Source organism: Acrocarpospora pleiomorpha (genome assembly GCF_009687885.1).
GTDB classification, from domain to species: Bacteria; Actinomycetota; Actinomycetes; order Streptosporangiales; family Streptosporangiaceae; genus Acrocarpospora; species Acrocarpospora pleiomorpha.
This window is the reverse complement of record NZ_BLAF01000026.1, coordinates 1-56,188: the sequence shown is the minus strand read 5'-3', so window position 1 is coordinate 56,188 and position 56,188 is coordinate 1. Positions and strand designations below refer to the sequence as shown.

At 68.3% G+C, this 56,188-nt stretch carries 56 protein-coding genes, 1 tRNA gene, 1 pseudogene and 2 riboswitches (1 of these 60 cut by a window edge); of the genes and pseudogenes, 38 read left to right on the top strand and 20 right to left on the bottom strand.

Features of this window, described 5'->3' with window-relative positions; genetic code table 11:
- The 3 genes from Aple_RS23210 to Aple_RS23200 all read right to left on the bottom strand — a co-directional run.
- A protein-coding gene (locus Aple_RS23210) for a formimidoylglutamate deiminase (RefSeq protein ID WP_155346784.1) crosses the window boundary here: on the bottom strand, positions 1-209 show its 5' portion. 1,132 nt of this gene lie to the left of the window's left edge; the window shows 209 of its 1,341 coding nt (coding positions 1-209); the start codon lies at positions 207-209; its stop codon lies off the left edge, out of view.
- 79 nt (positions 210-288) lie between these two features.
- A complete protein-coding gene (locus tag Aple_RS23205; protein ID WP_155346783.1) occupies positions 289-1,446 on the bottom strand; it encodes an allantoate amidohydrolase in 1,158 nt (385 codons plus the stop codon).
- Between the two features lie 153 nt (positions 1,447-1,599).
- Positions 1,600-2,292, bottom strand: coding sequence for an SDR family oxidoreductase (locus Aple_RS23200; protein WP_155346782.1), 693 nt, complete (start codon positions 2,290-2,292; stop codon positions 1,600-1,602).
- Positions 2,293-2,347: 55 nt separating this feature from the next.
- Between Aple_RS23200 and Aple_RS23195 the strand changes: the two genes are divergently transcribed.
- From Aple_RS23195 to Aple_RS23185, 3 genes are all read left to right on the top strand, one after another.
- The gene (locus Aple_RS23195) at positions 2,348-2,878 is read left to right on the top strand and encodes a PadR family transcriptional regulator (protein ID WP_155346781.1); all 531 of its coding nucleotides are present in this window, start codon (positions 2,348-2,350) and stop codon (positions 2,876-2,878) included.
- Between the two features lie 127 nt (positions 2,879-3,005).
- On the top strand, positions 3,006-3,965 hold the full coding sequence (locus Aple_RS23190; protein WP_155346780.1) for an ATP-binding cassette domain-containing protein: 960 nt from the start codon (positions 3,006-3,008) through the stop codon (positions 3,963-3,965).
- 20 nt (positions 3,966-3,985) lie between these two features.
- Positions 3,986-4,735 (top strand): ABC transporter permease, encoded by a 750-nt coding sequence (locus tag Aple_RS23185; RefSeq protein WP_155346779.1) that lies wholly within the window; start codon positions 3,986-3,988, stop codon positions 4,733-4,735.
- Here the strand turns inward: Aple_RS23185 and Aple_RS23180 are convergent.
- From Aple_RS23180 to Aple_RS23165, 4 genes are all read right to left on the bottom strand, one after another.
- Positions 4,689-5,570 (bottom strand): MurR/RpiR family transcriptional regulator, encoded by an 882-nt coding sequence (locus Aple_RS23180; RefSeq protein ID WP_246264730.1) that lies wholly within the window; start codon positions 5,568-5,570, stop codon positions 4,689-4,691. The two genes, Aple_RS23185 and Aple_RS23180, sit on opposite strands and share 47 nt — an antisense overlap.
- A 290-nt stretch (positions 5,571-5,860) precedes the next feature.
- Complete coding sequence (hutU, locus tag Aple_RS23175) at positions 5,861-7,507, bottom strand: urocanate hydratase (protein WP_155346778.1); 1,647 nt, start codon at positions 7,505-7,507, stop codon at positions 5,861-5,863.
- A gap of 262 nt (positions 7,508-7,769) precedes the next feature.
- Positions 7,770-9,596 carry an ABC transporter ATP-binding protein gene (locus tag Aple_RS23170; RefSeq protein ID WP_155346777.1) on the bottom strand — a complete coding sequence of 609 codons (1,827 nt, stop codon included), beginning with the start codon at positions 9,594-9,596 and terminating at the stop codon, positions 7,770-7,772.
- Positions 9,506-9,739: a hypothetical protein gene (locus Aple_RS23165; protein WP_155346776.1), complete on the bottom strand. Its 234-nt coding sequence runs from the start codon at positions 9,737-9,739 to the stop codon at positions 9,506-9,508. The genes Aple_RS23170 and Aple_RS23165 overlap by 91 nt, the downstream gene beginning before the upstream one ends.
- A gap of 340 nt (positions 9,740-10,079) precedes the next feature.
- Between Aple_RS23165 and Aple_RS23160 the strand changes: the two genes are divergently transcribed.
- The 4 genes from Aple_RS23160 to Aple_RS23145 all read left to right on the top strand — a co-directional run bounded on the left by Aple_RS23160 (position 10,080) and on the right by Aple_RS23145 (position 16,676).
- On the top strand, positions 10,080-11,990 hold the full coding sequence (locus tag Aple_RS23160) for a cellulase family glycosylhydrolase (protein ID WP_155346775.1): 1,911 nt from the start codon (positions 10,080-10,082) through the stop codon (positions 11,988-11,990).
- Positions 11,991-12,153: 163 nt separating this feature from the next.
- Entirely contained in the window at positions 12,154-13,551 is a 1,398-nt protein-coding gene (locus Aple_RS23155; protein WP_155346774.1) for a DUF4331 domain-containing protein, read from the top strand.
- A 72-nt stretch (positions 13,552-13,623) separates the two neighbouring features.
- Positions 13,624-14,907 (top strand): tetratricopeptide repeat protein, encoded by a 1,284-nt coding sequence (locus Aple_RS23150; protein WP_155346773.1) that lies wholly within the window; start codon positions 13,624-13,626, stop codon positions 14,905-14,907.
- Positions 14,904-16,676, top strand: a complete 1,773-nt coding sequence (locus Aple_RS23145) for a High-affinity nickel-transporter (RefSeq protein WP_155346772.1) — start codon at positions 14,904-14,906, stop codon at positions 16,674-16,676. The genes Aple_RS23150 and Aple_RS23145 overlap by 4 nt, the downstream gene beginning before the upstream one ends.
- A gap of 231 nt (positions 16,677-16,907) precedes the next feature.
- Here Aple_RS23145 and Aple_RS23140 read toward each other — a convergent pair whose 3' ends face one another.
- Positions 16,908-17,291, bottom strand: a complete 384-nt coding sequence (locus tag Aple_RS23140) for a winged helix-turn-helix transcriptional regulator (RefSeq protein WP_155346771.1) — start codon at positions 17,289-17,291, stop codon at positions 16,908-16,910.
- 142 nt (positions 17,292-17,433) lie between these two features.
- Here Aple_RS23140 and Aple_RS23135 point away from each other — a divergent pair, with 142 nt between their 5' ends.
- Together Aple_RS23135 and Aple_RS23130 are read left to right on the top strand one after the other, a co-directional pair.
- Positions 17,434-17,841, top strand: coding sequence for a RidA family protein (locus tag Aple_RS23135; protein WP_155346770.1), 408 nt, complete (start codon positions 17,434-17,436; stop codon positions 17,839-17,841).
- Positions 17,842-18,130: 289 nt separating this feature from the next.
- Positions 18,131-18,805: a nucleotidyl transferase AbiEii/AbiGii toxin family protein gene (locus Aple_RS23130; protein WP_155346769.1), complete on the top strand. Its 675-nt coding sequence runs from the start codon at positions 18,131-18,133 to the stop codon at positions 18,803-18,805.
- Positions 18,806-18,852: 47 nt separating this feature from the next.
- Here Aple_RS23130 and Aple_RS23125 read toward each other — a convergent pair whose 3' ends face one another.
- The 3 genes from Aple_RS23125 to Aple_RS23115 form a co-directional block, all read right to left on the bottom strand.
- Positions 18,853-19,041: a CsbD family protein gene (locus Aple_RS23125; RefSeq protein WP_155346768.1), complete on the bottom strand. Its 189-nt coding sequence runs from the start codon at positions 19,039-19,041 to the stop codon at positions 18,853-18,855.
- 30 nt (positions 19,042-19,071) lie between these two features.
- Positions 19,072-19,830: a hypothetical protein gene (locus tag Aple_RS23120; RefSeq protein ID WP_155346767.1), complete on the bottom strand. Its 759-nt coding sequence runs from the start codon at positions 19,828-19,830 to the stop codon at positions 19,072-19,074.
- A 211-nt stretch (positions 19,831-20,041) separates the two neighbouring features.
- The gene (locus tag Aple_RS23115; protein WP_155346860.1) at positions 20,042-20,764 is read right to left on the bottom strand and encodes a FadR/GntR family transcriptional regulator; all 723 of its coding nucleotides are present in this window, start codon (positions 20,762-20,764) and stop codon (positions 20,042-20,044) included.
- A gap of 120 nt (positions 20,765-20,884) precedes the next feature.
- On the opposite strand from Aple_RS23115, the gene Aple_RS23110 reads away from it, so the two are divergent.
- From Aple_RS23110 to Aple_RS23075, 8 genes and pseudogenes are all read left to right on the top strand, one after another.
- Complete coding sequence (locus Aple_RS23110) at positions 20,885-22,228, top strand: glutamine synthetase family protein (RefSeq protein ID WP_155346859.1); 1,344 nt, start codon at positions 20,885-20,887, stop codon at positions 22,226-22,228.
- 85 nt (positions 22,229-22,313) lie between these two features.
- Entirely contained in the window at positions 22,314-23,654 is a 1,341-nt protein-coding gene (locus Aple_RS23105) for an aldehyde dehydrogenase family protein (RefSeq protein WP_155346766.1), read from the top strand.
- Between the two features lie 50 nt (positions 23,655-23,704).
- Entirely contained in the window at positions 23,705-24,469 is a 765-nt protein-coding gene (locus tag Aple_RS23100) for a 3-oxoacyl-ACP reductase (protein WP_155346765.1), read from the top strand.
- Between the two features lie 56 nt (positions 24,470-24,525).
- Positions 24,526-25,038 (top strand): annotated as a pseudogene (locus Aple_RS23095) (gamma-glutamyl-gamma-aminobutyrate hydrolase family protein); the annotation flags it as partial.
- 122 nt (positions 25,039-25,160) lie between these two features.
- A riboswitch (glycine riboswitch) is annotated at positions 25,161-25,258 on the top strand.
- Positions 25,259-25,353, top strand: a riboswitch (glycine riboswitch). It abuts the riboswitch before it with no gap.
- Between the two features lie 34 nt (positions 25,354-25,387).
- Positions 25,388-26,464 carry a glycine cleavage system aminomethyltransferase GcvT gene (gene gcvT / locus Aple_RS23090; protein WP_174889864.1) on the top strand — a complete coding sequence of 359 codons (1,077 nt, stop codon included), beginning with the start codon at positions 25,388-25,390 and terminating at the stop codon, positions 26,462-26,464.
- On the top strand, positions 26,461-26,847 hold the full coding sequence (gene gcvH, locus Aple_RS23085; protein WP_155346763.1) for a glycine cleavage system protein GcvH: 387 nt from the start codon (positions 26,461-26,463) through the stop codon (positions 26,845-26,847). The genes gcvT and gcvH overlap by 4 nt, the downstream gene beginning before the upstream one ends.
- Positions 26,848-26,870: 23 nt before the next feature.
- A complete protein-coding gene (locus tag Aple_RS23080; protein WP_155346762.1) occupies positions 26,871-28,280 on the top strand; it encodes an L-serine ammonia-lyase in 1,410 nt (469 codons plus the stop codon).
- 349 nt (positions 28,281-28,629) lie between these two features.
- Positions 28,630-30,030 (top strand): hypothetical protein, encoded by a 1,401-nt coding sequence (locus tag Aple_RS23075; protein WP_246264729.1) that lies wholly within the window; start codon positions 28,630-28,632, stop codon positions 30,028-30,030.
- 18 nt (positions 30,031-30,048) lie between these two features.
- Here Aple_RS23075 and Aple_RS23070 read toward each other — a convergent pair whose 3' ends face one another.
- Both Aple_RS23070 and Aple_RS23065 read right to left on the bottom strand, forming a co-directional pair.
- Positions 30,049-30,516, bottom strand: a complete 468-nt coding sequence (locus Aple_RS23070; RefSeq protein WP_155346761.1) for a hypothetical protein — start codon at positions 30,514-30,516, stop codon at positions 30,049-30,051.
- The gene (locus tag Aple_RS23065; protein WP_155346760.1) at positions 30,516-31,121 is read right to left on the bottom strand and encodes a DUF6286 domain-containing protein; all 606 of its coding nucleotides are present in this window, start codon (positions 31,119-31,121) and stop codon (positions 30,516-30,518) included. The genes Aple_RS23070 and Aple_RS23065 overlap by 1 nt, the downstream gene beginning before the upstream one ends.
- Before the next feature lie 178 nt (positions 31,122-31,299).
- On the opposite strand from Aple_RS23065, the gene Aple_RS23060 reads away from it, so the two are divergent.
- The gene (locus Aple_RS23060; RefSeq protein WP_155346759.1) at positions 31,300-32,481 is read left to right on the top strand and encodes an amino acid deaminase/aldolase; all 1,182 of its coding nucleotides are present in this window, start codon (positions 31,300-31,302) and stop codon (positions 32,479-32,481) included.
- A gap of 88 nt (positions 32,482-32,569) precedes the next feature.
- Here the strand turns inward: Aple_RS23060 and Aple_RS23055 are convergent, their stop codons facing one another.
- Positions 32,570-32,977 carry a DUF3618 domain-containing protein gene (locus tag Aple_RS23055; RefSeq protein ID WP_155346758.1) on the bottom strand — a complete coding sequence of 136 codons (408 nt, stop codon included), beginning with the start codon at positions 32,975-32,977 and terminating at the stop codon, positions 32,570-32,572.
- A 130-nt stretch (positions 32,978-33,107) separates the two neighbouring features.
- Here Aple_RS23055 and bcp point away from each other — a divergent pair, with 130 nt between their 5' ends.
- From bcp to Aple_RS23030, 5 genes are all read left to right on the top strand, one after another.
- Positions 33,108-33,581 carry a thioredoxin-dependent thiol peroxidase gene (bcp, locus tag Aple_RS23050; RefSeq protein ID WP_155346757.1) on the top strand — a complete coding sequence of 158 codons (474 nt, stop codon included), beginning with the start codon at positions 33,108-33,110 and terminating at the stop codon, positions 33,579-33,581.
- Positions 33,582-33,680: 99 nt separating this feature from the next.
- Positions 33,681-33,754: transfer RNA gene (locus Aple_RS23045), tRNA-Leu, on the top strand.
- A gap of 397 nt (positions 33,755-34,151) precedes the next feature.
- A complete protein-coding gene (locus Aple_RS23040) occupies positions 34,152-34,343 on the top strand; it encodes a hypothetical protein (RefSeq protein ID WP_155346756.1) in 192 nt (63 codons plus the stop codon).
- Between the two features lie 4 nt (positions 34,344-34,347).
- A complete protein-coding gene (locus Aple_RS23035) occupies positions 34,348-35,334 on the top strand; it encodes an aldo/keto reductase (protein WP_155346755.1) in 987 nt (328 codons plus the stop codon).
- Between the two features lie 66 nt (positions 35,335-35,400).
- On the top strand, positions 35,401-36,045 hold the full coding sequence (locus Aple_RS23030) for a TetR/AcrR family transcriptional regulator (RefSeq protein WP_155346754.1): 645 nt from the start codon (positions 35,401-35,403) through the stop codon (positions 36,043-36,045).
- Positions 36,046-36,360: 315 nt separating this feature from the next.
- Here Aple_RS23030 and Aple_RS23025 read toward each other — a convergent pair whose 3' ends face one another.
- Positions 36,361-37,254 carry an MBL fold metallo-hydrolase gene (locus tag Aple_RS23025; RefSeq protein WP_155346753.1) on the bottom strand — a complete coding sequence of 298 codons (894 nt, stop codon included), beginning with the start codon at positions 37,252-37,254 and terminating at the stop codon, positions 36,361-36,363.
- A 148-nt stretch (positions 37,255-37,402) separates the two neighbouring features.
- Between Aple_RS23025 and Aple_RS23020 the strand changes: the two genes are divergently transcribed.
- Entirely contained in the window at positions 37,403-38,296 is an 894-nt protein-coding gene (locus Aple_RS23020; protein ID WP_155346752.1) for a LysR family transcriptional regulator, read from the top strand.
- Between the two features lie 351 nt (positions 38,297-38,647).
- On the opposite strand, the gene Aple_RS23015 is transcribed toward Aple_RS23020, so the two are convergent.
- Positions 38,648-39,175, bottom strand: a complete 528-nt coding sequence (locus Aple_RS23015; RefSeq protein WP_155346751.1) for a TetR/AcrR family transcriptional regulator — start codon at positions 39,173-39,175, stop codon at positions 38,648-38,650.
- Positions 39,176-39,247: 72 nt separating this feature from the next.
- Here Aple_RS23015 and Aple_RS23010 point away from each other — a divergent pair, with 72 nt between their 5' ends.
- A complete protein-coding gene (locus Aple_RS23010) occupies positions 39,248-39,634 on the top strand; it encodes a nuclear transport factor 2 family protein (RefSeq protein WP_155346750.1) in 387 nt (128 codons plus the stop codon).
- Between the two features lie 9 nt (positions 39,635-39,643).
- Here Aple_RS23010 and Aple_RS23005 read toward each other — a convergent pair whose 3' ends face one another.
- Both Aple_RS23005 and Aple_RS23000 read right to left on the bottom strand, forming a co-directional pair.
- Positions 39,644-40,006 carry a type II toxin-antitoxin system death-on-curing family toxin gene (locus tag Aple_RS23005; RefSeq protein ID WP_155346749.1) on the bottom strand — a complete coding sequence of 121 codons (363 nt, stop codon included), beginning with the start codon at positions 40,004-40,006 and terminating at the stop codon, positions 39,644-39,646.
- 14 nt (positions 40,007-40,020) lie between these two features.
- Positions 40,021-40,221 carry an Arc family DNA-binding protein gene (locus tag Aple_RS23000; RefSeq protein ID WP_155346748.1) on the bottom strand — a complete coding sequence of 67 codons (201 nt, stop codon included), beginning with the start codon at positions 40,219-40,221 and terminating at the stop codon, positions 40,021-40,023.
- 157 nt (positions 40,222-40,378) lie between these two features.
- Here Aple_RS23000 and Aple_RS53370 point away from each other — a divergent pair, with 157 nt between their 5' ends.
- Positions 40,379-40,666, top strand: a complete 288-nt coding sequence (locus Aple_RS53370) for a hypothetical protein (RefSeq protein WP_218038479.1) — start codon at positions 40,379-40,381, stop codon at positions 40,664-40,666.
- 170 nt (positions 40,667-40,836) lie between these two features.
- Here Aple_RS53370 and Aple_RS22995 read toward each other — a convergent pair whose 3' ends face one another.
- Positions 40,837-41,469, bottom strand: a complete 633-nt coding sequence (locus tag Aple_RS22995; protein ID WP_155346747.1) for an ArsR family transcriptional regulator — start codon at positions 41,467-41,469, stop codon at positions 40,837-40,839.
- A 426-nt stretch (positions 41,470-41,895) separates the two neighbouring features.
- Here Aple_RS22995 and Aple_RS22990 point away from each other — a divergent pair, with 426 nt between their 5' ends.
- The 12 genes from Aple_RS22990 to Aple_RS22935 all read left to right on the top strand — a co-directional run bounded on the left by Aple_RS22990 (position 41,896) and on the right by Aple_RS22935 (position 55,798).
- Positions 41,896-43,086, top strand: a complete 1,191-nt coding sequence (locus Aple_RS22990; RefSeq protein ID WP_155346746.1) for a sensor histidine kinase — start codon at positions 41,896-41,898, stop codon at positions 43,084-43,086.
- Positions 43,083-43,745, top strand: a complete 663-nt coding sequence (locus Aple_RS22985; RefSeq protein ID WP_155346745.1) for a response regulator — start codon at positions 43,083-43,085, stop codon at positions 43,743-43,745. The genes Aple_RS22990 and Aple_RS22985 overlap by 4 nt, the downstream gene beginning before the upstream one ends.
- Positions 43,746-43,859: 114 nt before the next feature.
- A complete protein-coding gene (locus Aple_RS22980) occupies positions 43,860-44,603 on the top strand; it encodes an ABC transporter ATP-binding protein (RefSeq protein ID WP_155346744.1) in 744 nt (247 codons plus the stop codon).
- 3 nt (positions 44,604-44,606) lie between these two features.
- Entirely contained in the window at positions 44,607-47,132 is a 2,526-nt protein-coding gene (locus Aple_RS22975; protein WP_155346743.1) for an ABC transporter permease, read from the top strand.
- 117 nt (positions 47,133-47,249) lie between these two features.
- Complete coding sequence (murI, locus tag Aple_RS22970) at positions 47,250-48,089, top strand: glutamate racemase (protein WP_155346742.1); 840 nt, start codon at positions 47,250-47,252, stop codon at positions 48,087-48,089.
- Entirely contained in the window at positions 48,086-48,838 is a 753-nt protein-coding gene (locus Aple_RS22965) for an MBL fold metallo-hydrolase (protein ID WP_155346741.1), read from the top strand. Before murI ends, Aple_RS22965 begins: the two co-directional genes overlap by 4 nt.
- 5 nt (positions 48,839-48,843) lie before the next feature.
- Positions 48,844-49,560, top strand: coding sequence for a ribonuclease PH (gene rph, locus Aple_RS22960; protein WP_155346740.1), 717 nt, complete (start codon positions 48,844-48,846; stop codon positions 49,558-49,560).
- A 48-nt stretch (positions 49,561-49,608) separates the two neighbouring features.
- Positions 49,609-50,214: an RdgB/HAM1 family non-canonical purine NTP pyrophosphatase gene (rdgB, locus tag Aple_RS22955; RefSeq protein ID WP_155346739.1), complete on the top strand. Its 606-nt coding sequence runs from the start codon at positions 49,609-49,611 to the stop codon at positions 50,212-50,214.
- 315 nt (positions 50,215-50,529) lie between these two features.
- Positions 50,530-52,242 carry a molybdopterin-dependent oxidoreductase gene (locus tag Aple_RS22950; RefSeq protein ID WP_155346738.1) on the top strand — a complete coding sequence of 571 codons (1,713 nt, stop codon included), beginning with the start codon at positions 50,530-50,532 and terminating at the stop codon, positions 52,240-52,242.
- A gap of 806 nt (positions 52,243-53,048) precedes the next feature.
- On the top strand, positions 53,049-53,822 hold the full coding sequence (locus tag Aple_RS22945; RefSeq protein WP_155346737.1) for a toxin glutamine deamidase domain-containing protein: 774 nt from the start codon (positions 53,049-53,051) through the stop codon (positions 53,820-53,822).
- A gap of 25 nt (positions 53,823-53,847) precedes the next feature.
- Positions 53,848-54,111 (top strand): SUKH-4 family immunity protein, encoded by a 264-nt coding sequence (locus tag Aple_RS22940; RefSeq protein ID WP_155346736.1) that lies wholly within the window; start codon positions 53,848-53,850, stop codon positions 54,109-54,111.
- A 388-nt stretch (positions 54,112-54,499) separates the two neighbouring features.
- Positions 54,500-55,798, top strand: coding sequence for a ThuA domain-containing protein (locus tag Aple_RS22935; RefSeq protein WP_155346735.1), 1,299 nt, complete (start codon positions 54,500-54,502; stop codon positions 55,796-55,798).
- Between the two features lie 63 nt (positions 55,799-55,861).
- On the opposite strand, the gene Aple_RS22930 is transcribed toward Aple_RS22935, so the two are convergent.
- The coding region (locus Aple_RS22930; protein WP_170321625.1) for a thioesterase family protein at positions 55,862-56,188 on the bottom strand (327 nt) is incomplete at its 5' end.

Below are 56,188 nucleotides of genomic sequence, written 5' to 3'. Positions count from 1 at the left end.
TGGGTGTGGCCGCGCAGCGCCCGGTGGAAGGCGTGCGAGTGCGCGTTGGCGAGGCCCGGGATGGTGAAGCCGGGGAGGCGCACCGCGCCGGGCGGGGGGTCGGCGTGGCGAGTGACGTCGAGGATCCAGCGGCCCTCGATCGTGATCAGGACGCCGGAGATGACCTCGCCGGGGGGAAGCCAGGCCAGTTCGCACCAGTAGCGGGTCATATCGCCTCCCCGCACAAGTCGGCCAGGACCCCCGCGAGGGCGGTGGCCCCGGCCGCGCAGTCGCCAGGCTCGTAGCGGGTCATGCCGCCTCCCCACACAGGTCGGCCAGGACGGCCGCGAGGGCGGTGACCCCGGCGGCGCAGTCGCCGGGCTCGGCGAACTCGGCGGGCGAGTGGGAGACACCTGTGGGGTTGCGGACGAACAGCATCGCGGCGGGGATCCCGGCGGAGGCGAGGATTCCGGCGTCGTGACCGGCTCCCGTCGGCAGGATCGGGGCGGGGTCTCCGGCGATGGCGGCCACGCGGTCGCGCAGCGCGGCCGGGAAGGCGACTTCCGGGGTCCAGGATTCGCAGACGACCTCCTGGCCTTCGGAGAGTTCGGCCACCAGGCGGCGCACCGCGTCCTCGTCCGCGCCCCGGGCGTCCAGCCAGGCCGAGACCAGGGACGGGATCGCGTTGGCGTTGTTCGGCTGGATCAGAACCTTGCCGAAGGTGGCGACCACGCCCAGTTTTTCCGCGACCTCGCGGGCGGACAGCACCGCCTGCGCGTACCTGAGCGTCGGGTCGTTCCGGTCGGCCAGGGCCGTCGTGCCGGCGTGGTCGGCGGTGCCGTGGAAGTCGAAGCGCCAGCGGCCGTGCGGCCAGATCGCGGCGGCCACCCCGACCGGCGCGGTCAGCGCCCGGCCCTGTTCGATGTGCAACTCCACGAACACGCTCACCCGGGCGAGGGTCTCCCGGTCCCGGCCGAGCGCGGCGGGGTCGCGGCCCTGGGCGCGCATGACCTCGGCCAGCGTGACCCCGTCGTCCCCGGTCAGGCCGCGCGCCCGCTCGGGCGGCAGGATGCCGGTGAGCAGCCGGGATCCGACGCAGGGCACACCGAACCTGGCGCCCTCCTCGTCGCTGAAGCTGACGATCCCGAGCGGGCGACTCGGCGTGAAGCCGCTCGCCCGGAGCGCGTCCACGGCGTGGAAGGCCGACACCACGCCCAGCGGCCCGTCAAAGGCGCCACCCTCACGCACGGAGTCCAGATGACTGCCGGTGACGACACCGGGTTTCCTGTCCGGGTCTCCCCACCAGGCCCAGAGGTTGCCGTTGCGGTCCTCGTGCCGGTCCATGCCGCGCGCGTCGGCCTCCTGCCGGAACCACTCACGAAGCTCCAGCTCAGGCGGCGACCACGCGTCACGCTGGTAACCACCGGTCCGGCCATTCCTCCCGATCCCCGCTAGCACTTCGAGCATGCTTCCTACCCTAGTGAATGAAACCATTCAGCGACATGGCCGATCCTCCGGATCGGCGGGCTCGGCCGCGACATACGACCTACGGCGCGGCGGTTGCCCAGATGGCTTCGGGAGCTGCGTTTCTCGGTCCAGACACGGGCGCGGGACGTACGACTATTGGTGCGGGGGTTGCGCGGAGGGGCGGATGGTTATTTCGGTGAGGTGGGCGTCTGGGGAGGTGGTGACCGCGGCCAGGACTGCGCGGGCGACCGAATCCGGGGTCAGGTAACGATCCGGCTGGAACTCGCCGCCTTCCTGTTCGCGCACCTCGCGTTGCATGTCGGTGGCCATACGGCCCGGGTAGATCGTGGTGACGCGGATGCCGTGGGGCGCTTCTTCCTGGCGGAGCACGTCGGCGAAGGCGCGGAGGGCGAACTTGCTCGCGGCGTAGGAGACCCAGCCGGGGTGGGCCCGCAGGCCGGCGCCGGAGTTGATGATCACGACGTGACCCCGGGTGGCGCGCAGTTCGGGCAGCAGGAGACGGGTGAGTTCGGCGACCGCGATGACGTTCAGCTCGTAGGTGGCACGCCAGACCTCGGCCGGGGTGTCCTCGACGCTGCCCAGCTTGACCATGCCCGCGCTGTGCACCAGCAGGTCCACCCGGCCGACCCCGGCCACATCGAACGGGCTGAGCGCGGTCAGGTCCACCGACAGCGGGCGGGCGTCGAGTTCCGCGCACATCAGGGCAAGGTCCGCTCCCCCGCGCCCGCCGAGAACGAGGTCGTAGTCCGGGGCCAGGGCGCGGGCGATCGCCGCTCCGAGACCGCGCGAGGCACCGGTGACCAGGGCCGTTGGACGTTCGCTCATACCGGCAAGCTTATCGCGTTGACGTGATCATTCAAATTTGTATATAAATTTGAGCATGTCCTCTACCCGGATACTCATCCTCGGCACCCTGCTGGACGGCCCGTTGCACGGCTACGAGGTGCGCCGCCGCCTCGAGCTGTGGGGGGCGAGCCACTGGGCCAACGTGGCCTTCGGGTCGATCTACCACGGCTTGGCCAAGATGGCGGAGGAGGGCCTGCTCACGGTGGTCGAGCAGGGCAAGGGCGGGAAGACCGTCTACGAGCTGACCCCGGACGGCCGGCTGGAGTTCCAGCGGCGGCTACTCACCTCCTGGTGGGAGATCCAGCCCATCGTGGACCCGTTCCAGGTCGCGCTCACCTTCATGGACCGCCTCGCGCCCGCGGATCTGGTGGTCGCCATGGAGGCCAGGGCCGAGCAGTTGCGGGCGGCCATCTCGATGACCGAGCGGGCGATGGGCGGCAAGCAGGCCTTCGGCGCGCCCCGGCACGTGGACGAGTGCCTGCGGCTCAACGCCGCCCAGCTCACCGCCCAGCTCGCCTGGGTGAGCGAGGCGATCGGGCGGGTGAAGGACGGGGAGCTTCCCTAGCAGCGGAACTTCGCGGAATTGTCGGTGGTGGCAGGCAGGATGAGGGCATGCCGGCGGCCGGAAAACCCCTTGACCCTCACGCCGGGTAACCCCTCATGCTGGCAATCCCCCTGAATACGGAGTAAATATGATCATCGAAGCGAATGATCTTCGTAAGACCTTCATCGCCAAACGTGGCCGCGGCAAGACCGAGGAAGTCCAGGCCGTGCAGGGCATCGACCTGGGCGTCGAGGCGGGTGAGATCTTCGCGGCGCTGGGTCCCAACGGCGCCGGGAAGACCACGACGGTCCGGATGCTGGCCACCTTCACCGCCCCCACCTCCGGCACGGCCAGGGTGGCCGGGTTCGACGTGGTGAAGGAGGCGGCCAAGGTCCGGGAGAACATCGGTTACGTCAGCCAGGCGGGCGGGGTTGACGACAACGCCCCGGGTCTGGAGAGCCTGATGCTGGCGGCCAGGCTCAGCGGCATGTCGCGTAAACAGGCCAGGATCAGATCCGACGAGCTGTTGCAGGCGTTCAGCCTGTCCGAGATCGCCAACCGCCCGGCCAAGACCCTGTCCGGCGGACAGAAGCGCCGGTTCGCGCTGGCCATCGGCCTGGTGACCAAGCCGCCGCTGGTCTTCCTGGACGAGCCGACCACCGGTCTCGACCCGCAGAACCGGGCGAACCTGTGGGACGAGGTGCGCGACCTGCGCGCCCAGGGCACCAGCGTGCTGCTGACCACCCACTATCTGGACGAGGCCGACGCGCTCTGCGACCGGCTGGTCATCATCGACCACGGCAAGATCGTCGCTGAGGGCACGCCCACCGAGCTCAAGAAGGAAGTGGCGGGCGACGTCGTCACCCTGAGGCTCAAGGGCATCGACGAGGCGCGCGAGCTGCTGGCCGCCCAGGACTACATCAAGGAGGTCCGCGCGGAGGATGACGTGCTGCGCGCCTACCTGGACGACGGGGAGCACGGGCTGCCGCATCTGCTGCGGGCGCTCGAGGAGCGCAACCTCACCCTCGACTCGATCTCGCTGGATCGGGCCACGCTCGACGACGTCTTCCTCCGCCACACCGGCCGCTCGCTCCGCGACGCCGCCTGAACCTCGAAGGATTTCCCCCCATGCTTCGCCATACGTCCCTTTTCCTGGGCTACGAGCTCCGGTTCCTGCTCCGCAATCCGGTCTGGCCGGTGTTCGGCATCGTGCAGCCGGTCATGTATCTGATCTTCTTCGCGCCGCTGCTGGGCAGCACGACCCCGAGTGGGTCGATGCCCGAGGTGCTGGCCATGTTCACGCCCGGCTCGATGATGATGATCGCCCTGTTCGGGTCGCTGTTCGCCGGGTTCGGGCTGATCAACGAGACCCGCAACGGCGTGCTCGAGCGGCTCGCGGTCAGTCCGGCCTGGCCTCCGGCGATCATCCTCGGCCGGGTGGCCAAGGACATGATCACCCTGGTGCTCCAGGCCATCCTGGTGATGGGCGTGGCCATGCTGATGGGCCTGCGGATCGGGCTGCTGGCCTTCCTGATCATGCTCGCCCTGATGGCCACGACCGGCCTGTTCGCCGCCAGCCTCTCCTACGGCCTGGCGCTGGCGCTCCGCGACGAGAACGGCATGTCGCAGATCGTGCAGTTCTTCGCCATGCCGCTGACCCTGATCGCGGGCCTGTTCCTGCCGATCTCGCTCGGGCCCGACTGGCTGCAGACCGCCGCCAGGTTCAACCCGCTCTACTACGGCGTCGAAGCCGGTCGCGCGCTCTTCCGGGATGATCTGTCCGACAGCACCATCCCCACCGCTTTCGGCCTGCTCGCCGTCCTCGCCGTGATCACCCTGATCTGGTCGATGCGCTCTCTCCGCAAGATGGCGGGGTGACGAAGACCCCCTGTTGCTCGGTCATCCGCTCGTACTCCTCCAGGCGAGCCTGAGTTCGCAGCGGCGCCGCGTCGGCCATGGCCTCCACCAGCACCATGGCCAGGGCCAGCGGCGCCGCATGCGAATCGAACACCAGCCGCTCCCCCACCGGCGCGTCCAGGATCACGTCGGCGGCGAACGGCGCATCGGCCCGATCCGTGATCACCGCCACCCGCAACCCCAGCTCCCGCGCCAGCTCCAATGCCGCCACGGCCTCCACCGGATACCTCGGCAGCACCACCGCCAGCACCCAGGCCGCCCCCGCCCGCCGCGCGGCGTGCAACCCATCCGCCAGCTCCGACCCCCCATGGGTCAGCAACCGCACATCCGGATGAATCCGCCGCGCGAAATACGCGAACGTCGTCGCCAGCCCAGTCGACACCCGCACCCCCACCACCGGCAAAGGCTCCGACCCCGCCAACGCCACCCCCAACTCCGCGACCACCCCCATCAGCCCATCGGCTACCGGATTGTGAGAACCCGCCGCTGACATGGCCTCCGCCGACCACCCGCCGATGCGATTCCGAAGCGCGGTGAGGTTGCGAATCTCACCATCCAAGGCATCCCGGACCAGAGCCCGCTCCCCCAAAAGATCGGCATGACCACCCCCGGCCCCGCCAAGAACCAGCGGCCGCAACGCCTGCCGAAGCTCCGGATACCCCGCGAACCCCAACGCCGCCGCAAACCGCGTCACCGAAGGCTGACTAACCCCCACCCGCTCCGCCAACTCAACACTCGACAGAAAAATCGCCTCATGCAGGTGCTCCCCCAGATAATGAGCAATTCTCCGCTGCACCGGAGAAAGCCGCCTCCCCTCCAACAACCACCCAAGTCCTTCTCTCACACCCAACTCCTTCAGCAACCCTTCGCTGGAGCACCCAACAGAATGAGCAGTTCGCCGGGTTACTCACCGTTATCCGGCGCCGTTAACGCTGCCGATGGTTCGCACCGCACCGGCGCCAAGAGCGGCAACGGCATTCTGGGTTCTTGGAAGGCGGATCGATGACGGCCCCCCTTTGGCGCCGGGTCGGCGAGGGCTGAGGCGGAGGTGAACGGCGCCGGGGTGCGGCGAGCAACTTGGCGACCTTAGTTTTCGCGCATCGGGATGCGGACTCCTCGGTCGTTGGCGACTTCGGTGGCTGAGTCGTAGCCGGCGTCGGCGTGGCGGATGACGCCCATGCCGGGGTCGTTGGTGAGGACGCGGTTGAGTTTTTCGGCGGCGAGGGGGGTGCCGTCGGCGACGGTGACCTGGCCGGCGTGGATGGAGCGGCCGATGCCGACGCCGCCGCCGTGGTGGAGGGAGACCCAGGAGGCGCCGGAGGCGACGTTGACCATGGCGTTGAGCAGGGGCCAGTCGGCGATGGCGTCGGAGCCGTCGGCCATGCCCTCGGTTTCGCGGTAGGGGGAGGCGACGCTGCCGCAGTCGAGGTGGTCGCGGCCGATGACCACGGGGGCGCTGATGGTCCCGTCGGCGACCATGGCGTTGAAACGCTCGCCGGCGCGGTCGCGCTCGCCGTACCCGAGCCAGCAGATGCGAGCCGGCAGGCCCTGGAACCGCACGCGTTCTCCGGCCAGCCTGATCCAGCGGGCGAGCGGCTCGTTGTCGGGGAACAGGTCGAGGATGGCCTGGTCGGTGGCGTGGATGTCGCGCGGGTCGCCACTGAGCGCGGCCCAGCGGAACGGGCCTTTGCCCTCGCAGAACAGCGGCCGGATGTAGGCGGGCACGAAGCCGGGGAACGCGAACGCGCGGGCGTATCCGGCCAGCTGGGCTTCGCCGCGGATGGAGTTGCCGTAGTCGAAGACCTCGGCGCCCGCGTCCTGGAAGCCGACCATCGCCGCCACGTGAGTGGCCATCGACTCCCGCGCCCGGGTGGTGAACCCGGCCGGGTCCTTCTCCCGGGCCGCCGCCATCTCCTCGAACGCGATCCCGACCGGCAGATACATCAGCGGATCGTGCGCGGAGGTCTGGTCGGTGACCACGTCGATCTCCGCGCCCCGGCGCAGCAGCTCCGGCACTACCTCGGCGGCGTTGCCCTCCACCCCGATGCTGAGCGCCCGCCGCGCGTCGCGCGCCTCGTAGGCCAGCCGCAGCGCCTCGTCCAGGTCGGCGGCCCGCACATCCAGATACCGATGCTCGATGCGCCGCGAGATGCTCCGCGGATCGCAGTCGACGCAGATCGCCACCCCGCCGTTCATGGTGACCGCGAGCGGCTGCGCCCCGCCCATGCCGCCGAGCCCGGCGGTGAGCGTGATCGTCCCGGCCAGCGAGCCGCCGAACCGCTTGGCGGCCACGGCGGCGAACGTCTCGTACGTCCCCTGCAGGATCCCCTGCGTCCCGATATAGATCCACGAACCCGCGGTCATCTGGCCGTACATGGTGAGCCCGGCCGCCTCAAGCCGCCGGAACTCCTCCCAGTTCGCCCAGTCCGGCACCAGATTGGAGTTGGCGATCAGCACCCGGGGCGCCCACTCGTGCGTCCGCATCACCCCGACCGGGCGGCCGGACTGCACCAGCAGCGTCTCGTCGCCCGCGAGCGTGGTCAGCGTGCGGACGATCGCCTGGAAGGACGGCCAGTCCCGGGCGGCCTTGCCGGAACCGCCGTACACGACGAGTTGCTCGGGATGTTCCGCCACCTCGGGGTCGAGGTTGTTCTGGAGCATCCGGAGTGCGGCCTCCTGCGGCCAGCCTTGCGCGGTAAGCGCTGTGCCACGCGGCGCACGAACGGTTGGCATCGGCCGTCCTCCTGAATGAAAACATTCACGTTGGTCACTCGAAGGATACGGCGCGGAGGTCACCAGGGGCACCCCGGTGTCCTGTGATCCCGGGGTGCCCCCACACGCGGTCCCGGCGCGTACCGCACGTACGCGTTGCCCGGGAGCGGGCTGTGGCGAAGGAGAGGCTCCGCACTGACGGAGGTGCCCGCCATTCCGGCGGCTGATCGTCAGCGCGCGGCAAATCTTCGATCATGAGGGTCCGCCGGGTCGGCCGCGCGGATCACGGCGTCGCGGTGGCCAGGAACTGGGTGGTGGCGAGCTCGCGGTAGAGGTCGTCGTCGGCCAGGAGTTCGGCGTGGGTGCCGGTGGCGCGGACCCGGCCCGACTCCATCACGATGATGCGGTCGGCTCCGGTCACCGTGGACAGCCGGTGCGCGATCACCAGGACCGTGGTGTCCGTGGCCACCTCCGCGATGACCTCGCGCAGCCGCAGCTCGTTGACTGCGTCCAGCTGCGAGGTGGCCTCGTCCAGCAGGAGCAGCCGGGGCCGCCGCAGCAGCGCCCGGGCGATGGCGACCCGCTGCCGCTCCCCGCCGGACAGCAGCACCCCGCGATGCCCGACCTGCGTCTCCAGGCCTTCGGGCAGGCGCGCGACCAGATCGTCCAGTTTGGTACGGGCGAGCGAGTGCCGTACCTCCGCCTCGGTGGCGTCCGGGGCGGCGAAGGTGAGATTCTCCCGGAGGGTGCCGTCCAGGACGGGGGCGTCCTGTTCCACGTAGCCGACGGCGGCCCGGAGTTCGGCGAGGTCCCAGTCCCGGATATCCCGCCCCGACATCGTGATATTTCCCGATTGAGGGGAGTAGAAGCGCTCCAGCAGCGCGAACACCGTGGACTTACCCGCGCCCGACGGCCCGACCAGAGCCGACAACCCGCCCGCGCGGACCTCGAAGCTCACCCCGTCGTGCACGATCGGCCGATCATCGCCGTAGCGGAACACGACGTCTTCGAACGTGACCCCGACCGGCGGTCCGTCGGCGCGCAGCGCGGCGACGGTCGGCTCGCCGGGCAGCTCCTCGATCTCCCTGATCCGGGTGATGGCGGCCAGCCCGTTCTGCAGCTGGGTGAAGCTCTGCACCAGCTGCCCGATGGGCGCCACCAGGTAGAACAGGTACAGCAGGAACGCGATCAGCGACGCGATCGCCATCGACCCGTCGGCCACCCGGGCCCCGCCCACGCCGAGCACGGCCAGGAACGCCAGTTGCACCGACATCCAGGCGCTCACCCCGGCGGCCGACTGCCAGGCCGACGCCGTCACGCCACGGTCCCTGGCCTGCCGGGCCGCCGCCGACACGACCTCGATCTCGCGATGTTCCGCGCCGCTCGCCTTCACCGTACGGAACGCCTGCAGCGCCCGGTCCAGCGCGGAACCCATCTCCCCCAGCGCCACCTGCGCCAGCGTGGACGCCTTCCGGATCCGCGGCAGGATCAGCGCGTTCACCAGGCCGACGCTCGCCACCACACCCAGCGTGATCAGCAGCAGCACCACGTCCATGACCGCCATCAGCACCGCGGCCCCGGCGAACATGAACACCGAGCCGACGGCGGTGACCAGGGCGTCCGTACAGACCGCGCGGAGCAGGGTGGTGTCGGCCGTAACCCGGGAGAGCAGGTCGCCGGGCTTGAGCCGGTCCACCTCGGCCACCCGCAGCCGCAGGATCCGGTCCACCAGGCGGGTCCTGGCCCCGAACACGATGCCCTCGCCCATGCGCTCCAGCACGAACGACCCGACGGCCGAGATGATCGAACCGGCCAGCACGGCCCCGCACAGCAGGAGCACTGGACCGAGCATGGTCCGGCCGGTGCCGAACGTCTCGATCACGCTCTTGGCCAGCAGCGGCATGGCCAGCCCGGCCGCGCTCCCGATCAGGGCGAGCACCGCGCCGAGCGCCAGCGTGCCCCGGTGCGGCCGCAGGTAGTCGAATAACAGCCGCCACGACGCCCGCTCGGCCAGCGCGCTCAGCCGTCCTTCCGGAACAGCCGCCCCCCGCCGAACTTCTTGTGCACGGCCTGCTTGCTGACCCCCAGGGCCACTGCTATCTGCACCCATGAAATCCCCTGTACGCGCGCCCGCCGCACCTGCACCGCCGCCAGGCGATCGGCCTGTCGCCGCAGCTCGGCCGCCGCGACGAGCCCGCGCAGGGGGTCGTCCCCTTCGGCCGTGGTCACGAGAGCCACGAGTTCTCCGTTCATAAGGGTCAACCTATGTTGACCACCCGCCTCGGTCAATCTAGGTTGACCCACGCCAGCGGGTCAACCCGGGTTGACCCGATTCCGCTCTGCGCGTACGCGGGCGGAGGTGAATCTTTCATCGGATTCCAGGGCGACATTTCCCATATCCCGCCGTGGATGTCCGCCACCAGAATGGTCAGCTCTCCGCAACATCCTGTACACACCCACGAAATCCCCCGAGTCTGGGAGCGCGCCGGACCGTCCCAAGACCGGTTCACCAGCTCAACCGACCCTGCGGCCAATCCGCCGGGGCACGCTCCTCCGGCCATTTGCTTAACCGGTTAATGCAGAAAGGCAGATCATGAGAAAACGGATCGCACTCGCCGGTGCGACGGTCCTCGCCCTGCTCGTGTCCCTGTTCGTCACCGCGCTCCCCGCCGACGCCGCGGTCGGCCTGCGGATCAGCGGCCGGAACATCGTCGAGGCCAACGGCAACAACTTCATCATCCGCGGCACCAGCCACGCCCACACCTGGTTCCCGACCCAGACGAGCTCGATCGCGAACATCAAGGCCAAGGGCGCCAACGCGGTCCGCATCGTGCTCAGCGGCGGCCGGTGGCAACCCGCCAACAACGCCGCCGACGTGGCCAACATCATCTCGCTGTGCAAGGCCAGCCGGCTGGTCTGCATCCTGGAAAATCATGACACGACCGGGTTCGGCGAGCAGGGCGGGTCGATCAGCCTGGACGCGGCGGTCAACTACTGGATCAGCATCCAGAGCGCGCTGACCGGCCAGGAGAACACGGTCATCATCAACATCGGCAACGAGCCGGTCGGCAACAACGCGGTCACCCCGAACTGGACCCAGGCCACCAGCGCGGCCATCACCCGGATGCGCAACGCCGGCTTCCAGCACCTGCTGATGGTGGACGCCCCCAACTGGGGCCAGGACTGGCAGTTCGCCATGCGCGACACCGCCGCGTCCGTGAAGGCCGCCGACCCGACGGGCAACACCGTCTTCTCGATCCACATGTACGGCGTGTTCGACACCGCGGCGGAGATCAACGCCTACCTGAACGCCTTCCAGACCGCCAATCTCCCCCTGGTGATCGGCGAGTTCGGCCACAACCACTCGGACGGCAACCCCGACGAGGACACGATCATGGCCCAGGCGCAGGCTCGCGGCCTCGGTTATCTCGGCTGGTCCTGGAGCGGCAACGGCGGCGGCGTGGAGTATCTGGACCAGGTCACCAACTTCAACCCCAACCAGCTGACCTCGTGGGGCACCCGCCTGTTCAACGGCCCCAACGGCATCGCCTCCACCGCCCAGGAGTGCTCGCTCTGCGGCGGCACCACGCCCACCGACACGACCCCGCCGACCACACCGGGCGCCCCGACCGCGTCCGGCGTGACCTCGACCGGGGCGACCATCTCCTGGGGCGCGTCCACCGACAGCGGCGGCTCCGGCCTGGCGGGCTACAACGTCTACCGCGAGCAGGGCGCGACCGACCCGCTGCTCGGCCAGTCCGCCACCAACTCCCTCGCCCTCACCGGCCTGACGGCCAACACCCAATACCAGGTCTACGTCCGGGCACGTGACGGCGCGGGCAACCTGTCCGGCAACTCCACGCTGGTCACCTTCACCACCACCGGCGGTACCACCGACACCACTCCGCCGACCACACCGGGCACCCCGACCGCGTCCAGCGTGACCTCTTCCGGCGCCTCCCTCACCTGGACCGCCTCCACCGACTCCGGCGGTTCCGGCCTGGCGGGCTACAACGTCTACCGCGAGCAGGGCACGACCGACCCGCTGCTCGGCTCGCCGACGACCAACTCGATCACCCTGACCGGCCTGACCGCCAACACCCAGTACCAGGTCTACGTCCGAGCCCGTGACGGCGCCGGGAACCTGTCCGGCAACTCGTCCCTGGTCACCTTCACCACCACCGGCGGCGGCACCGGCGGCTGCACCGTGGTCGCCACCACCCAGAACACCTGGAACAACGGGTACGTGATCCAGCCGGTCACCATCACGGCCGGAAGCTCGCCGATCACCTCATGGACGGTGACCTTCACCCTCCCGGCCGGCCACACCGTCTCCGGGTCCTGGAACGCCACCTTCACGCAAAGCGGCCAGACCGTGACCGCCAAGAGCGTGAGCCACAACGGCAACCTCCCGGCGGGAGGCAGCGGCAACTTCGGCTTCCAGGGCAGCCGCCCCAACGGCAACACCGCCGTACCGACCGGCTACACCTGCACCACTCCGTAACCCGACCTGACCAGCGAAAGTGTGGCCCCGGGACCCCCGGGGCCACACTTTTTGAAAAAGAACCAATCCGCGAGCCTCCATGGGGCGAATAGGCGGTCGAGGAGTCCGGCCGGACACCTCATCTGACCCAAACCTCCCTATCGTCCCGAGAGGACCGTTTGACATGGAGCTCCGGATTAACCGGCGATCCCTGATCGCCGTTGGGGTCGCGGGGGCGCTGGCCGCCTCCTCGATCCTGCTTCTTCGCCCGGCCGCCCCGAGCGCCTCCTCGCACCGCGAGGCTCCGCTCATCTCCGGCGACCCGCGCAACGACAACACCGACGTGTACGCCTTCGTCAGCCCCGACAAGTCCGACACGGTCACCCTGATCGCCAACTGGATCCCCTTCGAGGAGCCCAACGGAGGCCCGAACTTCTACTTCTTCGACACCAACTCCCGCTACAACATCAAGATCGACAACGATGGCGACGCCAAGCCCGACGTCACCTACCAGTGGACCTTCAAGAACATCGACAAGCGCGGCAACGGCAGCGGCACGTTCCTCTACAACAACGGCCCCGTGACCTCGCTGAAGGACGAGAACCTGCTGTTCAAGCAGAAGTACACGCTCAAGCGCATCACCGAGAAGGGCACGACCACCATCGGCACCGGCACCGTCGCGCCGAGCAACACCGGCCCCGCGTCGTTCCCCGACTACGCCAAGGTGCGCAACGAGGCCGTGGACGGCATCAAGGGCGGCGGCAAGCAGTTCGCCGGCCAGTCCGATGAGGCCTTCTTCCTCGACCTGCGCGTGTTCGACCTGCTCTACGGCGGCAACCTGTCCGAGGTCGGCCAGGACACCACCCGCGGCTACAACGTGCACACGCTGGCCGTCCAGGTGCCCAAGAAGGAAGTCGCGCTCAAGGGTGACGTGACGCGCAACCCGGTCGTCGGCATCTGGTCGACCACCGACAAGTGGAGCCCGAGGGGCTACGTCCAGGTCTCGCGCCTGGGCCAGCCGCTGGTCAACGAGGTCGTGGTCCCGGCCCCGCTGAAGGACGCCTTCAACTCGCTCAGCCCCGACAAGGACGCGGGCATCCCGGCCGTGGTGAAGAAGGTCACCCACCCCGAGGTGCCGATGTTGCTGGAGGGCATCTACGGCCTGAAGGCGCCCAAGACCCCGCGTGACGACCTCGTCGAGATCTTCCTGACCGGCATCGCGAAGAAGAACGGCCCGATCAAGGCCGACCTCAACTCGCAGATCCTGAACAAGGACGCCGGCAAGCTGCGCCCGTCGGAGATGCTGCGGCTCAACCTCACCATCCCGGTGACCGCCAGCCCGAACCGGCTCGGCGTGCTCGCGGGTGACCTGCAGGGCTTCCCGAACGGCCGCCGCCTCGGCGACGACGTGGTGGACATCGCCCTCCAGGCGATGGCGGGCGCCGCCCAGACCGGCCAGCTGGTCCCGGCCCTGGCGGCGGGCGACAAGGTCGACCGGAACGACATGCCGTTCCTGACGACCTTCCCCTACATCCCCGGCCCCAGCAACCAGGCCGTGAACCAGACCTTCAACGGTTCCTGACCCAGCAAGACCCCGCCGCCGCGGCTGAGCTGTCGCGGCGGCGGCCATTCCCATGCCGAGGAGGTCCTCAAAATGCTGGAATTACCCACTAAAAAGCGCACGGTGGGCGTCATCGCGGGGGCCTTCGTCGCGGCGGTCGTCCTCACGGCGGGCGCCACCCTGATCCCCGGATCCGAAGCTCCCGCCCCTGCGGCTCCCGCCGTGGCGGTCGGCTCGAACGGCTCCGCTCCAGGCTCGATCCCCGCGCTCCAGGCCCGCTTGAAGCGGCTGCCGAAAGACGACAGCGCGTGGGCCGCACTCGGGGCCGCCTACGTTCAGCAGGCCAGAATCACCGGGGATCCCTCGTTCTACCCCAAAGCCGAACAGGCCGTCGCCCGGTCGCTTGAGCTCAAGCCGGGCAACTTCGCCGGGCTCACCGGTCAGGCCGCCCTCGCGGCCGGCCGCCACGACTTCGCCGCCGCCGTACGTCTCGCCGACCAAGCCGTGGCCGCCAACCCTTACGGTCCGGTCGCGTACGGCGTGCTGGCCGACGCGCACACCCAGCTCGGCGCGTACGACCAGGCCACGAAGGCGATCACCAGGATGATGGAGCTTGCTCCGGGCGTCTCCTCCTTCACCCGGGCTTCCTACGACGCCGAGCTACACGGGGACCAGGTGACCGCGCGCCGCATGCTGGAATACGCGCTCCGGGACGCCTACCTCCCCGGCGATGTCGCCTTCTGCCAGCACTACCTGGGCGAGCTGGCCGTACACTCGGGCGACTTCGAGCGGGCCCGCGAGCACTACCGGCTGGCGCTGGCCGCCGACCCGCGGTTCGTGCCCGCGCAGGCCGGTCTGGCCCGCGTCGCCGCGCTCACCGGAAACCTGACCGAAGCCGCCGACCAGTACGCGAGCGTCACCGGACGCCTGCCCCTCACCCAATACCTGGTCGAATACGGCGAAGTCCTCGAAAAGCTGGGCCGCGACGCCTCCGGCCAGTGGCGGCTGCTCACCGCGCAGCGCGGGCTGATGCGCGCCAACGGCGTCTACGACGACGTCACCTGGGCCGAGTTCGAAGCCGACCACGGCAACCCCGCGACCGCCGTCACGTACGCCAGGGCCGAATACGACCGCAACCCCAGCGTGATCGCCGCCGACGCGCTCGCCTGGGCCCTGCACCGGAACGGCGACTCCCGTCAAGCCCTGCCGTACGCGAAGGAGGCGACCGCCACCGGCTGGCGCAACGCCCTGTTCGCCCACCACCGGGCCGAGATCGAGCGAGCGCTCGATCTCCCGGCAGCCAAGTCCGAGGCCCTGGTCACGACCTACAACCCGCGCTTCGACCCGGAGCTCCCAGCCCTGCAGAGGTTCTCATGACCACCGCCCTCGACCACCTGGCCGACCTGCGCAGCGCCGACGGCGCCCGGCGGCGATCCCGGCTCGGCCGCGGCTTCCGGCTGGCCCTCACCGCGGCCCTGACCGGGCTTGTCGTGGCCGTCGCGTCGCTGGCCGTGCTGATGGCCATCCCCGCGGTCGCGCAGGCGCACCCGCTCGGCAACTTCACCGTCAACCACTACAACGGCCTGCGTCTCTACGATGACCATGTCGAGAACACCGCCGTCGTGGACTCCGCCGAGCTCCCCACTCTCCAGTCGGAACCGGCCATCGACATCGACGCCTCCGGCTCGGTCTCGGCCGCCGAGTCCCAGACCCACGCCACCTCCCAGTGCGCCGCCCTGACCGCCGCCCAGCGCCTCACCGTGGACGGCTCCCCCATCCCCTGGCAGGTCGCCACCGCCGCCTTCACCTACCACCCCGGCCAGGGCGGCCTCAAGACCAGCCGCCTGACCTGCACCCTCACCGCCGCCACCACGCCCACCGGCACGATCGCCTTCACCGACGACTTCCTCGCCGACCGCCTCGGCTGGCGCGAGATCACCCTCGCCTCCGATTCGGTACGGCTCGCGCCCACCGATCTCCCCGTCACGAGCGTCTCCAACGAACTCCGCGCCTACCCGGAGGACCTGCTCGCCTCCCCCCTCGACCAGCGCGCCACCACCGTGACCGTCGACCCCAACGGCACGATCCCCGGCCTGCCCGAGAACGCTTCCCCCCAGCGGATCTCCACCCCCGGCATCTCGACCCCCGGCATCTCCGCCCCCGGCCCGATCGGCGCCTGGCTGGCCGGTCTCGACCGCACCTTCACCGACCTGGTCGGCTCCACCTCGCTCACCGTCCCCGTGGGCCTGCTGGCCGTTCTGCTCGCCGCCGTCCTCGGCGCGGGCCACGCCCTCATCCCCGGCCACGGCAAGACCATCATGGCCGCCTACCTGGCCGGCCGCCGCGGCCGCCCCCGCGACGCCCTCGTCGTCGGCATGACGGTCACGGTCACCCACACCGTCGGCGTCCTGGTCGTCGGCCTCCTCCTGAGCGCCTTCTCCGCCCTGGCCGGCGACTCCGTCCTCGCCTGGCTAGGCCTGGCCAGCGGCCTCCTCATCACCACCATCGGCGCCCGCCTCCTCTGGACATCCATCAAGGGCAACCCCAACGGAACCGCCTACGGCCACGGACACGGCCACGGCCACGGACATGGACACGGGCATGGGCACGCCGACGAACACAGCCATGCACACGATCACGCGGAAGAACACGGACATGGCCACGGGCACGGGCACGGGCACGGACACGGCCATGGGCACGGTCACGCGCTTGAAACCGAGAGAGTCGGTAGTGTCACGACGCTTGAGCGGAACGACGTCAAGGTCCTCGCGGATCTCGAATCTCCTGAGCCGGAGCGGCCCAAACAGCCTGCACGCAGCGGGCGGCGGATCGGACTGGTCGGCATGGGCATCGCCGGTGGCCTGGTGCCGAGCCCATCCGCCCTGATCGTCCTCCTCGGCGCGATCGCCCTCGGCCGCACCTGGTTCGGCGTCGGCCTAGTCGCCGCGTACGGCATCGGAATGGCCGCCACCCTAACCGCGACCGGCCTACTCCTCGTCAAACTGGCAAGCCGCCTCGACCGCCTAACCACCACAGGCACAGGCCTCCTGTCCAGAATCTCCACCCTCGCCCCAATCGGCACCGCCTTGATCGTCATCACCCTCGGCCTAGCCCTAGCCATCCGCTCCCTCACCGGAAGCCTTTAGAACACCTAACAGACGGTCAGAGTTCGAGTCCTCTCGGACGCACAGGGTCAAAAGGCCCAACGCGATCAGCGCGATGGGCTTTTTGGATCTTCATACATCAGCGAGTACAGCAACCACATCGGCCGGCGTCGAGGCTCTGGTTGACCTGGTCGAGCGCGTTTGAGTCGGCTGGCCCAACGAACCACCCGGGTGAGGTCCGGCCCATGGCTGCGCGTGCGCGCGCTCCAGCCGTCAGGCGTCGAAGCGGTGGCGGGCGACCTCGATGTGACCGAGGTACTGGTGGGTCCAGCCGCACATTCCATCGACCGTTGCGCGCAGGGCTTGGCCCGGCTCGGTGAGGGTGTACTCGACCCGCGGCGGCACGGTGGGGTGCACCGTCCTCTCGACCAGGCCGTTGCGCTCCAGCATGCGCAGGTTCTGGGTGAGCATCTTGTGACTGATGCCCTCGACCTCGTTCCGCAGCTCGCTGAAGCGCAGGGTGCGTTCACCGAGCATCTCGATGATCAGGAACGCCCACTTGTTGGCTACGTCCGAGAAGATCTCCCGCGCCAGGGAGTCCGCGCGCCTCAGGTCCGCTTCGTCGGCCGAGCCGCCCTTGAACTGCTTGGTCACCATCAGGTTCCCCAGTCACTGAAAAGTGCGTTCTTCCATGTCAGCGGCCACTCTCCTACGGTTCCTGAGTAACCACAAGAGACCAAGAATGTCTTGATCTGATGGACGCGGGCCCTCGGGCCCTCATAACAAGGAGGCAGGCAGCATGGCCATCACCCTGGTAAACCCCAGCGAGTTGCCCAAGATCGATGTTTACCGGCAGGTCTCGATCGCATCCGGGTCGAAGCTGGTCTTCATCGCCGGGCAGGTCGCCTGGGATGCCGAGGGGATCACGGTCGGTGAGGGCGACCTCGCCGCGCAGGTCGAGCAGTGCTACCTCAACATCGGCACCGCCCTCGCTGAGGCTGGCGGCTCCTTTCACGACGTGGCGAAACTGACCGTCTACGTCGTCGACTGGACCCCCGACAAGATGCCCACACTCCTGGAGGGGATCTCCCGAGCGGCCGCGAAGCTGGGGGTCACACCGGTCCCACCGGCCACGCTGCTGGGCGTTGCCGCACTGGACGTCCCCGACCATCTCGTCGAGATCGAAGCCACCGCGATCCTCGACTGAGCGCCAAAGTGGCTAACCAGCGTGCTCATTCACACATCGGAATGACTCGTCTAGCCGGCAACCGGGGATCTCAGGGCGAGATGCGTGGACGTACCACGACCTGGTTCGCCGTCGCTCTCTTGGCGCCGGTACGGCGAGAACCGCCTGTGTGAACGGGGCCGGATGGCGGCGAACCGCTCGTTCTCTTGGGCGCTCCCGGTCGAAGCCGTGGGATCCGCTGGATACGGCCTGATCAGGACGGGCATACTGCGATCATGACGATTCGAGCGTTCGCGCGGATCCTGTGGTGATGCGGCTGGCGCCCTTCTACGAGCGGGTTCTCGACGCCGTGTGTGAGGTGGACCCGAATTACGGCTTGCGCTTGGCTGGGGCGTACGCGCTGCGGGCGCATGGTCTGGTCGAGCGGCCGAGTCGGGGGCTGGACTTTGTCACGGTCAGCGAGTTGCCGCTGGTGGACATCGCCGACCATGTGGCCGAGGTGCTGCGGGAGGATGGTCTGGCGGTGAAGCAGCGGCCGGGGAGTCCGCTGCTGGCCAGGATGGAGGTCTCGGATCCGGTGGTGCCGGAGCAGTCCTGCCCGGTCAACGTGCTCAAGGCTCCGCTGCAACGGCCGCCGGTGCTGATCGATGACCGGCCGGTGGCGGATCTGGACGACGTCGCGGGCATGAAGGTCGGGGCGGTGCTGAACCGGGCGCTCCCCCGGGATCTCATCGACGCGGCGGCCCTCAGCGAGCGGTATTCCTTCGATGACCTGGAACGCCTGGGCGCGCACTTCGAGGAGGGTTTCACCCAGCAGGGGCTGGCGTTCGAGCTGGAGACCGCCCTCGTCTACGACGAGGACGCCTATGCCGAGTACGGCCTCCCCCCGGAGCAGATCGCCCGCGTCAAGCGTTTCACCCTGCTCTGGTACGAGGACCTGTCGATGCGCATCGCCGAAGAAACCGACATCGACCCCTTCGAATAGGACCCAGGATCCCTCAGGGGGTCAGCAGGCGACTCCCGACCCTGACGTCACCGGGAGGAGCGAAACTCCCTGCGGATCTTCCGAGCCGTGGCCTTGATCTTGTCCCTGGTCCGGAGCAGCCGTGCCTCCGCCGTCTCGGTACGGCCTTCGGCCGCGAGCCTCCGGTTCCCGGTCCGAGCCCCAAGCCGCTGCTTGGCCATGGCCTTCAATTCCCGAAATTTCGTGATGAGTTCCATGTCTAGTCGACTACCCGAGACGACTCTCTGTTAACGCTTTCGGTCAACGGGCCATTCACGCGGGAGATCATGCCGTCCTGACACGAACTCCTGGACGGCGATTTTCGCTCGAATCACCGGGCGGCGCCAGCGCTCCTCGCGGTGGAGGGCTCGGCCCAGCTTGCGGTCGTTGCCCGTGTAGAACCAGTGGGCCCACGGCGAGCCGGGGCGCGCGAGCCGTACCGCGCCGACATAACAGAAGACGGGAATGAACAGGCCGACCAGGCCGCTCCAGATCTTGCCTTTGAGCAGGGTGATCACGGCGAAGACCAGGTTCAGGACGAGAAAGCCCGCGCCCGCCCCGATCCCGTTCGCGACGGTCCAGTCGAGTGGGCGGCGGCCGAGCAGGAGCAGGCCGGTGACCGCGATGGCCACGAACACCGCATCCACGGAGGTGCGGCCCTCCTCGGCCCAGTAGACATCGCGCAGGTGCAGGATCAGGGCGAACTCATCCAGCACCAGCGCGGACCCGACCCCGAAGACCGCCGCCGTGACCGCGTGCCACCCGACCGAGACCCCCGAGACGATCAGCCCGGCCACCCCGCCGAGCAGCATCAGCACCACCCCGAACACCACGTGGTGGATGTGCATGTCGCCCACGTTGACGTTCTTGAACCACCAGCGCTTCTTCGCCCGGATCAACCGCACGTTGATCCTCGTGAACACGAAAGCCACGATCAACGCCACGAAGAACGCGAAGAGCGGCAATCGTTGCGTATCGACGATGCCGCGCTGGAAGAGTTCAGTCATAAATGCCCCGATCTTCGATGGTACCCAGCCCTTGGCTTCCCAGAGCGCATCGAAAACGGCGCCAGAAAACGGCGAGCAACCCGCCCTCCTTATGCCAGGAAGCCCCCCGGTCACGAGAAGATCTCCCACCCACCCTCTTGTTCTATCCGGGCTCCGCCCGTCCCCGTCCGTTCCGCAGGAAGTCGGCGAGCCACGTTGGGAACTGGCTTGGCTATGCCAGGAAGCCCCTCAACAGGGCGGCAGTGCCCTCCAGGTGTTCGGCGACGGCCTGGCGGGCGCGATCGGGGTCGCGGTTCAGGATGGCTTCGACGATCGCGGCGTGCTGGTCGGCCGAGTGCTGGATGTTGAAGCTGAGGATGGGGATGGCGTTCAGCAGGTCGGTCACACGTAAGCGTGCGTCGGCGCAGGCGGCGGCGAGCAGGGGGGAGCCGGTGAGTTCGGCGATGCACAGGTGGAAGGCGGTGTCGAGGCGGCGGTAGTCGGACGGGCCTGCCTCGTTTACATCGGACAGCCTGCGGCGGAGGGTGGCGATCTGGGTGGGGGTGAGGTCGCGGTCGGCGAGGACCTGGGCGGCGCCGCATTCGACGGCCATCCGGAAGGTGAGCGCGTCGTCGAGTTCGCTGGGGCCCATCTCGTTGACGGCCCGGCGCAGGTCGCCGTGGCGCGGGTCGGGTGGCTGGTAGACGACGAAGGCGCCACCGTAACGTCCCCGGCGTACATCCAGATATCCGGATTCCTGCAGGGCGCGGAGGGCTTCACGGAGGGTGACGCGGCTGATGCCGAGTTGGGCGGCGAGTTCCCGTTCCGGGGGCATTTTCGCGCCGTGGGCGACAACGCCGAGTTTGATCGCCTGGAGCAGCCGCTCGACGGTCTCCTCGAACGCGTTCCCCGAGCGGACCGGACGGAGCAACGAAACAAGTGGGGATTCCGTCATCATGCACCGCCCTCCAAATGGCCCAAGATTAGCCCAATCCGCTGTTGACGAGCTGACAGGCCTGGTGCTTGCATGCCTCCATTGGTCTGATTCCAGACTTTTAGAAGGGACTCGCGCGTGCTGACTGTGGAGCAGCTTCGAGTTGAGGCCGAGGCAGGCAAGATCGACACCGTGCTGCTGGGGTTCACCGACATGCAGGGCCGCCTGCAGGGCAAACGGCTGTCGGCGCGCTACTTCCTGGACGAGGTGCTCCACCACTCGGCCGAGGGCTGCAACTACCTGCTCGCGGTGGACGTGGAGATGAACACCGTCAGCGGCTACGCGATGTCGTCCTGGGATCGTGGTTACGGTGACTTCGTCTTCAAGCCCGACATGGCCACGCTGCGCCGGGTCCCCTGGCAGGAGGGTACGGCGCTGCTCCTGGCCGACCTGGTCTGGGAGGACGGCTCCGACGTCACGGCCTCGCCCCGGCAGATCCTGCGCCGCCAGCTGGCCCGGCTGGGCGAGCGCGGCTGGGGGGCGTTTGTGGGGACCGAGTTGGAATTCTGCGTGTACGCCGACAGTTACGAGGAGGCGTGGCGGAACGCGTACCGCGATCTGACGCCCACGAACCTCTACAACGTGGATTATTCGCTGCTCGGCACCTCCCGGGTGGAGCCGCTGCTGCGGCGGATCCGGCTGGGCATGGAGGGCGCGGGGCTGTACGTGGAGTCGGCCAAGGGCGAGTGCAACCTGGGGCAGCATGAGATCGCGTTCCGGTATACCGATGCACTCGCCACCTGCGACAACCACTCGATCTACAAGAACGGCGCGAAGGAGATCGCGGCCCAGGAGGGCATGTCGCTGACCTTCATGGCCAAGCCGAACCAGCGCGAAGGCAATTCCTGCCATATCCACATATCGCTGAGGGACGCGAACGGGACCCCGGTGATGGCCGGATCCGAACCCTATGGCCTGTCCAAGATCGGGCAGCACTTCATCGCCGGGCAGCTGGCCGCGATGCGGGAGCTCACCCTCCTCTACGCGCCCAACATCAACTCATATAAGCGGTATGTCCCCGGCTCCTTCGCCCCGACCGCCGTCAAATGGGGCATCGACAACCGCACCTGCTCGCTCCGCCTGGTCGGCCACGGTCACGGGCTCCGGATCGAGAACCGGGTGCCCGGCGGCGACGTGAACCCTTACCTCGCGGTGTCCGCGCTGATCGCGGCCGGTCTGTACGGCATCGAGAACGAGCTCCCGCTGGAGGACCCCTACGGCGGAAATGCCTATATTTCCGACGCGGAGACCGTCCCGGCAACGCTGCGTGACGCGCTCGACCTGTTCGCGGGGTCCACGCTGGCCACCACCGCCTTCGGGCAGGATGTCGTAGACCATTACGCCAACTACGCCAAGGTGGAACTGGCCGCCTTCGACGCGGCCGTCACGGACTGGGAGATGTTCCGGGGGTTCGAACGACTGTGAAGATCGCTAAAAACGCCAAGCGAGAGTCGGCCGCCTCCGACACGGCCGTCACCGACTGGGAGACGTTCCGGGGGTTCGAGCAGCCGTGAAGATCGTCAACCCGGCCACCGAAGAGGTCATCGCCGACATCGCGCTCGCCGACGCCGCCGAGGTCGACCGCGCGGTGGAACGAGCCCGTGCAGCTTTCCGGACATGGCGCGAAATATCGCCCGGGGATCGGGCGCGGTTGCTGCGCGCCTTCGCTCGCCAGGTCGAGGAGCACGCCGAGGAGCTCGCCCAGCTGGAGATCACCAACTCCGGCCACACCGTCGGCAACGCCCGGTGGGAGGCCGGGAACGTCCGCGATGTCCTGCACTTCTACGCGGGCGCGCCCGAGCGTAACCACGGCAAGCAGATCCCCGTCCCCGGTGGGATCGACATCACCTTCCAGGAGCCGCTCGGCGTGGTCGGGGTGATCGTGCCGTGGAACTTCCCGATGGTGATCATGATGTGGGGGGTCGCCCCGGCCCTCGCCGCGGGAAACACGGTGATCGTGAAACCCGCCGAATGGACTCCGCTGACGGCGCTGCGGCTGGCCGAGCTGGCCCTGGCGGCAGGCTTCCCCGAGGGGGTGCTCCAGGTCCTGCCTGGCGCAGGGGAGGTCGCGGGAACCCGCCTGGTGGACCACCCCGGCGTCGCGAAGATCGTCTTCACGGGGTCCACCGAGGTCGGCAAGCAGATCGCCGCGAAGGCCGCGGGACAGGTCAAGCGCGTCACGCTCGAACTGGGCGGGAAGAGCGCCAACATCGTCTTCGCCGATTCCGATCTGGCCAAGGCCGCGGCCTCCGCGCCGATGGCGGTGTTCGACAACTCCGGGCAGGACTGCTGCGCTCGGTCCAGGATTCTGGTGGAGCGTTCCGTCTATCACGAGTTCCTGGAACGGTTGACGGTGGCCGTACGGGAATTGAAGGTCGGAGATCCCCGCGATCCGGACACGGCGCTCGGTCCGTTGATCAGTGCCGAGCATCGGGAGCGGGTGGCCTCGTTCGTCGAGAGCCCGTACTTCCAGGGAGAATGCCCAGCGGGACCCGGTTTCTGGTTCCCGGCCACCGTGCTGACCGGGGACGAGGATCGGGCCTTCCGCGAGGAGGTTTTCGGGCCGGTCGTGTCGGTGGTGCCATTCCAGGACGAAGCCGACGCGATCGCGATCGCCAACGACACGCCGTACGGGTTGTCCGGGTCCATCTGGACCAGGGATGTGGGCCGGGCGTTGCGGGTGGCGCGGGCGGTCGAGGCGGGGAATCTGTCGGTCAACTCGCATTCCAGCGTCCGCTACTGGACGCCGTTCGGCGGCTTCAAGCAGTCCGGCCTCGGCCGGGAACTCGGCCCGGACGCGCTCGCCGCGTTCACCGAGACCAAGAACGTCTTCATCGCATCGGAGTCCTAACCAGACCGCCGCGGCTGTCCAGATCACGACTTTCCAACTAAGAGGATTACATGCAGCGTTTGCAGGACCGGGTGGCCGTCATCACCGGCGGCGCGGGCGGGATCGGCCTGGCCACCGCCAGGCGGTTCGCCGCGGAGGGGGCCAAACTGGTCCTGGTCGACCTGGACGAGAACGTCGGCGATCAGGTCGCCGCGGAGGTCGGGGGGATCTTCGTCCGGGCCGACGTGACCAGCGAGGACGACGTGATCCGGATGTTCCAGGTGGCCTACGACACCTATGGCAGCGTGGACATCGCGTTCAACAACGCCGGCATCTCGCCGACCGACGACGACTCGATCCTGACCACGGGGATCGACGTCTGGCGTAAGGTGCAGGAGGTCAACCTGACCAGCGTGTACCTGTGCTGCAAGCACGTGCTGCCCTATATGCAACGGCAAGGGAAGGGGTCGATCATCAACACCGCGTCGTTCGTGGCGGTGATGGGATCGGCGACGTCGCAGGTGTCGTACACGGCGTCCAAGGGCGGGGTGCTGGCGATGAGCAGGGAGCTGGGGGTGCAGTTCGCGCGGGAGGGCATCCGGGTGAACGCGCTCTGCCCGGGGCCGGTGGACACGCCCCTGCTCAGGGAGCTGTTCGCGAAAGATCCTGAGCGGGCGCAGCGGCGGCTGGTTCATGTGCCGATGGGGCGGTTCGCGCGGGCGGAGGAGATCGCGGCGGCGGTGGCGTTCCTGGCGTCCGATGACGCGTCGTTCATCACGGGGGCGGAGTTCCTGGTGGACGGTGGTATTTCCGGCGCTTATGTGACGCCGCTGTGAGGCCGGTGATCGGGATCACGTGTTACGTCGAGCCCGCGGCGTACACGGTGTGGGAGATGACGGCGGCGCTGTTGCCGTACGACTACGTGCGGCACGTCGAGCGGGCGGGCGGGCAGCCGGTGATCCTGCCGCCCGCCGGGGAGCCCGCCACGCTGACCGGGCGGCTGGACGGCTTGATCCTGGCCGGAGGCGGCGACATCGACCCGGCGCGCTACGCCGCGAACCCCCTCCCAACCACCACCTATATCCGGAAATTTCGCGATGACGCCGAGTTTGGGCTGGTTCGGGCGGCGTTGGCGGGCGGGTTGCCGTTTCTCGGGATCTGCCGAGGGCTTCAGGTGCTCAACGTCGCCCTCGGCGGGACGCTGCATCAGCACATTCCCGACGTGGTCGGCCACACCGGCCATTCCCCCGCTCCGGGCACATTCGGCCGCCTTCCCGTACGGCTCTCGCCGGAACTCGCCAAAATCTACGAATCCGACGAGATCACCCCGGCCCACTACCACCACCAGTCCATCGACCGCCTGGCCGACGGTCTCACCGTCACCGCGACCGCCTACGACGGCACCATCGAAGCCGTACAGCTGAACGAGCGGACCACCGCCGTCCAGTGGCATCCGGAAGCCGACGAGGACGGCCGGCTCTTCGATGACTTCGTGGCCCGGATTCGGCTAGGCTGGCCGGACACCGGTGATCCCGCGCGGGAGAGCGGCCTGGCATCCGGCCAGGTCCCCTGAAGGAGCAAGCCCTCCCCGCGAACCTCTCAAGGCAAAGGACCGTGCGGGCCAGGTGTCCTCTGGAAAGCAGGCCTGCGCCTCGCCGAAGGTGAAAGTCCGGGCAAAATCCGGGCGAAGCTCTCAGGCACCGATGACAGAGGGGGAGGATGCAGAACATCCGACCCTGCCTGAGGTGCGTCCTATGCCACGACAAACACCGCTGCACGAGGTTCATCAGAGCCTCGGCGCGACTCTCACCGACTTCGCCGGCTGGCTGATGCCGCTGCGCTACGGCAGCGAGTCCGCCGAGCACAACACGGTGCGCACGGACGCCGGGCTCTTCGACCTCTCCCACATGGGGGAGATCTTCGCGTCTGGGCCGCAGGCGGGCGAGGCCCTCGACTACGCCTTCACCGGCCAGCTGAGCACGCTCGCGCCCGGGAAGGCACGCTACACGGTGATGTGCGCCCCCGACGGCGGCGTGCTGGACGACGTGATCATCTACCGGCTGGGCGCCGAGGAGTTCATGGTCTGCGCGAACGCCTCCAACTACCCGCGCGTCGCCGCCGAGCTCGCCGACCGGGCCGCCAGGTTCGAGGCGAAGGTGGCCGACCGCTCCGAGGAGTACGCGCTGATCGCCATCCAGGGGCCTCGCTCGCAGGAGATCCTGGCCACGCTCACCGACGCCGATCTGGACGGCCTGAAATACTACGCCGGGCTGCCCGGTGTCGTGGCGGGCGCCGAGGCGTTGATCGCCCGCACCGGTTACACCGGTGAGGATGGTTTCGAGCTGTTCATCGCGAACGCGGCTGCCGTACCGCTCTGGCATGCTCTGACCGCCGCGGGCGCGCGCCCGGCCGGGCTCTCCGCCCGCGACACCCTCCGGCTGGAAGCCGGCATGGCCCTGTACGGCAACGAGCTCACCGAAGAGATCACCCCGTTCGACGCGGGCCTCGGCCGGGTAGTGAAGTTCGACAAACCCGGCGATTTCATCGGACGTGCCGCGCTGGAGACCAAGACCGAACCGCGCCGCCGCCTGGTCGGCCTGGTCGCCCGCGGGCGGCGGGTCCCCCGGCACGGCTACCCCGTCGTGGACGCGTCCGGGACGGTGGTCGGCGAGGTCACCAGCGGCGCGCCGTCGCAGTCGCTGGGCAAGCCGATCGCGATGGCGTACGTGCGGGCGGAAATGCCGGAAAATGGCGATCTAGCCGTGGACATCCGCGGCACGCGCGAACCGGTCGACGTCGTTGACCTGCCTTTCTACAGGAGGAAGAAGTGAGCACCATCCCCGGCGAGCTGAGCTACACCAAAGAGCACGAATGGGTGGCCGGTCTCGATGACGGACTGACGGTGACGGTCGGCATCACGGAGTACGCCGCGGAGGCGCTCGGTGATGTGGTCTACGTGCAGGTGCCCGAAGTGGGCGGCACGGTCGCGGCCGGAGACGCGGTGGGCGAGGTGGAATCCACCAAATCGGTCAGCGACATCTACTCGCCTGTCAGCGGCGAGGTGGTCGAGACCAACCAGGCCGTCGTGGACGACCCGTCCCTGGTCAACTCCGACCCTTACGGCGAAGGCTGGCTCTTCCGGGTCCGGATCGACGCCGACCCGACCGACCTGCTGACCGCCGAGGAATACGGCACTCTCACCGCGGGCGAATAGCCCACTAGCAAGGGCACAGATCAATGGCGATCAGCGTCTTCGACCTGTTCAAGATCGGCATCGGGCCGTCCAGCTCCCACACGGGCGGCCCGATGGCGGCCGCCCATCGGTTCGCGCGCGCGCTCGCACAGGACGGTCTCCTGGAGAAGACTGCCCGCGTCGAGGTCATTTTGTACGGCTCGCTTGGCCTGACGGGTAAAGGCCACGGCAGCGACAAGGCCATCCTGCTCGGGCTGTCGGGGGAGAAACCGGAAACGGTCGACGTGGACGCGGTCGAGTCCCGGCTGGACGAGATGCGGTCGACCGGGACGATCCGGCTGTTCGGCGGTCATGACATCCCGTTCGTGGTCGGCGAGGATCTCGTCTTCGAGCGCAAGATCTCCCTGCCGCACCATCCAAACGGCATGCGCTTCACCGCGTACACCGCTGATGGGAACCCGCTGCGGGAGAAGATCTACTACTCGGTGGGCGGTGGCTTCGTCGTGGACGAGAACGCCACTGGCGCGGATCGCATCAAACCCGACGACACCGTGGTCCCGCATCCGTTCACCACGGCCGCCGAGCTCCTGGGGCACTGTGCCGAGACCGGTCTGTCCATCTCCGGCTTGATGCTCGCCAACGAGCGCGCCTTCGGCCGGGACGACCAGCAGATCAAATCCCAGCTTCTGCATCTGTGGGAGGTCATGTCGGAATCGGTCCGCAGGGGATCCTCGCGGGAGGGTGTGCTTCCCGGGGGTCTCAAGGTCCGTCGGCGCGCGCATCAGCTTCAGCGTCGCCTGCAGAGCGAAGCCGCTGAACGTGATCCGCTCCAGGCCATGGACTGGGTCACCCTGTTCGCCTTGGCCGTCAACGAGGAGAACGCCGCGGGCGGGCGCATCGTCACCGCTCCCACCAACGGCGCGGCTGGCATCATCCCTGCCGTTCTGACCTACTACTCCAAGTTCATCCCTGGTGCCGATGATGAAGGCGTCGTGCGTTTCCTCCTTACTGCGGGTGCCGTGGGGGTGCTCTTCAAGGAGAACGCCTCCATCTCCGGGGCCGAAGTCGGCTGCCAGGGTGAGGTCGGCTCGGCCTGTTCGATGGCCGCCGCCGGGCTCACCGAAGTTCTCGGGGGGACTCCCGAACAGGTCGAGAACGCCGCCGAGATCGGGATCGAGCACAACCTCGGGCTCACGTGCGATCCCATCGGCGGGTTGGTCCAGATCCCGTGCATCGAACGTAACGCCGTGGCGTCTATCAAGGCCATCGCCGCCGCCAGGATTGCCCTTCGCGGGGACGGGCGGCATTTCGTCTCTCTGGATAAGGCGATTCATACCGTGCGTACTACTGGGCGCGACATGTCCACCAAATACAAGGAGACCAGCCGGGGCGGGTTGGCCGTCAACGTCATCGAGGCGGAGTCCCACGTGGGGGTCAACATCGTCGAGTGCTAGGCGGCGTTGGGCCCCTTAAGGGCTGAGGTCCGTAGCGGGTGGGCAGGGCGGACACTCCGGCCGACCGTGATAGCTAGCCTCTCGTTAGCCGCTGGTCAGCGGCCATCGCGGGCGCGGTGGTCTCTGGCACGGTCTTACGTCGGCCTACGTGTCCGCCCTGCCCACCCGCGGGGTGGCCCGCCGTACTTCGGTCCTGCCCTAAACCCAGTTCAACCACGGTGATGACGGGGGCGGGCGGAGCCCGAGGGGAACAGAAGGGCTGCGGGGTGGGAACTGCCACGGGGTCGACGGGGGTGGGCGTGCTCGGTATCGGCAGTATTCTGGCGACCCGAATGAGGAGGCCAGCGTGATGATCCGCTCGCGGTGGGGTGTGCACCTGTTGTTTGGGGGGCTGCTTGTCGCGGGTGTTGTGGTGCGGGGGCTGGCGGTGCTGGGGTATCGGCCGGTTTTGTGGTTTTGGGCGGATTCGTTCGCTTATCTGAGTTCGGCTGTTGATCTGCGGCCGTTGCCGTCTCGGCCGGCGGGGTACTCGCTGTTTCTGTGGTTCTTCGAGAACGTGCAGGTTGTTGTGGTCGCGCAGCATTTGATGGGGATCGCGATGGCTGTGGCGATCTACGCGGTGTTGTTGCGGGCTGGGTTGCCTGCGTGGGGGTCGGCGTTGGCCGCCGCGCCGGTTCTGCTGGATGTGCATCAGGTGCAGTTGGAGCATCTGCTGATGGCCGATCTGCTGTTCACCTTTCTGGTGGTCATGGCGGTCGTGCTGCTGGTGTGGCGGCCCGCGCCGTGGGCGGTGGTGGCGGGGCTCGGGCTGCTCGGGATGGCGACGGTCACGCGGACACTGGGGCTGCCGCTGGTCATTGTCGCGGTGGTCTGGTTGCTGCTCAGGCGGGTGAGCTGGCGGGCGGTCGGGGCGGGTGTGCTCGCCGCCGGGGTCGTGGTCGGGGGGTACGCGACCTGGTTCAACGCTGTGCACGGCTCGTTCGGGCTGGGTGGCAGCAATGTCTGGATGTGGTCGCGCACGATGACCTTCGCCGACTGCCGGATCATGGATCCCCGCCCGGAACTGGCGGTTCTCTGCCCGGAGGCGGGTCCCCGGCTGGCCGCGCCTGTCTACATCTGGGATCCGAAGTCCCCCATTGTCCGTAGCGGGGCCGAAAAGGAGGAACTGACCGGCGAGTTCACCTCGCTGGCCATCCGTAGCCAGCCCTTGGACTTCCTGCTCACCGGCCTGGGGGACGCCCTTTGGGCCTTCGAATGGAACCGCCGGATATATCCGTCGCCGGGCCCGCAAAGCGCATATGTCTTCCCCGACTCGGTACGGCCGTTCAGCGACAGAGTCGCTTCGGCCGGGCGAACCGCCACCCAACTGACCGTCGAGTATCAGGGTTCCAGTGCGGAGACCCGGATCGTCGAGCCGTACGCGGGCTGGCTTCGGGCCTACCAGGAATACGGCTACCTGCGCGGGCCCTTCCTGGCGGCGATCCTGCTCGCGGGGCTGGGCGGGATGCTCGTCAAACTGGTCCGCGGCCGGTTCGCGGACCTGACGCCCGCGCTGCTCCCCTGGGCTGCCGCGATGACGCTGACGTTCCTCCCGCCGCTGGTGGCCGCGTTCGACCACCGATATGTGGTGCCCGTCGTCCCGCTCGCCTGCCTCGCCGCCGGACTGGCCCTGACCCGCCGCGCCACCGATGACGCGACGGTCGAGTCCGGCACCCGTGCCAAGCGCAAAGCACAACTCACCGCCGGATGACACACCCTCAGGCACAATTCACAGCCGGGTGACGTGCAGGCGCACCAGGACCGGGAGGTCGGCGCTTGGGCCGAGGACGCCGCGGACGCGTGTGATCGCCTGTTGGTCGAGGCGGCGGGCCACCTCGCCCAGGGACGCGCCGGGGCGGCAGCGGACGTGGATGCGGGTGCGCTCGCCGCGGACGACCCGGACCGTCAGCTTGTCGACGCGGTCCAGGCCCTGGAGGGCGACGCCGAGCATGGCGGTGCCGGTTCCGTGGCGGGTGCCGTACCGGTGGAGGGCTAGGGCGAAGATGAGCCAGCGGGTGGCGATGGCGGCGGCGGCGGGGAGTACGGCGGCGGCGATGATGTAGGCCCAGATGTGGGCGGCGAAGAAGCCGGGGTCGAGGATGGCGAGGTCGGGGTGGGCGTCCCTGGCCCAGAGGGCGTACAGGCCGGTGAGCAGCAGGAGCGTGCCGACGATGCCGATGCCGATGCGGTTGGCCATCAGATTCTCCTCCGGCGGAGCCGTACCACGACCTCGTGGCGGCCGTGCAGGGCCAGGCTTTGCAGGCGGTCGCCGACGGCGGCGCCGACCTCGCGCAGCAGGTCGCCGGTGCGGTCCGCGTCGGTGACCACGGTCACCTCGATCTGGCCGTGCCGCAGGCGGACGCGCGCCACGTCCACGCCGTCCACGGTGAGCGCCGCCGACGCGAGGGTACGGCGCAGCCCTTGCCGGGTCAGGCCTATGGTCACGCCCTCGTCGGCGGTCTCCAGGGCGATCAGCTTGACCCGTCCCGGCAGTACGGCCAGCAGGATCAGGACCACCCCGGCCGTGATGGCGGCGAGCGCCAGTCCCGGGACGAGCGCGTCGCCCCAGCTCCTGGCCACCAAGTGCGACATTCCCGGCCACGCCGCGGGCCCGCCCAGCCAGGAGACGACCATCTCGGCCGTGCTCCCCCAGGCGACGATCGCGAGGGCGGCGGCCACCACGACGCCCGCCGAGTCGCGGCCGGGGCGTAGCCTCCTGGTGGCCTGTCTGGCCAGCATCCTGCGCCGGGCTCGGCTCGCGGTGGAGTGCCCGCCGGCAAGGATCTCCTCAACCGTGCTCATGGTCATACAGGGATACACGGACGCGTCAGCCCTCGGGCGGATCACCCGCCACTTTGCCCGATCATGCAGGGGCGAAGCCGGATTGTTTGCGACGTAGCCGGTTAACATGAACCCAGCTCATATACGTCGGGCGGACTAAGCTGCCTAGCGGACATCGACCGTGATGCCTGGAGATTTCATGACATCTGCTGAAGCCTCGGCAGCCCGTTATGACCGGGCGACCGCGGCGCTCGAACCGCCCTTCGCGGTGCTGGACCTGGACGCGTTGCGCGCCAACGCCGCCGACATGGTCCGGCGGGCCGCCGGGAAGCCGATCAGGGTGGCCAGCAAGTCCATCCGGAGCCGGGCGATCCTGGAACGGGTGCTGGCGATGGAGGGCTTCGCCGGAATCATGGCGTACACGCTTGAAGAGGCGTTGTGGCTGGTTTCTTGTGGTTTCACCGACATCCTCGTCGCGTACCCGACCGCCGACCGCGCCGCCATCGCCACCCTGGGCGCCGACTCCCTCGCCGCCCGCGAGATCACCCTCACCATCGACTCCTCCGACCACCTGGACCTCCTGGACGGCCTCCGCCACGAAATCCGGATATGTCTTGATATCGATGCCGGATTTATCGCCATGGCCGGGAAGTTCCGCGCGGGCGCGCTTCGCTCCCCCGTCCGCGAACCGGACCAAGCCACCGAACTCGCCGCCCACATCGCCAAGCTCCCCGGTCTCCGGCTGGTCGGGCTCCTGTCGTACGAGTCCCAGATCGCCGGCGTCGGCGACAACCTGCCCGGTCTGTACGGCAAAGCCGTCCGCTGGATGCAAGCCCTGTCCCAGCGCGAGCTCATCGTCCGCCGGGGGCGTATCGTCCGAGCCGTACGCCAGGTGGCCGACCTCGAATTCGTCAACGGCGGCGGCACGGGAAGCATTGAGCGAACCGTACGAGAAAGGGCGATAACCGAAGTGGCCGCCGGTTCAGGCTTCTACCACCCGCGCCTCTTCGACTTCTACCGCGACTTCACCGGCGTCCCCGCCGCCCTGTTCGCCCTGCCCGTGGTCCGCAAGCCCGCCCCCGGCGTGGCCACCGTCCTGGGCGGCGGCTACCACGCCTCCGGCGCCCCAGGCCCGACCCGGCTCCCCCAGCCGTACCTGCCGGCCGGACTGCGCTACCACCCCGACGAGGGCGCGGGCGAAGTGCAGACCCCCCTGCTCGGCGAGGCCGCCCACGACCTCCGCGTCGGCGACCGCGTCTGGTTCCGCCACGCCAAAGCCGGCGAACTCTGCGAACACTTCCCTGCCCTCCACCTCATCGAGGGCGAGGAAATCACCGAAACCGCCCCCACCTACCGAGGCGAGGGCAAGGCCTTCCTGTAAGGATCTGGTGGCGATGGGACCCTTTTGGGTGCCGGTGCGGCGAGAAGCCGTACACACGCGAACGGCGCCGGATAGCGCTGGTGGCGTGCTACCTCCGCCGACGGCGGCGCATGATGACGATCGCCGCCCCGATGGCCAGGGCGACCCCCACGCCGATCAGGATGGGCGCGATGTTGGGGGGCGGGTATTCGTCCTCCCAGCCCTCGGCCTCGCCGGGACTCGCCGCCCCGTTCGCCGCGGCGGGCGCGGCCCCGTTCGCGACCGGGCTCGTGGCGCCCAGCCCACGTCCGGCCCCGTTCGGCCGCTGCGCTCCCCCGCCCACGAAGTCGCCGATCGTCGTGACGACATGCTCGGCCTGCGCCTTCACCCTGGCCACGTTGCGCTCCGCGACCCGCTTGGGGCTGACCCGGTCCGCGATGGCGTCGACCGTGCGCGCCAGCTCCGTCCGGGTGCGCTCGATCTTCCGCTCCAGCGCCTCGGGATCGGTGTCCGCCATGACGATCCCCTCCTGTTGTCTCGTCTGTGATCAGTGTGGCAGGTCGGGTACGGTCCCCGGACGCCGCCCGACCCGGTAGTTTGTTGCCGTCGCGACCCGGAAATTCCAGAGCACGCCACGCGGAGGCGAAGTGAGCCAGACCAAACTCGAGCCCGGCGACGCCGCGCCGGACTTCATCCTGCCCGACGCCGGCGGCGAAGAGGTCTCGCTGAAGTCCTTCCGCGGCAAACGCGTCATCCTGTACTTCTACCCCGCCGCGATGACCCCCGGGTGCACCAAACAGGCCTGCGACTTCCGCGACAACCTGAACGCGCTGACCGGCCACGGCCTCACCGTCCTCGGTGTCTCCAAGGACAAGCCCGCCAAGCTCCAGCAGTTCGCCGAACGCGACGCCCTGACCTTCCCCCTGCTCTCCGACCCCGACCTTGAGGTCCACAAGGCGTACGGCGCCTACGGCGAGAAGCAGAACTACGGCAAGACCATCACCGGCGTCCTGCGCTCCACGTTCGTCATCGACCCCGAGGGCAAAATCGAAAAGGCCCTCTACAACGTGAAAGCCACCGGCCACGTCGCCCGCCTGCTAAAGGACCTGGACATTTCCTGACCCCGGAAAACCGGGTGCCTCCCACCAGCCACCACCCGCTAACATGGGTGACACCCGGGACCCGGTCCAGAAATACCGAATTCCCAATAACTAAACAATGGGGTTGTGGCCCAATTGGCAGAGGCACATGACTTAGGATCATGCCGGTGCGGGTTCGAGTCCCGCCAGCCCCACTCGAAGGCGGAGGTCTGTGGTCGCGAGCGGAGCTCGCTCCCGCGGGCCTCCTCGCGTTACACGGGGGGACGACCCCCCGAGCCCCCCGCTGTGGGGGGCACAGCCCCCCACGCCCCCAAGGTTGCTAGCGCGGTTGCCGTGGTCGAGTAAGCGAGCGTTAGCTCCACTTCGGTAGACGTACGCGAACCGCTTCTGCGGCGGTGTCGGCACGTCCACTTGGAGGCTTGCGGGGATGTCGTCCCAGCTGAGCGGGACGTTGATGATCGGTGTAGCGGTTTGCCCATCGATACGTAGTTCGGCCAGTAGGGCCTCGCACATCGTCTTGCGCTCCTGTGGAGTGCTGATGATCTCCTGGATGCGGTCTCGGATCGAGGCCAGGTAGCTGGTGTCGAGGTCTTGATCATCAAGGTCTGCGAGGGAGGGCGGCGAGCACTTGGGGAGGCGGTGGCCTTCTTCGCATGCAGTGATGCCACCATCGCGCAGCAGCGTGACTTGCGCGGTGATCCCTCTGGTGCGGTCGTGTCGACCGGCGCCGGTGGGTTGGAATTACAGATTTTGACATCTGTAACCGTGCGGCTCTACGGTTGATCGCATGGATGCGAGACAACTTGGACATGCAGGGCCTCTCGTGGCGCCCGTGGGGCTTGGCTGTGGTCCCATGTCCTTCGGTTCACTGACCCCTGCTCGTGATGCCGAGAGTGTGGCCACGATCCGGGCCGCGCTCGACGCGGGTCTGGCGCTCGTGGACACCGGCGACTTCTACGGCAACGGCCACAACGAGTGGCTGATCCGGCAGGCGTTGCGTGCCGGCGACAGAGAACGCATGGTGATCAGCGACAAGTTCGGGGCCTTGCGGGACCCGGGCGGGCGTTTCGTCGGGATGGAAGCGCGGCCGGCATACCTGAAGAGTGCACTGGCGTATTCGTTGCAGCGTCTCGGTACCGACTACATCGACATCTACCGTCCGGCGCGGCTCGACCCGGCGGTCCCGATCGAGGACACCGTTGGGGCGATCGCCGAGATGGTCCAAGCGGGGTGGGTACGCCATATCGGCCTTTCCGAGGTGGGCGCGGAAACCCTCCGCCGTGCTCACGCAGTACATCCGATAGCCGACCTGCAGATCGAGTATTCGCTGTTCAGCCGCGGCATCGAGCGTTCGATTCTGGCCACCTGCCGCGAGCTGGGAATCGGTATCACCGCGTACGGCGTCCTCGCGCATGGTTTGCTGACCGGCGCTTACGCCGGGCCCGGCGGCGGCGAGTTCGCGCACCTACCGCGGTTCCATGGCGACAACCTCAACGCCAACCTGGCGTTGGTCGAAGGCCTACGCCCGCTCGCCGACGCCCGCGACATCACGGTCGCACAACTCGCTGTCGCGTGGGTGCTGGCTCGCGGAGACGAGATTGTCGCGCTCGTCGGCGCCAGCCGGCCCGACCGGATCGCCGACGCGATCGCCGCAGCCGGCCTGACACTGACCGATGACGAACTGGCCGCAATGGATGAGGCCGTGCCCGCTGACGCCGTGGCAGGTGAGCGGTACGCCGCGCCGCAGATGGCTACGCTCGACAGCGAGCGATGACATGGCCGCCGCGGGCCACGGCTGCATAAGCTGCGGCCTGCGGCGATACGAGAGGATTACCACGAGATGGCCGCCCTGGACGCGGAGACGATCATGCGTGCGACCGAGGATGTTCTACGCCGGTACGGCCCGGCGAAGGCGACCGTGGTGGATGTCGCTCGTCAGCTCGGCGTCAGCCACGCCGCCGTGTATCGGCACTTCCCGTCTAAGGCGGCCCTTCGCGAAGCTGTCGCCCGCCGCTGGCTGACCCGTGTCTACGACGACACGGTCGCCCTCGCAGGTAGCCCCCGCCAGTCAGCGGCGCAGCGGTTGACAGCGTGGTTGATGGCACTGCATCACGCCAAAGTCAAGGCCGCCATTATCGATCCCGAACTGTTCGCCACGTACCGCGTCCTGCTCGAGGAGAACAGTACTGCCACCGCCGAACACATCTCGGCGCTGGTTCGCGGATTGGCGGAGATCGTCGCTGATGGTGTTGCGGCCGGGGCCTTCGCCAGTACAGACCCGGCTGCGACCGCCCGCGCCATCTTCCAGGCCACGACCGCTTTCCACCACCCTGCCCACGTTGCCGAATGGCAACGCCCGAATCACGACCGCCTACTGACCGACGTCTGCACCCTCATTGTCAACGGGCTGTGCCCGGTTCCCGTAGATCCGCGATCCGGTTCGGCCGCCCGTGAGTCCGCCGGCAAGTCAAGCCGGGCCATGTGACGTTGGGATCACCACACATCCCGACTCTCCCGAACGCCGGATGTAGGTGTTCACACCACGGGTAGCGGCCCCTACTGCCCTATGCCAGCGCCAGTCCTGCTGTAACCACCCGTGGAGGATGTAAGCCAATGTCCGACTCACTCCCGACCGAGAACGAGCTCACCAACGTGTCGCAACCCGAACCCTCACGGGGCCGCGGGGTCTGGTTGGCGTGATCGCGGCCACAGACGAGGGCGTCGACGATGTCGGGCATCTCATCACCGGCCTCGCATCGTCAGGGCAGTGATCATCGTGGCTTCGTTGAGACCGGGCTAGTCATGCCGGGTGTTCGGCGCACAGGCAGCCGATGCCCGGCGCGAGCCATTCCCGGCCGGCCCATTCGGGGTGTCGCTCGATCATCAGCGCTGTGACCTCCTCAATGATCGTTTCCTCGCTCATGGCCGAGTCCCGGCGTAGCCAGGTTTCGTCGCGTAGCAGTTGAAGGTAGTCGTGGACGTCGGCCAGTAGTTGCGGGCCGCCGATGTCGCCGTGGCCGGGGACGACCGCTTGAGGGTCGGCGGCGGCCAGCTGCTCCATTACCGCGATCCAGCGGATGCCGGAGACGTCGGTGTCGTGGGGCGGGAACCACGGGAAGATGGCGAACTGTCCGGCCTCCGCCAGGTCGCCGGTGAACATCACCCCGGCGTCGGGGATCGTGACCACCTGGTCGCCCTTGCTGTGTGCCCGGCCGGTGGCGCGCAGTTGCACCACGCGGCCGCCCAGGTCGAGGTCGTAGGAGTTGTCGTAGACGAGGTCCGGAGTGGGCAGTTCGATGCCCTCCAGTTGCCGGGCGACCGGTTCACCGAGGCCGCCGAACATGGCGAGGTAGCCGGCGCCCTTGGTGGCCAGGTCCTCGGCCTGCGCCTTGTTGATCAGGAACGTCGCGAACTCGGTGAACACCTGCGCGCCGAACGCGTGCTCGGGATGAAAGTGCGTCGTGGTCAGGTATAGCTTGCGGTCGCCCGCGTAATCGGCCGCGAACTTGAGCACGGTTTCGGCGTTGCGGGGACCCAAACCGGTCTCGACGACCAGCACGGAATGCGTGCCACCGATGATGCCGATGTTCGGCACCAGCTGCACACCCCGGTTCGGGATCACCACCAGATCGCGAGCGAGTTCCCGCGCATCTGTGATCCGCACAACAGGTTCCGGGTATAGGTATTCGGCCATTAATTGGCACTCCTCATGAAGTCAGGACCGCCGCTGGGTGGCTCATCACCGGCGGCCGATCGAGTCATTTCCAGTCCATCGCGGGGTTGTTCGAGGCGTCCAACACCGATTCCACACACCCGATACCGCTCGGGTATTGTTGCTGGTGATGGACTTACGTCTGCTGCGCTACTTCGTGGCCGTCGCCGAGGAACGCCACTTCGGGCGCGCTGCCGTCCGTCTGCACATGACCCAGCCGCCGCTGAGCCGAGCCATCAAGCGGTTGGAGGTCGATCTCGGCGCCGTGCTGCTGCATCGCTCAGCCACGGGAGTCACGCTCACCGTCGCTGGAACCGCGCTCTACGACGAGGCGCGCACGCTACTGGAGCAGGCCGAACAGGCACGCGCCCGGGTTGCCACCGCAGCCCGCGGCGCCACCATGACTGTCGGCACCCTCGCCGACAATGCCGGACATGCCGGGACACGGCTTGCCGCCGCCTTCCGCCGGCGCCACCCCGGGGTCCACGTCCACATCCGAGAAGCCGACCTCACCGACCCGACAACAGGGCTCCGCGCAGGTCTTGTCGACGTCGCCCTCACCCGTACACCGTTCGACGACACCGGCATCAGCACCTACGTACTGCGCTCCGACCCCGTCGGCGTAGTCCTGAGCACCGACGACCCACTTGCCCGCCGCAACACCCTGCGACTAAGCGATCTCGCTGACCGCCGATGGTTCCAATTGCCCGAAGGAACCGACCCCCTCTGGCGCGCCTACTGGAACGGCACCACACCCACCGGTGAACTCCGAGACGGCCCCGTAGTACGCACCGTCCACGAGTGCCTCCAGGGCGTCCTCTGGAACGGCACGATCGGACTGACCCCACTCGCCCACGCCCTTCCCGACGGACTCACCTCCATTCCCCTCACCGACATACCACCCAGCCACGTCATCGTCGCCTGGAAAAACACCAACACCGACCCACTCATCCGCTCATTCATCCACATCGCCGCAGCCATCTATGGCCGTCAGAGCGAGGGCGAAGAATTCACAACCATGTGAAAAGGCCCTCAATTTATGGCCAGCATCAGAAGAAGCGTGGCTACGGCGGCGGACTCGTTCATCGGCAATCAGCCCAAGCCTCCGTGACATGACACTCCGGTGCTGGCACCGGACCAAGCAAATCTCACCGCGAAACCCATTCGAGTACTCAAGTCTCGACCCCCCACATCCGAGAAGGTTGCCAGCGCGGGTGCCGTCGTCGAGTAAACGATCGTTGGGTCCACGAACAACGTCGAGGACCAGGTCTTCGTCACGGCGTTCGTGCGTGCCACGGTTCCATCAAGCAGATGGAACGGATCTCCGGGGAACTGAACCGGGTGGTCGTCATGGTGTCGGTGTCCCAGCCGATCATCAGGGGTGGAGTCCGTCGGTGATCACTGTGAGTAGACGGTCGCGTGAGGAGGGGGCCGCGTGGCCGGCGGCATGTACCGCGCCCGCCAATAGGGCCATTAGGTCAGGGAGACTGATATCGCCGCGCACCGCACCCGCCTGCTGAGCGCGGGCCAGCAATCCGCTCAGCGCGTCCGCCAGTTCCCGGCCGACCTGCGTCTCGCCGGTGCGGCCTGCCGCCAACACATCGGCGTACATGTCGCCCGATTCCACGGCGTAGGCGAAGAATGCGAAGAACGCCGGGCCTGCTCCCCCGGGGGTGAGGGAGTCGACCTTGGCTGCCAGGAGTCGTACCCGTGCCAGGAAGACGGCCTCCAGGAGGGTCTCCTTGGTGGGGAAGTGCCGGAAGACCGTGCCGACGCCGACTCCTGCCTCGCGGGCGATCTCCTCGGTTGAGGCGGCCAGGCCCTTGACCGTGAAGACCGCGTCCGCCGCGGCCAGCACGCGGTCACGGTTGCGCCGGGCGTCGGCGCGCAGTGGCCTATCCATTGACAAACGGAGCGATCACTCCGTATCTTCTAATCGGAGTCACGAGTCCGATTATATGCCCGGAGGTCCCCCATGAACGCACGTGAAACCTTCGCCGCCTGGCAGGAGGCCGTCCTCACCAACGGCAGCATCGATCACCTCTTCGCCGATGACGCCATCGTCGAACTCCCGTTCAACCCCGGCCGCCCGCGCCTGAACCGCGCCGAATTCCTCACCCTCGCCAGCGCCCGCGCCACTCTGCCCGTCCAGTTCGACGAGTTCCGCGACCTCGTCATCCACGACACCAGCGACCCCGAAGTGATCATCGCGGAATACTCCATCGCCGGCACGCACACGACCACCGGCCACCAGGCCACCGCGCCCTTCGTCATGATCCTTCGCGTACGAAACGGCCAGGTTCTCCAGCTCCGCGAATACCAGGACGTCCCCACCATGACCGCGGCGCTGGCTCCCGCGTAACTCGCCGGATCAGTCGCCGGCGTTGAGGTCGCGAAGTCTCTTGGCGATTTCGCTGACATCGTCGAGTTCACCGGTGGTGACGGCGATCACCAGCGCCTCCGCGGCATCGGTGTTCGTGCCGGTCAAGATCTGGCGGTTCAGTTCCAGGAAGACGACGGCGGAAGTCCAGCCCAGGCGTTTGTTGCCGTCGACCAGGGGGTGACCGATGATCAGGCTCTGCATGAGGGCGGCCGCCTTGGTCCACAGGTCGGGGTAGGCGTCCTCGCCGTACAAGCTGGTCTGCGGCCGGAAGACGGCCGCGTGCAACTGCCCGCCGTCGCGCAGACCGACCGAGGGAAGGATCTCCTCCGCGATCGCCAGGACATCCGTCATCGCGAGGAAAACCGTCACTGTGAGAGCCGGTGCAGAAGCTCGGCGTCACGCTGGGCGACCCTACGCGCGATGGCCCGCACAGCACTCTCCTGCCGACGAGCCAGATACTCTTCGATCGCGATGACGATCTCGCTGTTCAGACTGTTGCCATCCTCATCGGCCGCTACACGCAACCGCGCATGGACCTCATCCGGCAACCGAAGTCGAAGTTCCATGCAGCAATGGTACCCAATAACGGTACCTCCGAACGATCCCACCAAGACCACATGTTCGAGCAACCTCGCAACCCGTCCGTGATCAATGCGAGCGTCCGGCTCACCGAAATGTTCATCCAGGCTGCCAATAAGCGATAACGGCGTTATGTCATGGCCAATGAACGCGATTTCACAGCACAAATACCGTGAGATGGGGCAGTGCCTTGTCTGCGGCGTTCACTACGGCGACGGCTGTCGGGAGGTCGTCGCGAACGCTATCCTCGTCGATCCATGTCGTGGTGGTGGGGTATTCGATCTCATGTCGAGTCGTGCGAATACGGTCGATGGGACGGAGAATCGCTCCCATAGATGCGCCGAATTGGGCACGGGCCGCATGCTGGACGGCGAGGTGGCCTCCAGTCACCGTCGCCCGAAGACCCTGGATCTGCAGAAGGGCCGCCAGTGATTTCCGAACCGCGTCCTACGCGTCTGTGGATGCGAGGACTTCGGCGCTGACCAAGTGCTGGCGGGCGGTGGCGAGTAGGCGTTCGGCGAGAGGGACGTCCGCGACGACCTGGGTGAGCTCTCGGCGTTGCAGTATCCCAATGATTTCTTCCCGGCCACGTGGCCAGCTCATCATTGGCCATCCAAAGCGGGGATCAGGACTGGGACGCGCGGGCGCGTATGAAGCTCGCGGATGAATCCGTCTTCGTTGGCCTCCCATCGCGTGCGACTGATGATCACGGTGTTGACCGCGCGGCCCAGCCGCGATCCCGCTCGGGCTGAGGCGTCGTGGAGGTCATCGCGATCAGGACGACCGACAACGAGCAGGTCGATATCAACCGGTGCCGGGCCGGGTTCCCCCTGCATGCGCGCGGCCCAGGAGCCGAAGACCGCGGCTTCTTCGATCCGATCTAGGCCTGCCAGTTCTTCGGCCAGGACCTGTGCCGGGCCCAGGGTGATCGTGACGAGGTCAAGGAGCGGCTGGTAGAACGGAGCGGCGCGATTGGGCCGAACCAGTTTGGTGCGGCCGACATGGCGGCTGGTGAGAATGGCCGCCTGCTCGAGCCGGGAGACCTCGCGTGCCATGGTGCCGGTGTCGGTGCTGGTGGCTTCGGCCAACTCGCTGACGGAGTGCTCGTGGTCGCTCACATAGGTGAGGGTCAACACGGCACAGGTGATCCGGGAGCGGAAAATCGGAAAGATAGGAGGCGGTGGCAGCTGCATGCCGGGATCCTCCAGCAGGCACGCGCGTGATGGGTCGATCACGCTCAGTAGATTACTGTCAAACAGCCAGGATATTCTGGCGTTTTGACAGATTACCTGTTCATCGCCTGCGCCAACAGCCACCCGTCGGCTGCTTCGGACGCGGGTTCATCGTGTCAGCCGTGATTGGGGAATCCGGGGGAACTGGCCGGCGGAGTCGACTCCGGGGCCCGCAGCAGCCTCGGAGTGACTCCGCCGTGGTCATTGGTGTGGTGGGCGGGTCGCGCGGTGTGTCCTGGCACCGCGCGACCCTTTCTCGAGTTCCACCATCAGTTCGTATCCCTTTACCTACCCCAAGGGGCGTTCCCGTAAATGATGATGCTGGAGAAGTCGTAAGGGGCGTGTAAGCGAGATCTGCGACCTGAGTCGTACTCGCGAATCAGTCCTGAGGCGGACCGCGATTGAGCAGGCCATACATATCGTGGGGGCATGTTCGGCAGACTGCGGGCCTGGGGGCGGCGGCATCGTGCGGTGGTGGACCTGGTCACCATCGCGCCCTTGGTGTTGTTCTGTCTGGCCGCGGTGCCGGAGTACGTCGATAATCCGTTGTCGGCGTCGAGCGCGCGGCCCGGTGTGCCAGGAGCAGTCGCGCTTTCGGTGATGTTGCTGGGCCTGCTGGTATGGCGGCGAAACCACCCGCGTGCGGTGTTCGCGGGGGTGGCGGGGATCAGCCTGGTCCAGTGGCTGGCGGGGATCGAGCCGTTGCCCGCGAATCTCGCGGTCCTGGTGGGCATGTACGGCGTCGCCGCCCGCTGCCGGGTGGAGTGGGCTATCGCGGCGGGCGTGGTCGCGGAGTTCGGCACCTACCTGGCCCTGCGGGCCTGGAACGACCTGACGCTGGAGGTGTTCCTCAACGCGTCCGTGTTCGTGCTGGCGATCTGGATCGGCGGCATTTACACAAATGTCCGGCAGCGATACGTCCAGGGCCTGGAGGAACGAGCCGAACGCGCCGAACGGGAGCGGGACCAGCAGGCGCTGATCGCCACCGCCGCGGAGCGGGCCCGGATCGCCCGGGAACTCCACGACGTGGTGGCGCACAACGTGAGCGTGATCGTCGTACAAGCCGACGGCGCCGGCTACGCGATCGACAACGATCCGGAGCAGGCACGCCGGGCGGTCCAGGCCATTTCCGCCACCGGGCGGCAGGCGCTGACCGAAATGCGGCGGCTGGTGGGCGTCCTGCGGGACGACACGGCCGTAACGGAGGACTATCAGCCCCAGCCGGGCTTGGGGCAACTGGAGGAACTCGTCCGGCAAGTACGGGAATCAGGCCTACCTGTGGACATGACCGTCGAAGGCGACCTGTCCGGCCTGCCCGAGGGCGAGCAGCTGGTGATCTATCGGATTGTTCAAGAAGCGCTGACCAATACCCTCAAACACGGCGGGCCGCGGGCCCGGGCGGACGTGCGGGTGGAAGCCGGCGGACGGGAGATCGTGATCAGGGTGGTCGATGACGGGCGCGGTGCGGCGGCCCTCGTGAGCGAAGGCGGTCACGGGCTGATCGGCATGCGGGAACGTGTCACCATGTACGGCGGAACGATGGACGCCTCCCCCCGCACCGGCGGCGGGTTCCTCGTGGTCGCACGGCTCCCGGCGGGCCTTCGCGAGGGAGCCGCATGATCCGCGTCGTGCTGGTCGACGACCAGGAACTGGTCCGCGCGGGCTTCCGGATGGTGCTGGGCGCCCAGCCGGACATCGAGATCGTCGCGGAAGCCGCCGACGGCGCCGCGGCCGTGGCGGCGCTCCGTGAGGTCAGCGCGGACGTCGTGCTGATGGACGTGCGCATGCCCCGGATGGACGGCGTCGAGGCCACCCGGCTGATCCTCACCGAGCCCGACGCCCCGAAGGTGCTGATCCTGACCACGTTCGACCTGGACGAGTATGCCTTCGCGGCCATTCGCGCGGGCGCGTCCGGGTTCCTGCTGAAGGACGTGCCGCCCGATGATCTGCTGAGCGCGATCCGCTCGGTGCACGCGGGCGACGCCGTCGTCGCGCCCAGCACGACCCGGCGGCTGCTCGATCTCGTCGTCGCGTACCTGCCGAATGAGGCCAGGCCGACGCGGGACGCGCGGCTGCTGACGGCGCGGGAGCGTGAGGTGCTCCTGCATGTCGCCCGCGGGCTGTCGAACGTGGAGATAGCGGGGCAGTTGCATCTGGCCGAAGCCACCGTGAAGACGCATCTAGGCCGCATTCTGGCCAAGCTGGAACTGCGGGACCGCGCCCAGGCCGTCGTGTACGCGTATGAGAGCGGCCTGATCACCAGTCGGCCGAAAGGCTGATCTCCGGCTACCTCAGGAGTCGCACCACCCCCCGCAGAAGGCTCCTCGAGGACCAGTCCGAGCCCGTCCCGAGGGCCGAGGATTCGCCGGGTAGCGGGCCCTAGCGTTGCTGGCATGACGATTACTACCGATGTCCGGCACGCCGTCGTGGCCAAGGGACTGACCAAGATATACGGGCAGGGCGACGCGGCTGTGCACGCGCTGCGCGGGGTCGACGTGAACTTCGCCACGGGGGCGTTCACGGCGATCATGGGGCCGTCCGGCTCGGGGAAGTCCACGCTCATGCACTGCCTGGCGGGGCTCGACACGGTGACCGAGGGCAGCGTGACCGTCGGCGACACCGAGATCACCCGCCTGTCCGACAAGCAGCTGACGCTGCTGCGCCGGGAACGAGTCGGATTCGTGTTCCAGGCCTTCAACCTGCTGCCCACGCTGACCGCCGAGCAGAACATCCGGCTGCCCCTGGAGATCGCCGGACGGCAGGCGGATCAGGTGCTGTTCGACCGGGTCATCGACACGGTGGGGCTGCGGGACCGGCTCTCCCACAAGCCGAGCGAGCTGTCCGGCGGGCAGCAGCAGCGGGTGGCCGTGGCCCGGGCGCTGATCAGCAAGCCTCAGGTGATCTTCGCGGACGAGCCGACCGGCAACCTCGACTCGCGCAGCGGCGCCGAGGTGCTGGCGTTCCTGCGCCATTCGGTCCGCGAGCTCGGCCAGACGATCGTGATGGTCACCCACGACCCGGGCGCCGCCTCCTACGCCGATCGGGTGATCTTCCTCAGGGACGGCCTGATGGTCAGCGAGCTGGTCGAGCCCACGCCGCAGACCGTGCTCGACACGCTGCTGAAGCTGGAGGCCTGACCGGTGCTCAAAACCACCCTGGCGGGGCTGCGAGCGCACAAACTCCGGCTCCTGCTCACCTCCCTCGCGATCACCCTGGGCGTCGGCTTCATCGCCGGAACGTTCGTGCTCACCGACACGATCGAGGTCGGCTTCCGGCAGAAGTTCACCGCCGACGCCGCCAAGATCAGCGTCGCGGTCACGCCGAAGGACAACCCCAAGGCTCAGGAAGCACCCACCATCCCCGCCGACGTGCTGGAGCGGATCCGGAAGGTCCCCGGCGTCGCCGACGCCCAGGGGCTGCTCAGCGGCCCGACCCCGCTGCTCGGCCGGGACGGCAAGGCGGCGGGCAACTTCCCGACGACGGCCGTCTCCGTCCCCACCGGCTCGCTCAACCGCGTCATCGTCACCAGTGGCGACTTCCCCGCTCGGCCGACCGACGCGATCCTGGACGAGAACACCGCCAAGACCAGGCGCTTCGCGGTCGGCGACACCATCACCGTGCTGGACGCGAAGGGCGCCAGGAACGACTTCACCCTGGTCGGGCTCTTCGACACCGGCGTGAACCAGAATCTGGCCTACACCGGCGCGGTCGGTTTCACCACCGAGACCGCCCAGCGCATGACCGGCGCCAAGGGCTTCGGTGAAGTCGACGTCGCCGGAGCGGAGGGCTCGGACCCCGCGCGGCTGCGAGACGCGGTGGCCGCGGCCATCGGCGCGGACTACGAGGTGAAAACCGGCAGCCAGGTGGCCGACGAGCTGGCCGCCCAGAGCAATGTCGAAACCAGTTACCTGACCCTGATGTTGCTGCTGTTCGGCCTGATCGCGATGTTCGTGGCCGCCCTGGTGATCTACAACACGTTCAACATCCTGGTCGCGCAGCGCACCCGCGAGATGGCGCTCCTGCGCTGCATCGGCGCGACCCGCGCCCAGATATTCGGCTCGATCCTGCTCGAATCCGTGGTCGTCGCGATCCTGTCCTCCGGCCTGGGCCTCCTGCTCGGCCTCGGCCTGGGCGCGGGCGCGATGGCCGGCCTGGAGCTGCTCGACGCGCCCGTCCCCAGCGGCGCGGCCATCTCCCTCGCCCCCCGGACGATCATCCTCGCCGTGGTGATCGGCCTGGTCGTCACCGTCGGCGCCGCCCTGCTCCCGGCCCGCGCCGCCACCCGCGTCGCCCCCATCGCGGCCCTCCGCTCCCAGGTGGAAGAACAAACCTTCAAAGCCGGTCTGGTACGGACAATCCTCGCGACCCTCTTCCTCCTCGCCGGAACCGGCGTCACCGTCGCCGGAGTCACCATGGACGGCGGCGACGAGGCACTGATCGTCATCATGGGCGGCGGCGCGCTCTTCTTCCTGGGCGTGCTCATCCTCAGCCCGGTCATCATGCGCCCGCTGGCGAGTTTCGTCGGCTGGCTCCCGCGCCGCCTGTTCGGCGTGCCCGGCAGCCTGGCCGTCGACAACGCCCGCCGCAACCCCAAGCGCGCGGCGACCACGACCGTGGCGCTGACCATCGGCGTCACCCTGATGACGCTGATCTCCGTGATCACCACCACCACCCGGGCCACCATCAACGCCCAGCTCGACGCCCAGTTCCCGGTCGACTACATGATCTCCGAGCAGCGCGGCTCGGAGTCCCGCATCCCGCGCGCCCTGGCCGCCGCGCTCCGCCAGAGCCCCGAAGTCGGCTCGGTCATCCAGATGCAGCGTGTCGAGGCGAGCCTCGAAGGCTCCGGCACGCGGGACTTCCAGGTAGGAAATTTCCCGGCATCGCCGGATTTCCGGCCGCAGGCGACCACGGGCTCGTTCGACGGCTTCGGCCCCGGCGCCGTGGCCCTGGTCGACGGCACGGCCCGCCACCTGGGCCGGAAGGTGGGCGACACGATCCAGCTGAAGACCGAAAAGGCCGGAACGGTCACCTTGAAGATCGCCGCGACCTTCGACCCGGAGACCAGCGACCTGGCCTCCATCACCATTCCGCAGGCGGAATTCGACCGATATTTCGGCGCTCTTGATGACGCGGCCGTCTACGTGAACGCCAAGGACGGCGTCGCTCCCGACGTCGCGCGCCGGGCCGTGGAGGCGATCGCGCAGCCGTACCCGACCGCGCTGGTGGTCAGCTCGACCGAGATCCGCGGCGAGTTCGACGACGCCCTGAACATGATGCTCATGATCTTCGGCGGGCTGCTGGGCCTGGCCATCCTCATCTCCGTGCTCGGCATCGCCAACACCCTGTCCCTGTCCGTCCACGAACGCACCCACGAATCCGCCCTGCTCCGCGCGCTCGGCCTGACCCGACCCCAGCTCCGCCGCATGCTCTCCCTGGAAGCCCTGCTGCTGGGCCTGATCGGCGCGCTGATCGGCATCAGCCTCGGCGTCGTCTTCGGGTGGGCCGCCATGCAGACCCTCCCGTTCGACATCCTCTTCCGCGCCCCCGCCGACCTGATCCTGCTCTTCCTGGTCCTGTCCGGCCTGGCCGGCGTGCTGGCCGCCCTGCTCCCCGCCCGCCGCGCCTCCCGCGCCTCGATCGTGGACTCCCTCGCGAGCACCTGAGGTCCCCCGCCCGCTCTCAACCCCTGAGGGCGGGCGTTCCTCGGTTCGGGCAAACACACACGGTTCTGAGGATTCTTACCGGGAGCGCCCGGGGGTGGTCCCTTAACCTTGGGAAGCATGTTGCACGGAAGTATTGGCATCTTCGACAGCGGTGTCGGCGGGCTCACCGTGGCGCGGGCGATCATCGACCAGTTGCCGCACGAGTCGATCTTGTATGTGGCGGACACCGCGCGCCAGCCGTACGGGCCGAAGAGCATCGCGGAGGTCCGGGGCTACGCGCTGGAGGTGATGGATCACCTGGTCGAACATCAGGTGAAGATGCTGGTCATCGCATGTAACAGTGCCAGCGCGGCGGTGCTGCGGGACGCGCGGGAGCGCTACGACGTGCCGGTGGTGGAGGTGATCCAGCCGGCCACCCGCAGGGCGGTGCGGGCCACCAGGAACGGGCGGGTGGGGGTGATCGGGACACGAGCCACGATCGAGTCGATGGCCTACCAGGACGCGTTCGCGGCCGCGCCGGACGTGCGGCTGGTGGGCGTGGCCGCGCCGCGGCTGGTGGAGTTCGTGGAGCGGGGCGAGACCGACAGCGACGAGCTGATCGAGGCGGTGCGGGACTACCTCGCGCCGGTGCTGGCGGAGGGCTGCGACACGCTCATCCTCGGCTGCACCCACTATCCACTGCTGGTCGGGGCCATCTCCTATGTCGTGGGGGACGACGTGACGCTGGTGTCCAGCGCCGAGGAGACCGCCAAGGACGTCTACCGCGTGCTGCACGATCGGGGGCTCAACCGGTCCGCGGACGTGCCGCGGCACCGGTTCCGCGCGACCGGTGATCCGGCTCCGTTCGCGCGACTGGGGCGGAGGTTCCTGGGGCCGGAGATCCAGGCAGTCGAGATGGCGACGATCGGCGACGCACCCACGATCGCGGACGTTTCCGGAAATGGGAGGTCTCAGTGAGACTCACGATCGTCGGTTGCTCGGGGAGCTTCCCGGGGCCGGACAGCCCCGCCTCCTGCTACCTGTTCGAGGCGGAGGGCTTCCGCCTGGTGGTCGACCTCGGCAACGGCGCTCTCGGCGCGCTCCAGCGCCACATCGGCCTGCACGAGGTGGACGCCATCTGCCTGTCCCACCTGCACGCCGACCACTGCCTCGACCTGTGCTCCTACCACGTCGTGCGCACCTACAGCCCCGGCGGCCCGTTCCCCCGCATTCCCGTGTACGCCCCTGCCGACGCCCCCCGCCGCCTCAACCGCGCCTACGGCATGCCCGACGAGCCGACCCTGGAGTCGGCCTTCGACTTCCACGCCCTCACCCCGGACCGCCGCCAGATCGGCCCCTTCGAGGTGACCACCGCGCTGATGAACCATCCAGTGGAAACCTACGGATTCCGGATCTCGTACGGGGGCCGCTCGGTCGCCTACTCCGGCGACACCGGCGAGTGCGCCGAGCTGGTCCGGCTGGCCAGGGACGCCGACGTGCTGCTCTGCGAGGCGTCGTTCCTCGATCTTCCCGATCTCACCCCCGACCTGCACCTCAACGGCCGCCAAGCCGCCGAGCACGCCGCCAAGGCCGGGGCGGACCGCCTGGTGCTGACCCACCTCGTGCCCTGGTACGACCAGGACCGCATTCTGTCCGAAGCCGCCACCGCGGGCTTCACCGGGCGGCTGGAGTTGGCCAGAAGCGGTGCGGTCTATGACCTAGGGTGAAGGTCATGGCTCGCTCTGATGGACGTACGCCCGACCAGCTCCGGCCCGTCACGATCACCCGGAACTGGCTCGCCCACGCCGAAGGCTCGGTCCTCGTCGAGTTCGGCGGCACGAAGGTGCTCTGCGCCGCGACGGTGGAGAGCGGGGTGCCGCGCTGGCGCAAAGGCAGCGGTCTCGGCTGGGTGACGGCGGAGTATGCGATGTTGCCCCGCGCCACCAACACCCGCGGCGACCGCGAATCCGTGCGCGGCAAGATCGGCGGCCGGACGCACGAGATCTCCCGCCTGATCGGCCGCTCGCTGCGCGCGTGCGTCGACTACAAGGCGCTCGGCGAGAACTCGATCATCCTGGACTGCGACGTGCTCCAGGCCGACGGCGGCACCCGCACCGCCGCGATCACCGGCGCGTATGTGGCGCTGGTGGACGCGGTCTCCTGGATGCGCAAGAAGCGCATGTGCCCCGGCGATCCGCTGGTCGACTCGGTCGCGGCCGTCTCGGTGGGGATCGTGGGGAACACGCCGCTGCTGGACCTCTGCTATGTCGAGGACGTGAAGGCCGGAACCGACATGAACGTGGTCATGACCGGCAAGGGCGCGTTCGTCGAGGTGCAGGGCACGGCCGAAGGCGCTCCTTTCGACCGGGACACGCTGGACGAGCTGCTCGACCTGGCCGCGGCCGGCTGCGCCCAGCTGACCGAGCTGCAGAAAATCGCTTTGGCCTGAGCGCGCGCGAGCCCGATCATTGAGGTCTGGCTTCTTTTTGGGGATGGAATGACACGTCTGGTGCTGGCGACCCGCAACGCGGGCAAGATCGTCGAATTCCGCCGGATTCTGGCGGACGCGCGCGTACCCATCGATCTGGTCGGCCTGGAGGCGTTCCCCGAGATCGGCGAAGTCGCCGAGACCGGCCTCACCTTCGCGGAGAACGCCCTGCTCAAGGCCCACACCGTGGCCAAGGAGAGCGGCCTGCCCGCGGTCGCCGACGACTCCGGCCTCTGCGTCGACGCCCTGAACGGCATGCCCGGCATCTTCTCGGCCCGCTGGTCGGGCGGCCACGGCGACGACCAGGCCAATCTGGCCCTGCTCCTGGCCCAGCTCTCCGACGTCCCCGACGACCGCCGCCAGGCCCATTTCACCTGTACGGCGGCGCTCGCGTTGCCCTCAGGCGAGGAACGGGTGGTCGACGGCATCATGCACGGCACGATCATCCGCGAGCCCCGTGGCACCAACGGCTTCGGCTACGACCCCATCTTCGTCGCCGACGGCGAAACCCGCACCACAGGCGAAATGCCGGCCGCCGAAAAAGACGCCATCAGCCACCGGGGCAAATCCTTCCGCGCCCTGATCCCGGTCATCATCGAGGTCCTCGGTTCCTGACCTGGCATTTTCGCTTGAGAGCCACCGTGGGAGCCTTCACGCAAGCCACCGTGAGAGCCTTCACGCAAGCCACCGTGAGAGCCTTCGCGGGAGAGCCACCGTGGGAGCCTTCCCAGAAACACCCTGGACGTCTTCGCGGAAACACCACGGCGCTGGCGGGGTCGGGCGGAGCCCGAGGGAAAACAAAAGGGCTGGGTGGGTGGGAGAACCACCGTGTCCTGGCTGTCGTTTCATGTGGGAGCCGGCGGGGATCTCGATCGCCTCGTAACCCGCTCGTAAGATCTTCTGTCGCTGGGTAGGCGTAGCGTCTGGAGTGTGGAACCACGCACTCGCCCGCCCGGCTGGGCGGCCGCTCTGGCGGGGGTGACGGCCGGAGCCGTCGCGCTCGGTATCGCCCAGCTCGTCGCCGGGGTCTTCGGCGGGACCTCGCCGATCATCGCGGTCGGGAACTCCGCCGTCGACAACACGCCGTTGTGGCTGAAGGAATGGGCGATCCGCACCTTCGGCGAGAACGACAAGAACGTGCTCATCGGCGGCATCCTCGTCGTCGTCGCCCTGATCGCCGCCGGCCTCGGCGTGCTCTCCCGCCGCCGGGTGGGCTTCGGCGTGGCCGGGTTGTGGCTCTTCGGCCTGGTCGGCATGCTCGCCGTCCTCACCGGAGCCGAGGCAGGGCCCCTGGCCATCCTGCCGCCCCTGATCGGCGCCGGAGCCGGGGCGATGACCTTGTCCTCGCTGTTCCGGCGGCTGGAACCACCCCCGTGGGCCGAGTCGGAACGCGCCGAAGCGCTCGCCGCGGCGGAATCCGACGCCGCAGCGGAACATGACGATTCACGCGCAGCCGCGGAACATGATGATTCACGCGCAGCCGCGGAACATGATGATTCGCGCGCAGCGGCGGAGCATGACGATTCCGATAGAGCGGAAATGCCGCCCGTGATGCGTTCGGGTTCCGAGCTGCACGCGTTCAGCAGGCGTCGGTTGCTGACCGGTGTCGGCATGGGCGTGGGCGTCGCCGGTGTGTCGGGGATCGCGGGCCAGCTCCTCTCCGGCCGCAACGACGTATCCGGCGCCCGCACAGCCGTCGCCAAGGCACTGCCGACCGCGGCCACGCCGTTGCCGCCCCTCCCCGCCGGAGTGGATTTCAAGATCCCGAACCTGTCCCCCTTCTCGACCCCCAACCACGACTTCTACCGCGTGGACACCGCCCTGGTCGTGCCCGCCGTGGACCCCAAGAGCTGGACCCTGACCATCCACGGCATGGTGGACAAACCCATCGAGATCACCTTCGACGACCTCATCAAACGCCCGCTGATGGAAGCCGACGTCACCCTGACCTGCGTCTCCAACGAGGTCAACGGCCCCTACGTGGGGAACGCCCGATGGCTCGGCGTGCGCATGGCCGACGTCCTGCGCGAAGCGGGCCTGCAGGCCAACGCCGACATGCTGCTCAGCACCTCAAGCGACGGCTGGACCTGCGGCACCCCCATCGACATCGTCATGGACGGCCGCGACGCCCTGTTCGCCATCGCCATGAACGGCGAGGTCCTCCCCGTCTCCCACGGCTTCCCCGTCCGCCAGGTGGTCCCCGGGCTGTACGGCTACGTCTCCGCCACCAAATGGGTCACCGACATCAAGGTCACCCGCTACGACCTCGACGAGGCCTACTGGACCCCCCGAGGCTGGTCCGCCATGGGCCCCATCAAGACCGGCTCCCGCATCGACCTCCCCCGCAACAAGGTCAAACCCGGCCGCAACACGATCGCCGGCGTCGCCTGGGCCCAGCACCGCGGCATCGAAAAGGTAGAGGTCCAGGTCGACGACGGCGACTGGCGCGTCGCCCGCCTGGCCGAAGTCCCCGGCCCCGACACCTGGCGCCAGTGGGCAATCGACTGGGACTTCACCCCCGGCCTCCACACCATCCGCTGCCGCGCCACCGACGGCACCGGCCAAACCCAAACCGCCAACGGCGCCCCACCCGCCCCCAACGGCGCAACCGGCTACCCCTCCGTCCTCATGGAAGCCGTCTAACCAGCCCGCACGTACCAACCAGTCGCCCACCCGACCGACCACTATCCGTCCAAATGGAATTGCTGCGACTCTGGCACGCCGCAGGCTCGCCGCTCCCGCAGGGACAGCGGCCGGATCTCTCTCCGGGGACGACCGCCAAGATCTACCGCAGCTCCATCAAACCCGTCTCCCGGGCCGCCATGCATGAAGGCGAGAACGGCGAGCCGCCCCTGCTGTTCTCAACGCCCTGTGACGGCTTCCATCTCCCCACCGCACCGGTGACGACGCCGACTGTGGAAGCCACCACCCCACGCAGCAAGCGCCAAGCCAATCGACCATCCGACCCCACCGTCCCCGCGAAACCCACCACCCACGCAGCAAACGCCGAGCCAATTAGCCGTCCGACTGACCTTCCGTCCCCACGGAAGTCAGCCATTCCGCGCAGCTCGCTCAAGCCGTCCAGCCTCAGACTCGGTTCGTGTCCCTAGGTGCGGGGTTTGCCTCGAGCTTCCTCCAGACCCCAGCTCACGATGACGCCCTTGCCTCCGACTCGGGTTGGCACCGCCTCTTCCCCCAGGCCTCCTCCCCCAAGCAATCGCCCATGCTGAGGCGCACAGCATCGAGCCGGCTGGTCCTCCGACCGGCGCCTTCGTCCTGGTGGGATCCGTTTGCTCGCGGGTATGCCAACGCGTGGTCTTTCGTGTGGCGGTCGGTTCTTGGGTTGGCCAGCGGTACGGCAGGATTTGGGAAACGCGACTTACCAGACGGGAAGGGCCTCTACGATCGGCATCCTGAGGGGGAGGGGCCTGCAGTTGGTTTTCAGGGGGATGGCCGATCGACAGTCGCGGTGGCGGCTGCCGAGCGGCGTCTACAACCCCGTCGTCACGGGTGATGGCCGCCGCTGGCGTGACTACGAGCATGCCGCCGAGACGCCGGCCCCGACGCTGGATGAGCGTCCGTCCCTCCCGCGAAGCTCGGGTGTCGACAACGACTGGTTCGATCGTGGGTGCCGTCCGCCCCGCCTGGACGAGGTCAGGCCGTACGGGACCGCGGGTGGTCTGGCGCGGCCGGACCCGCAGACGCAGCAGGACCTGCTGCAGGCGGCGGCCGGGCGCTTCCCGGATCCGCGCGGCACCTGGATCCGGCTGATCAACGCGGAGGGTCCGACGGAGGATCCCTTCCGGTCCACCAACGCGATCGACTGTGCCCTCGCCGTCCTCTCCACCTGGCATGGCGAGCCCGCGGTGGCGGCGCCGCGCCAGCCCGAATACGACCGCGCGGGCAAGCCCGTGCTGTCCGGCGAGACCGGCGGGGTGGCCAGGGCCGAACAGTGGCTGGGTCATCGGTTCGAGTATCTGGGCCAGGGCCGCCGCGCCTACTCCACCATCGCCCAGCGCCTGCTCACGGGCGGCCAGGGTGCCGCCGCCATGCTCATCACCCGCTGGCCCAACGGCGGCAGCCACGCCTGGAACGCCGTCAACTCCGGCGGCGAGGTCCTCTGGATCGACGCCCAGCGCGGCCACATGGCCGTCGAACCCCCCTACGAGAACGTCACCGGCGTCTTCTGCGTCATCATCGACCACACCGGCCAGCGAATTTGACCCGCCCACACCCGGAGCACGCGCGATGACCCCCGAAAGCGCACGAGCCCTGGCCGAGGACTACTTCAACGGCGGCCGCCCCCACCCGCTCGACATCGGCGTCTACACCTTCGACGCCGGCTACGTCGCCTGGCCCCGCGAACCCACCCCCGGGGACCCCACCGTCTTACCCGACACCGTCGGCGGCGCCTGCATCGTCATCGACCGCCACACCGGCGAGGTCTCCGTCCGCCCCCTCCTTCCACCAGAACTGGTAGCCGAACTCTGGCCCGACCCCACCCCTCGCTAGAGCACCTACGCCGTAGGCAGCATCAGCCGGCTACCCGGCCTGGGACCGCACCCCTCGTTAGAGCCCAAGCCCTTGACGTGGCGAACCAACGTAGCAGGACCGGGACACGCCATTTCGTGCGCATCAGCGCCATGATCTCGACGTGCCGAGTCTCTGACACGTCTCCCACACCGTCCCGACCCCGGCATTGACAGCGGACCCGGGCTGATCGTAGCCTCAACCAAGGCTTATTTTTAGTAAACTTTCCTAAGGAAGGCTCTGAAGGCTTCCGCCGTCCCCACGTTGGCACGGAGGCGCGGTCGCCCATCGGCGCGTACGCAATGGCAGGCCAAGGCACCGGCGGCCATCACTCTCGGCACCAGCCACTCCCCCAGCTGAAGGATCCCCTGTGCCCAGAAATTTCGTGAAACGCTCCCTCGCCGCGCTCTTCGGCATCACCGTCGCGGCCTCCATCGGCTTCACCGTCAGCCCCGCCACCAGCGCCGTCGCCAGGCAGGCCGCCGCCCCGTTCAAGGTGCTCGCCTTCTACAACGGCACCTGGGACGCCGCCCACATCGACTTCGACAAAGAGGCCAGGGAATGGTTCCCCACGGCCGGCGCCCAGCACGGTTTCACCTGGGAGGCGACGACCGACTGGAGCCGCCTCAGCGCCGCGGGCCTGGCGCAGTACAAGGTCATCATGTTCCTGGACGACGCCCCGCCCGCGAGCCAGCGGGCCGCGTTCCAGACCTACATGCAGAACGGCGGCGCCTGGATGGGCTTCCACGTCAGCGCGTTCACCACCAACCCCAGCTCATGGAACTGGTACTACAACACCCTGCTGGGCTCGGGCGCGTTCCAGACGAACACCTGGGGGCCGACCGCCGAGACCCTGAAGATCGAGGACCGCGGCCACCCGTCCACGGCGGGACTACCGGCGACCATCCAGTCCTCGGTGAGCGAGTGGTACTCCTGGAGCCGTGACCTGCGGCAGAACCCCGACATCGACATCCTGGCGTCGATCGACACCTCCAGCTTCCCGGTCGGCAGCGACCCGAACCAGCAGTGGCGCAGCGGCTTCTACCCAGTCATGTGGACCAACACGAAGTACAAGATGCTGTACGCCAACTTCGGCCACAACGCTATGAACTACTCCACGAACACGCGTACATCGTCGACCTTCGCGAGCGCCCAGCAGAACCAGTGGCTGATCAACGGCCTGCTCTGGCTGGGCGGCGCGGGCGGCACCACACCGCCCGCACCAGAGCCGATCTCCCCAACGACGTGGTACTCGGTCGTCAACAAGGGCAGCGGCAAGTGCGTCGACGCCCGCGCGGCCGGCACCACCAACGGAACCGCGATCCAGCAGTACACCTGCAACGCGACCAACGCTCAGCAGTACCAGTTCGCGCCGACCAGCGGGGGTTTCGTGCGCGTCAACAACCGCGGCAACAGCGCCCAGGCGCTCGACGTGACCAACGTGTCGACCGCCGACAACGCCCCGATCCAAACCTGGACCTACGGCGGCGGCAACAACCAGCAGTGGCAGCCGGTGTCCGAGGGAGGTGGCTACTACCACTTCGTCAACCGCAACAGCGGCAAGTGCCTCGACGTCCCAGCCGCGTCCACCGCTGACGGGGTCCAACTCGTCCAGTACTCATGCAACGGCACGGCCGCCCAGTCCTACCGGCTGGTCGCACAGAGCTGAGGCAGGAGGCTCACGAGCGGGTGGCTGGACGTCGGCATCCAGCCACCGCAGCTCGGCCTCTCTTCAGCCTCGGCCGACGCGGGCAAGCTGGCGGGATTGGGCCACCAGGCGGCCGGTGGAGTCGTGGACTTCGACATCCTCGTCGAACCAGTCGTCGGAGATGAGGCGGCCGGAGGCGAGGATGGTGAGCCAGCCGGGGGCGGGGAGGGCGCGGAGGTGCCAGGTCAGTTCGACGGTGGGGGCCCAGCCGCGCAGGCCGGCGGAGAAGGCGACCGGGGGGAGGGCGTCGACGGCCAGGGCGAGGACGTAGGGGTCGGGGTCCTGGGGTTCGGCCAGGCGGAAGTAGGCGCGGGATTCGGGGTGGTGGGTGGGGGTGTCGGTGAGCCAGCC

Coding starts and splice junctions, on each gene's coding strand:
- Aple_RS23205 (WP_155346783.1), bottom strand. CDS start 1,446: ATGCTCGAAGTGCTAGCGGGGATCGGGAGGAATGGCCGGACCGGTGGT.
- Aple_RS23200 (WP_155346782.1), bottom strand. CDS start 2,292: ATGAGCGAACGTCCAACGGCCCTGGTCACCGGTGCCTCGCGCGGTCTC.
- Aple_RS23195 (WP_155346781.1), top strand. CDS start 2,348: ATGTCCTCTACCCGGATACTCATCCTCGGCACCCTGCTGGACGGCCCG.
- Aple_RS23190 (WP_155346780.1), top strand. CDS start 3,006: ATGATCATCGAAGCGAATGATCTTCGTAAGACCTTCATCGCCAAACGT.
- Aple_RS23185 (WP_155346779.1), top strand. CDS start 3,986: ATGCTTCGCCATACGTCCCTTTTCCTGGGCTACGAGCTCCGGTTCCTG.
- hutU (WP_155346778.1), bottom strand. CDS start 7,507: ATGCCAACCGTTCGTGCGCCGCGTGGCACAGCGCTTACCGCGCAAGGC.
- Aple_RS23170 (WP_155346777.1), bottom strand. CDS start 9,596: ATGGGTGCAGATAGCAGTGGCCCTGGGGGTCAGCAAGCAGGCCGTGCA.
- Aple_RS23165 (WP_155346776.1), bottom strand. CDS start 9,739: ATGAACGGAGAACTCGTGGCTCTCGTGACCACGGCCGAAGGGGACGAC.
- Aple_RS23160 (WP_155346775.1), top strand. CDS start 10,080: ATGAGAAAACGGATCGCACTCGCCGGTGCGACGGTCCTCGCCCTGCTC.
- Aple_RS23155 (WP_155346774.1), top strand. CDS start 12,154: ATGGAGCTCCGGATTAACCGGCGATCCCTGATCGCCGTTGGGGTCGCG.
- Aple_RS23150 (WP_155346773.1), top strand. CDS start 13,624: ATGCTGGAATTACCCACTAAAAAGCGCACGGTGGGCGTCATCGCGGGG.
- Aple_RS23145 (WP_155346772.1), top strand. CDS start 14,904: ATGACCACCGCCCTCGACCACCTGGCCGACCTGCGCAGCGCCGACGGC.
- Aple_RS23140 (WP_155346771.1), bottom strand. CDS start 17,291: ATGGTGACCAAGCAGTTCAAGGGCGGCTCGGCCGACGAAGCGGACCTG.
- Aple_RS23135 (WP_155346770.1), top strand. CDS start 17,434: ATGGCCATCACCCTGGTAAACCCCAGCGAGTTGCCCAAGATCGATGTT.
- Aple_RS23130 (WP_155346769.1), top strand. CDS start 18,131: ATGCGGCTGGCGCCCTTCTACGAGCGGGTTCTCGACGCCGTGTGTGAG.
- Aple_RS23125 (WP_155346768.1), bottom strand. CDS start 19,041: ATGGAACTCATCACGAAATTTCGGGAATTGAAGGCCATGGCCAAGCAG.
- Aple_RS23120 (WP_155346767.1), bottom strand. CDS start 19,830: ATGACTGAACTCTTCCAGCGCGGCATCGTCGATACGCAACGATTGCCG.
- Aple_RS23115 (WP_155346860.1), bottom strand. CDS start 20,764: ATGACGGAATCCCCACTTGTTTCGTTGCTCCGTCCGGTCCGCTCGGGG.
- Aple_RS23100 (WP_155346765.1), top strand. CDS start 23,705: ATGCAGCGTTTGCAGGACCGGGTGGCCGTCATCACCGGCGGCGCGGGC.
- gcvT (WP_174889864.1), top strand. CDS start 25,388: ATGCCACGACAAACACCGCTGCACGAGGTTCATCAGAGCCTCGGCGCG.
- Aple_RS23080 (WP_155346762.1), top strand. CDS start 26,871: ATGGCGATCAGCGTCTTCGACCTGTTCAAGATCGGCATCGGGCCGTCC.
- Aple_RS23075 (WP_246264729.1), top strand. CDS start 28,630: ATGATCCGCTCGCGGTGGGGTGTGCACCTGTTGTTTGGGGGGCTGCTT.
- Aple_RS23070 (WP_155346761.1), bottom strand. CDS start 30,516: ATGGCCAACCGCATCGGCATCGGCATCGTCGGCACGCTCCTGCTGCTC.
- Aple_RS23065 (WP_155346760.1), bottom strand. CDS start 31,121: ATGAGCACGGTTGAGGAGATCCTTGCCGGCGGGCACTCCACCGCGAGC.
- Aple_RS23060 (WP_155346759.1), top strand. CDS start 31,300: ATGACATCTGCTGAAGCCTCGGCAGCCCGTTATGACCGGGCGACCGCG.
- Aple_RS23055 (WP_155346758.1), bottom strand. CDS start 32,977: ATGGCGGACACCGATCCCGAGGCGCTGGAGCGGAAGATCGAGCGCACC.
- Aple_RS23035 (WP_155346755.1), top strand. CDS start 34,348: ATGGATGCGAGACAACTTGGACATGCAGGGCCTCTCGTGGCGCCCGTG.
- Aple_RS23030 (WP_155346754.1), top strand. CDS start 35,401: ATGGCCGCCCTGGACGCGGAGACGATCATGCGTGCGACCGAGGATGTT.
- Aple_RS23025 (WP_155346753.1), bottom strand. CDS start 37,254: ATGGCCGAATACCTATACCCGGAACCTGTTGTGCGGATCACAGATGCG.
- Aple_RS23020 (WP_155346752.1), top strand. CDS start 37,403: ATGGACTTACGTCTGCTGCGCTACTTCGTGGCCGTCGCCGAGGAACGC.
- Aple_RS23015 (WP_155346751.1), bottom strand. CDS start 39,175: ATGGATAGGCCACTGCGCGCCGACGCCCGGCGCAACCGTGACCGCGTG.
- Aple_RS23010 (WP_155346750.1), top strand. CDS start 39,248: ATGAACGCACGTGAAACCTTCGCCGCCTGGCAGGAGGCCGTCCTCACC.
- Aple_RS23005 (WP_155346749.1), bottom strand. CDS start 40,006: ATGACGGATGTCCTGGCGATCGCGGAGGAGATCCTTCCCTCGGTCGGT.
- Aple_RS23000 (WP_155346748.1), bottom strand. CDS start 40,221: ATGGAACTTCGACTTCGGTTGCCGGATGAGGTCCATGCGCGGTTGCGT.
- Aple_RS53370 (WP_218038479.1), top strand. CDS start 40,379: ATGAACGCGATTTCACAGCACAAATACCGTGAGATGGGGCAGTGCCTT.
- Aple_RS22990 (WP_155346746.1), top strand. CDS start 41,896: ATGTTCGGCAGACTGCGGGCCTGGGGGCGGCGGCATCGTGCGGTGGTG.
- Aple_RS22985 (WP_155346745.1), top strand. CDS start 43,083: ATGATCCGCGTCGTGCTGGTCGACGACCAGGAACTGGTCCGCGCGGGC.
- Aple_RS22980 (WP_155346744.1), top strand. CDS start 43,860: ATGACGATTACTACCGATGTCCGGCACGCCGTCGTGGCCAAGGGACTG.
- murI (WP_155346742.1), top strand. CDS start 47,250: ATGTTGCACGGAAGTATTGGCATCTTCGACAGCGGTGTCGGCGGGCTC.
- rph (WP_155346740.1), top strand. CDS start 48,844: ATGGCTCGCTCTGATGGACGTACGCCCGACCAGCTCCGGCCCGTCACG.
- rdgB (WP_155346739.1), top strand. CDS start 49,609: ATGACACGTCTGGTGCTGGCGACCCGCAACGCGGGCAAGATCGTCGAA.
- Aple_RS22945 (WP_155346737.1), top strand. CDS start 53,049: ATGGCCGATCGACAGTCGCGGTGGCGGCTGCCGAGCGGCGTCTACAAC.
- Aple_RS22940 (WP_155346736.1), top strand. CDS start 53,848: ATGACCCCCGAAAGCGCACGAGCCCTGGCCGAGGACTACTTCAACGGC.